The 57,076-nt window shown below is 34.1% G+C and carries 37 protein-coding genes and 1 pseudogene (1 of these 38 running past the window's edge); 10 read left to right on the top strand and 28 right to left on the bottom strand.

The features are described 5' to 3' along the window. Nucleotides 1-768 precede the first annotated feature (768 nt). The 4 genes from B0A81_RS13865 to B0A81_RS13850 all read left to right on the top strand — a co-directional run bounded on the left by B0A81_RS13865 (nt 769) and on the right by B0A81_RS13850 (nt 5,517). Nucleotides 769-1,863 carry a sensor histidine kinase gene (locus tag B0A81_RS13865; protein WP_089058590.1) on the top strand — a complete coding sequence of 365 codons (1,095 nt, stop codon included), beginning with the start codon at nt 769-771 and terminating at the stop codon, nt 1,861-1,863. Nucleotides 1,864-1,867: 4 nt separating this feature from the next. Next, nucleotides 1,868-3,202, top strand: a complete 1,335-nt coding sequence (locus B0A81_RS13860) for a sigma-54-dependent transcriptional regulator (protein WP_089058589.1) — start codon at nt 1,868-1,870, stop codon at nt 3,200-3,202. Between the two features lie 294 nt (nt 3,203-3,496). Beyond that, the gene (locus tag B0A81_RS13855) at nt 3,497-4,477 is read left to right on the top strand and encodes a helix-turn-helix domain-containing protein (protein ID WP_089058588.1); all 981 of its coding nucleotides are present in this window, start codon (nt 3,497-3,499) and stop codon (nt 4,475-4,477) included. A gap of 47 nt (nt 4,478-4,524) precedes the next feature. Continuing rightward, nucleotides 4,525-5,517, top strand: a complete 993-nt coding sequence (locus B0A81_RS13850; protein WP_089058587.1) for a helix-turn-helix domain-containing protein — start codon at nt 4,525-4,527, stop codon at nt 5,515-5,517. A 96-nt stretch (nt 5,518-5,613) separates the two neighbouring features. Here B0A81_RS13850 and B0A81_RS13845 read toward each other — a convergent pair whose 3' ends face one another. From B0A81_RS13845 to B0A81_RS13770, 17 genes and pseudogenes are all read right to left on the bottom strand, one after another. Next, nucleotides 5,614-7,593 carry an OmpA family protein gene (locus tag B0A81_RS13845; RefSeq protein ID WP_089058586.1) on the bottom strand — a complete coding sequence of 660 codons (1,980 nt, stop codon included), beginning with the start codon at nt 7,591-7,593 and terminating at the stop codon, nt 5,614-5,616. Nucleotides 7,594-7,613: 20 nt separating this feature from the next. Next, nucleotides 7,614-8,525, bottom strand: a complete 912-nt coding sequence (locus tag B0A81_RS13840; protein ID WP_089058585.1) for a PorP/SprF family type IX secretion system membrane protein — start codon at nt 8,523-8,525, stop codon at nt 7,614-7,616. Between the two features lie 421 nt (nt 8,526-8,946). Then, entirely contained in the window at nt 8,947-10,017 is a 1,071-nt protein-coding gene (locus tag B0A81_RS13835; RefSeq protein WP_089058584.1) for a gliding motility-associated C-terminal domain-containing protein, read from the bottom strand. Beyond that, a pseudogene (locus B0A81_RS22015) lies at nt 10,000-10,104 on the bottom strand (HYR-like domain-containing protein); the annotation flags it as partial. The pseudogene B0A81_RS22015 and the gene B0A81_RS13835, both read right to left, overlap by 18 nt. A gap of 12 nt (nt 10,105-10,116) precedes the next feature. Beyond that, nucleotides 10,117-19,242, bottom strand: coding sequence for a beta strand repeat-containing protein (locus tag B0A81_RS13830; RefSeq protein ID WP_089058583.1), 9,126 nt, complete (start codon nt 19,240-19,242; stop codon nt 10,117-10,119). Between the two features lie 1,129 nt (nt 19,243-20,371). Beyond that, nucleotides 20,372-21,115, bottom strand: a complete 744-nt coding sequence (locus tag B0A81_RS13825) for a rhamnogalacturonan acetylesterase (RefSeq protein WP_089058582.1) — start codon at nt 21,113-21,115, stop codon at nt 20,372-20,374. Nucleotides 21,116-21,620: 505 nt separating this feature from the next. Beyond that, complete coding sequence (locus B0A81_RS13820) at nt 21,621-22,967, bottom strand: glycoside hydrolase family 28 protein (protein ID WP_089058581.1); 1,347 nt, start codon at nt 22,965-22,967, stop codon at nt 21,621-21,623. A 105-nt stretch (nt 22,968-23,072) separates the two neighbouring features. Then, complete coding sequence (gene pelA / locus B0A81_RS13815) at nt 23,073-25,076, bottom strand: pectate lyase (RefSeq protein WP_089058580.1); 2,004 nt, start codon at nt 25,074-25,076, stop codon at nt 23,073-23,075. Nucleotides 25,077-25,084: 8 nt separating this feature from the next. Then, entirely contained in the window at nt 25,085-26,683 is a 1,599-nt protein-coding gene (locus B0A81_RS13810) for a glycoside hydrolase family 43 protein (protein ID WP_089058579.1), read from the bottom strand. A gap of 228 nt (nt 26,684-26,911) precedes the next feature. Further along, the gene (locus tag B0A81_RS13805) at nt 26,912-28,132 is read right to left on the bottom strand and encodes a glycoside hydrolase family 88/105 protein (protein WP_089058578.1); all 1,221 of its coding nucleotides are present in this window, start codon (nt 28,130-28,132) and stop codon (nt 26,912-26,914) included. A gap of 24 nt (nt 28,133-28,156) precedes the next feature. Then, nucleotides 28,157-29,362, bottom strand: a complete 1,206-nt coding sequence (locus B0A81_RS13800; protein ID WP_089058577.1) for a glycoside hydrolase family 88/105 protein — start codon at nt 29,360-29,362, stop codon at nt 28,157-28,159. A 13-nt stretch (nt 29,363-29,375) separates the two neighbouring features. Then, nucleotides 29,376-30,575 (bottom strand): glycoside hydrolase family 88/105 protein, encoded by a 1,200-nt coding sequence (locus B0A81_RS13795; protein WP_089058576.1) that lies wholly within the window; start codon nt 30,573-30,575, stop codon nt 29,376-29,378. A 313-nt stretch (nt 30,576-30,888) separates the two neighbouring features. Then, entirely contained in the window at nt 30,889-31,854 is a 966-nt protein-coding gene (locus tag B0A81_RS13790) for a DUF4861 family protein (RefSeq protein WP_089058575.1), read from the bottom strand. Between the two features lie 11 nt (nt 31,855-31,865). Further along, the gene (locus B0A81_RS13785) at nt 31,866-32,801 is read right to left on the bottom strand and encodes an alpha/beta hydrolase (RefSeq protein ID WP_089058574.1); all 936 of its coding nucleotides are present in this window, start codon (nt 32,799-32,801) and stop codon (nt 31,866-31,868) included. Nucleotides 32,802-32,904: 103 nt separating this feature from the next. Beyond that, entirely contained in the window at nt 32,905-34,578 is a 1,674-nt protein-coding gene (locus B0A81_RS13780; protein WP_089058573.1) for a RagB/SusD family nutrient uptake outer membrane protein, read from the bottom strand. Nucleotides 34,579-34,590: 12 nt separating this feature from the next. Beyond that, complete coding sequence (locus B0A81_RS13775; protein WP_089058572.1) at nt 34,591-37,722, bottom strand: SusC/RagA family TonB-linked outer membrane protein; 3,132 nt, start codon at nt 37,720-37,722, stop codon at nt 34,591-34,593. Nucleotides 37,723-37,766: 44 nt separating this feature from the next. Next, entirely contained in the window at nt 37,767-39,197 is a 1,431-nt protein-coding gene (locus B0A81_RS13770) for a glycoside hydrolase family 28 protein (protein WP_089058571.1), read from the bottom strand. A 289-nt stretch (nt 39,198-39,486) separates the two neighbouring features. Here B0A81_RS13770 and B0A81_RS13765 point away from each other — a divergent pair, with 289 nt between their 5' ends. Then, nucleotides 39,487-40,515 carry a LacI family DNA-binding transcriptional regulator gene (locus tag B0A81_RS13765; protein ID WP_089054078.1) on the top strand — a complete coding sequence of 343 codons (1,029 nt, stop codon included), beginning with the start codon at nt 39,487-39,489 and terminating at the stop codon, nt 40,513-40,515. A 187-nt stretch (nt 40,516-40,702) separates the two neighbouring features. On the opposite strand, the gene B0A81_RS13760 is transcribed toward B0A81_RS13765, so the two are convergent. From B0A81_RS13760 to B0A81_RS13725, 8 genes are all read right to left on the bottom strand, one after another. Next, entirely contained in the window at nt 40,703-42,325 is a 1,623-nt protein-coding gene (locus tag B0A81_RS13760; protein ID WP_089058570.1) for a UxaA family hydrolase, read from the bottom strand. 36 nt (nt 42,326-42,361) lie between these two features. Further along, nucleotides 42,362-43,807, bottom strand: coding sequence for a tagaturonate reductase (locus B0A81_RS13755; RefSeq protein ID WP_089058569.1), 1,446 nt, complete (start codon nt 43,805-43,807; stop codon nt 42,362-42,364). 215 nt (nt 43,808-44,022) lie between these two features. Further along, a complete protein-coding gene (locus B0A81_RS13750) occupies nt 44,023-44,691 on the bottom strand; it encodes a bifunctional 4-hydroxy-2-oxoglutarate aldolase/2-dehydro-3-deoxy-phosphogluconate aldolase (protein WP_089058568.1) in 669 nt (222 codons plus the stop codon). Between the two features lie 11 nt (nt 44,692-44,702). Then, nucleotides 44,703-45,725, bottom strand: a complete 1,023-nt coding sequence (locus tag B0A81_RS13745; RefSeq protein ID WP_089058567.1) for a sugar kinase — start codon at nt 45,723-45,725, stop codon at nt 44,703-44,705. Between the two features lie 57 nt (nt 45,726-45,782). After that, nucleotides 45,783-47,186 (bottom strand): glucuronate isomerase, encoded by a 1,404-nt coding sequence (uxaC, locus tag B0A81_RS13740; RefSeq protein WP_089058566.1) that lies wholly within the window; start codon nt 47,184-47,186, stop codon nt 45,783-45,785. A 24-nt stretch (nt 47,187-47,210) separates the two neighbouring features. Then, on the bottom strand, nt 47,211-48,002 hold the full coding sequence (locus B0A81_RS13735; RefSeq protein WP_089058565.1) for a gluconate 5-dehydrogenase: 792 nt from the start codon (nt 48,000-48,002) through the stop codon (nt 47,211-47,213). A 4-nt stretch (nt 48,003-48,006) separates the two neighbouring features. Next, on the bottom strand, nt 48,007-48,846 hold the full coding sequence (gene kduI, locus B0A81_RS13730; RefSeq protein ID WP_089058564.1) for a 5-dehydro-4-deoxy-D-glucuronate isomerase: 840 nt from the start codon (nt 48,844-48,846) through the stop codon (nt 48,007-48,009). Between the two features lie 99 nt (nt 48,847-48,945). After that, on the bottom strand, nt 48,946-50,415 hold the full coding sequence (locus tag B0A81_RS13725) for an MFS transporter (protein ID WP_089058563.1): 1,470 nt from the start codon (nt 50,413-50,415) through the stop codon (nt 48,946-48,948). Nucleotides 50,416-50,860: 445 nt separating this feature from the next. On the opposite strand from B0A81_RS13725, the gene B0A81_RS13715 reads away from it, so the two are divergent. From B0A81_RS13715 to B0A81_RS13695, 5 genes are all read left to right on the top strand, one after another. Continuing rightward, the gene (locus B0A81_RS13715; RefSeq protein ID WP_089058594.1) at nt 50,861-51,757 is read left to right on the top strand and encodes an alpha/beta hydrolase; all 897 of its coding nucleotides are present in this window, start codon (nt 50,861-50,863) and stop codon (nt 51,755-51,757) included. Nucleotides 51,758-52,189: 432 nt separating this feature from the next. Continuing rightward, nucleotides 52,190-52,504 (top strand): hypothetical protein, encoded by a 315-nt coding sequence (locus B0A81_RS13710; protein WP_089058561.1) that lies wholly within the window; start codon nt 52,190-52,192, stop codon nt 52,502-52,504. 24 nt (nt 52,505-52,528) lie between these two features. Then, nucleotides 52,529-53,089, top strand: a complete 561-nt coding sequence (locus tag B0A81_RS13705; protein ID WP_089058560.1) for a 2'-5' RNA ligase family protein — start codon at nt 52,529-52,531, stop codon at nt 53,087-53,089. A gap of 221 nt (nt 53,090-53,310) precedes the next feature. Further along, nucleotides 53,311-54,234 carry a helix-turn-helix domain-containing protein gene (locus B0A81_RS13700; protein ID WP_089058559.1) on the top strand — a complete coding sequence of 308 codons (924 nt, stop codon included), beginning with the start codon at nt 53,311-53,313 and terminating at the stop codon, nt 54,232-54,234. Nucleotides 54,235-54,405: 171 nt separating this feature from the next. Beyond that, a complete protein-coding gene (locus B0A81_RS13695) occupies nt 54,406-55,170 on the top strand; it encodes an SDR family oxidoreductase (protein ID WP_089058558.1) in 765 nt (254 codons plus the stop codon). A gap of 131 nt (nt 55,171-55,301) precedes the next feature. On the opposite strand, the gene B0A81_RS13690 is transcribed toward B0A81_RS13695, so the two are convergent. The 3 genes from B0A81_RS13690 to B0A81_RS13680 all read right to left on the bottom strand — a co-directional run. Beyond that, nucleotides 55,302-55,775 (bottom strand): hypothetical protein, encoded by a 474-nt coding sequence (locus tag B0A81_RS13690; protein WP_089058557.1) that lies wholly within the window; start codon nt 55,773-55,775, stop codon nt 55,302-55,304. Between the two features lie 92 nt (nt 55,776-55,867). Then, nucleotides 55,868-56,566, bottom strand: coding sequence for a LytR/AlgR family response regulator transcription factor (locus B0A81_RS13685; protein WP_089058556.1), 699 nt, complete (start codon nt 56,564-56,566; stop codon nt 55,868-55,870). Beyond that, nucleotides 56,566-57,076, bottom strand: the 3' portion of a protein-coding gene (locus B0A81_RS13680; protein ID WP_089058555.1) for a sensor histidine kinase. 527 nt of this gene lie beyond the right edge of the window; the window shows 511 of its 1,038 coding nt (coding positions 528-1,038); its start codon lies off the right edge, out of view; the stop codon is at nt 56,566-56,568. Before B0A81_RS13680 ends, B0A81_RS13685 begins: the two co-directional genes overlap by 1 nt.

Raw genomic sequence — 57,076 nt, 5'->3', positions numbered from 1 at the left:
AAAATAGAGAAACAAAAACTTCTTCGTTAATATGACTTTTTCAATTTTACTCCATTTATGAGTAAAATTGCCAAACGGCGAATAAATGTGTATAACACAATCTGTAAAGCTTACTCTATATTTATTTTTGACTTTTTCAGATTTTAACTTTTTTGCCAATTGAAAAATGAGTTCACAAATTGAATTAACAAAAGAGTATTGAATCAATAAAAAAATTATAATCAAAACCAAGCTTCTTATTATCCATTCTACAAGATCATATTGTAAACTTAGATCAAGGAAAATAAAAAAAAACAATACAATCCCTAAAAACAACAAAATCCAATTTCTATAAATATTTTTAAAATACATTTCATTCAATTTTTGTATTTCAGAAACGTTTAATTCAAATTGTAATGAAAAATCAGAAGTTCTCATACTCATAGAAATAAAATTTGCAGGCTGGATTTGTTTTCAAAGGAGCAAAATTACAACAACCTTCAAGGTAGCACTGACCACTCTAAGACATATTATTATCAAAATAAGACTTTAATTGACTAAAAAATAGTTGTAAGAAATACTAAAATAAAAACAACCAATTTAATCGCTTAAAACAAATTACAAAACAGCCTGTATAAGTTAAAAAAATATCAAAATAAGTCACAAAACAAAACCATATTTATTTTAACATCAAATAGTTAAACAAATACCACATTTAATATCTCTACCTCAAAAAAACAATTACTTTTGCCGAAATCTAGAACTATAAAAATTTTATTTCTTACAAAAATGAAACTGGAGTCAACTGAAAAAAAGCTTAAGGAACGAGTTAAAGAACTCACATGTCTTCTTGAAATTTCAGAGACAATTGCACAAGCAGATTGCGCAGAAAAAAAGATTCTTCAAAAAATAGTGTTAAGCACAAAAAAAGCATACTTCTACAATGAAGATATAATCATCGAACTTCAAGTTCAAAATTTTACTTTAAATACATCAAAACTACCCAAGCATAGTATTTTTCAAACCTGTGATATACTTATTTTAGGAGTAAATTCAGGTTTTATAAAAGCACATTATCCTAAAAACAAGCACACCAACACTGATTTTCTAAAGGAAGAACAAAAACTTCTTAATGCAATTGCGTTTGAAATTGGAAACTATTTAGAAAAATTTCAACTTTTAGAAGAAAGCAATCAATTGATAAGAACCATTGAACGAATGGATCGCCTATCAATATTGAGCGAAATGACCGCTGGTATTGCACATGAACTCAATAGTCCTTTAGCTAATATTTTAGGATATGCTGAATTAATTAAATTTAATAGTACCGACTCAAAAATTGATGCAGATATTTCAACAATAATAAATTCAGCAATTTACAGTCGAAAAATTATAAGCAAAATTTTATCATTCACTAGCAACACTCCTTATAACTTTGAAAAACAAGAAATTAAACCAATTATCAGTTTTGCTGTATCTCTTTTAAAACAAAATTTTCAAAGAAAAAACATTAAAAACGAGTTAATATTTAAAAACACTATTGATCATGTAAGCTTAGATTCTACGCAAATAACTCAAGCTTTACTAAATATCCTTATAAATGCTTTAGATGCTTCTCCAGCGAAAAGTATCCTAAAAACTACAATTGAAAATGATCTTCAACACTTATTTATCTCCATTGAAGATCAGGGACCAGGTATACCGGAAAACATTAAACCAATACTATTTGAACCCTTTTTTACTACAAAAGCTGCAAACGAAGGCTGCGGCATAGGCCTAACAATGGTATCAAGAATAGTCAAAATACATAATGGAGAAATAACCATCAAAGATAATTTTCCGCAAGGAACTATTTTCACAATAAAACTACCTTTAATTCAATAAAGATATGGCTTTACGAAAAGAAAAAATACTTATTGTAGACGACAGCTATGAAATGCTCGAATTGATTCAACGCTATTTAATAAAACGAAATTATCTCACTTATAAAGCATCATCTGTTGTAGAAGCAGTCGAAGTTCTAAAACACAATTCTATTGATTTGTTGATTACAGATTTGTACATGCCTGAACTTAGCGGTATAGATTTATTAAAATATACTGCTGAACATTTTCCAATGCTTTCAAATCTTGCTATAACTGGAATGCCATCAATTGCTAATGCCATAAATGCTTTCAAATCTGGTGCGATAGATTATCTAGCAAAGCCTTTTACTGCTGAGGAATTTTATATGGCTGTAGAGAACTCGTTATTAAAAACAAAAAACAATCAAATATTATCCTCTGAATCTAAACTTCCATTATCTGAAGAAAATAATTATGCCGGAATAATTGGCTATTCTAAGCAATTTAAAAAATTGATTGATACTATAAATCGAGTCAAAAACAATACTGCAAATGTATTAATTGAAGGAGAAAGCGGCACAAGTAAAGAATTAATTGCAAGAGCAATTCATTATCAAGGTTCCCGAGCCAAAATGCCTTTTATAACAATCAATTGCGGCGGAATTCCTGAAAGCCTAATGGAATCAGAACTTTTTGGCCATGTTAAAGGTGCCTTTACTGGTGCAGCCGAATCTAAGATTGGTTTATTTCAAGCTGCACACACGGGAACCATTTTCTTGGATGAAATAGGCAATGCTCCGATGCTGATACAAACAAGGCTCTTAAAGGTTTTACAAGAAAAAGAGATTACTAAAATAGGGGCAACAATTTCTGAAAAAATTGATATTAGAATAATAGCGGCAACAAACAATGATTTGTATCAAATGATTTCAAAAGGCACTTTTAGGGAAGACCTATATTACCGTCTTAATGTTGTAAGTATAAAAACAGCGCCTTTAAGAGACAGAAAAGAGGATATCTTACCTCTTGCCAAATATTTTATTACAAAATACTGTATGGAATATAACAAACCTGAAGTAGTAATAGATAATAAAGCCTCCGAAATATTGCTTCGGTATAAATGGCCTGGTAATATCCGAGAGCTTGAAAACATAATTCAGAGAATGATCATTATGAGTGATGATACAATATCTATCGAAAACATACCAGAACACTTAAAATATCATTTTTCTGAAAATATAGAATCGCTGAAGTCTTTAAAAGAATTTGAAAAAGAGCAGATTTTAAAAATACTAAATGCTGTGGGCAACAATAAAACAAAAGCTGCAAAAATCCTGCAGATTGATAGAAAAACTTTAAATCAAAAACTAATTAACTAGAACGAGTAATAATTCCCATTGTTAGGAATTTTTCCAATGCGAAAAATGCGCTTCCTTTTTTTAGAAAAAATTAATTAATTGACTCCCAACTACTAAACAAAAATAAGAATATCAGGCACACCTTTTGTCTACTATAAGACAAACAAATATCAAAATAGGATTTATATTACAAATTAATGCAAGTAGTTTTTACCACTATACTTGTATTAGTGCTTACCCTCAATCAAAAACAATCTGAAAATCAATCAATTAATAAATAAAAAACTAACTTTAGCTAAACAAACCATTCTTCAAGTGAAAAAAATAGAACATTACTATGATGCGGATCTAAACTGGACAATAGATCTAGCAAAACAATTTGGAGGAAAAATAGAGGGTAATTTTATAATTGTACCTGAAGATATTCAAATTGGCACCCGATATTTTCTCGATTGCGGAGAAGGAATCATTGCTTATTATCTTGATGTCGAATACAAAAAAAGCCTTCATCTTTTACAAAAAAACTTAAATGACGATTTTGTCGCATTTTACTATAACCTTACAGAAGGTGATGCGACTGTTTCAATTCATAATTTTATGTACAATGTCTCCAGATGGCAATACAACTTAACTGTAATAGACGGCTCATTGGAATCTGATTATCATGTAACAGCAGGCAGTAAAACATATGCCCTATGTATATTTATAAAAAAGAGCGCTATTAAAGAATTTGTAATAAAAAATCATTTAGAGATAACAAATATTAGTGAGGTTATTGATCCAGAAAAAAACACCATGATTCGATTTGACAGAATGAGCAGTGAGAGCTATAACTTATTAGCTGACTTAAGAAAAAAGGAAGTAGGCGGACCTATTTTTAATCTTCATCTTATTGGTACAGTCCACATGCTTATTGCAAATTACTTTAGAAAACTAGTCACCAAACGTATCATTATCCAACGAGTAAATCAATTGGATTTAGCCACTATTATTTCTATACAAATGTATTTGATTCAAAATATTGAAGGACATTTTCCAAGTATTAAATTCCTAGCTCAAAAAGCTAATATGTCTGAATCGAAATTTAAAGCGCTGTTTAACAAAATTACTGGCCAAACGCCAAGCTTTTTTTTTATGGAGAACAAATTACTATTTGCCAAAGACCTTCTTGAAACTCAGCAATTGACAATTTCTCAAATTTCAGACCAGCTAAATTTTACTCATAACTCCTATTTTGCTTCAAAATTTAAGGAGCATTTTGGTCTTTCTCCAAAAGCATACATACAAGAATTATAATATAGCAGCAAGCAAGTTTAATTTTAATACTGTCAAAAAAATTATCTATGAAGAAAATATTTCATTTTTACAGTTTAACACCAGAATGGCTTCACAAACTAGCGGCAGAGGTTCAAACTACAGTAATAGATAATAAAATAATTGTTTTTCCCGAAAAGATTGGTAAAGGATGTTTGTATTTTACTCCAATAACACCAGGTATTTCTATTGTTTTTATGGATGTAATTATAAACACTCCTCTAAAAATATGCAGAGAACCTTCTGAAAATGATATATATATTTTTCACTATGATTTAAGTGAGCATGTAAATCTCATCAAAATCAACAATGAAGACTACGAAATTGGTTCTTTTGATAAATTAGACCTTGCAATTATTGATAACCAAATTGCAAGTTCATTTAAACCTAATTTGCATGAACGAACTTTTGCATTAAGAATACTTGTTGACAAAAAACTGCTAAACGATTTTATCGCAAAATATTCAATCAAGTTACATGAAAACAAAACAAAAGAAAAATCTAATTCTAACTTTTATCACTATGGTCATATTGACAGCAACAGCACATTATTACTTAAGTCGTTAAAAAGTAAACCGATAGATAACTTATCTTTTGATTCTTTTTTAAAAGGCGTGTCATTAAAACTGCTGGGAAATTTTTTTAGTAAATTCTATGATGCTGAACATAAAGTAAACATAATAACTCGTACAGATGATGAAGCAATTCATAAAACAAAAACGTTTCTTCTGGAGAATTTATCTGGACCTTTTCCTTCTCTAACTTTTTTAGCGGCTATGGCTGGAATGTCAGAGTCTAAATACAAGATGCTGTTTAAACAATGTATGCATATAACTCCAAATTATTTCTTTATAAATGAAAAAATGAAATATGCACAAAAACTATTACAAAGTGGAAATTACACTTCTCTTACTGATATCCTTTACGAATTCAATTACAGCAAATTAAGTTATTTTTCATCTCAATATTATAAGTACTTTAATCGAAAGCCCAGTCAGGATTTTGTAAAAAAAATCAAGTAAATAGATAAAAATGATTCCATAAAAAATGCCCCCAAAACGTATCTTACTTTTGGGGGCATTTAATCTACAAAACATTAATATTACAACTCTTATATTTTATTTTACGTTTATAATAAAGTCTGAGCGTCTATTTAACTGATGTTCCGCTTCTGTACACGGCACACCATTGTCGCATTTATTTAATATATTCGTTTCTCCATATCCTTTACCTGAAACACGACTTGCTGGGATACCGTGTTTTACAATATAGTCGACTGTAGCTTTTGCTCTATTTTCAGACAGCTTCATATTAAAATCATCTCGTCCTCTACTGTCTGTATATGAATTCACCTGCAATGAAATACTTGGTCGAATCAATAATAATTCAACAATTTTATCAAGTTCTTCTTTTGAAGATTCACGTATTTTATAACCATTATAATCAAAATAAATTGGCTTTAAATTCAATACATCGTTCAAGTTGTCTCCGCCTTCCATTGTTATGGTGTGATTATCAACAATTACTTCCATTTCATTTACAAAATCAAAAGAATATTCTCTATTTTCTAAAGGCTTAAATGAAGATGCTGCCTGAATTTTTTCTGCTGTTCCAGCTTTTTTATAAATTATTTTATAGTCGATAAAAGGTACAAGCTCTACAGTATATTTTCCCTGTTTATCAGTGTAAACAGTCTTTATTAATTCATCTTCTGAATTATAAATTTCAACAGCAGCACCTTCTATTGGTCCGCCCGAAGTAAACTTCAACGTACCAAAAACAATAGGGCTTATGTTAAAATCAAAAGCTACTGGACGGTTTTCTGTAAAACTAAAAATATCATCATTTCCATTCCTGTCAGAAGAGAAATATCCCATTTTAGTTTTTCCATTAACTGCATATGCAAAGTCATCAGAACTGCTGTTCACTTCGTTGCCTAAATTCACTACATGATATACACCTGCAGCATCTTTCATTGCGGCAAATATATCCAAACCTCCTAATCCGGGATGGCCGTCAGAAGAAAAATATAAAATCCCCGATGCATCCATAAACGGATATGTTTCTCTGCCTAAAGTGTTAATTTCATCACTCAATCTAGTAACATCATTTCCAACAAAACCACCTTTTTTTAAACTTACTGTGTATATATCCGAATTACCAAAAGCATTGTTTCTATCCGAGACAAAGAAAAGCTCAGTTTCATCAGGGCTTATAGCTGGATGTGCAGATGAAAACCCATCGCTATTTACTGGAAACGCCAATTCTTTTATATTTTTCCACTTTCCATTAATATTTTGGGCAGTGTAAATTTTCAAATATGTAGTTCCTTTTTTGTCTTTGCCTAATTTTCCATCAATATAGTTATTTCTAGTAAAAAACATTGTTTTACCATCCTTAGTAATTGCTGGGCTGCTTTGGTGATATTCTGTATTTATATCTCCTTTTAAAGGAATTGAATTTTGCAACCCGCCATCTGTTGTTATATCTGCCTGATACAACTTTAAAAATGATTTCTCATTCCAGCTGTGCTTACGCTTAAAAACTGCGCCAGTATCTTTTGCTGAAGTGTAAACCACTTTATCAGCACCATAAAATGAACCTCCAAAATCCGAAAACTGAGTGTTAATCTCTACTGGCTTAAAAGTATAACGTCCAGATTGTTTCTTAATATCTTCTAAAAGCTTTATTTCATTCCAATCTGCACTAAGATCTTTTTGTCCAGAACGCTGGTAATAATTTTTTATTACCGCCGCAGCTTCATTATATTTCTGCGAATTATTCAGTGTTTGTGCATATCTAAAATAATACTCTGGATTAATCGTATCTGAAGAATTCATTACTTTAGAATAGCATTTCTCTGCTTCTGTATAATTACCATTATAATAGTATGAGTCTCCCAATTTTTGATATAACTCTGTCGAATTATTCCCTTTACTAATTTGGTTCTTATACAATTTAATTGCTTTTATAAAGGCAAACTTATCATAGGCTTCGTTTGCTTTTTTAATGTTTTTATCCTGAGCATTTATCTTGCCAATACTTAGTATACAAGCTATCAGGAAAACAAAAACAAAATTTGAATTTTTATAAATCATTATAGTATATATTATGGTTATTAGAAAAATCTCGGAGTAACTAATCTCGCTTTTGATCTGCTTAGCACATCAAATCTCAAGAAAACTTCATGAGATCCAGAATTATAATTTCCAATACTATTGGTATCATAATCATATGCATAACCTACTTGAATACCGTTTGTGACTTGAAAACCTGCCAAAGCACTTACTGCAGTATTCCAACGATAAGCTGCACCAATAGTGAACTTTTCACTGAACAAAAAGTTTGCAGAAACATCGACCGCAACCGGTACACCTGGTACTGCTTTTATTAAAGCAGCCGGTTTAAACTTTAAATAAGGATTAAGGTCAAATACATAACCTCCCATTAAATAAAAATGTGATTTTTCAGAATAAGTAGTTGCCTTAACATCATCATAAAAAGAGGTTTTTAAGAGCTGCGGAACAGATAATCCTACATACCAATTATACGAATGCACATAAAAACCTGCCCCAATACTCGGAGAAAATTGAGATATTTGACCTGACAAATAAGGATCAGGATTTTGCGTATTTAATTTCGTATAATCGACATCGAAATTGCTGAATCCTCCAGACATACCAAATGAATATTTTATATCTGTACTTCCTAAAATAGTGTACGAATAATTTAGCGTCGCACCTGTAGTTGTTGCTGGTCCAATTTTATCACTTACTACGTTTAATCCCAAACCACTATGAGCTCCTAAAGGCGATTGTACAGAAAAATTCATTGTTTTTGGAGCTCCATCAAGACCTATCCATTGTGTTCTGTATAAAGCCATCGCGCTTAACACTTCTCTTGATCCTGTGTATCCTGGATTAAAGGTCATTGTGTTATACATATATTGCGTATATTGAGATTCCTGCTGAGCAGAGGCGTCCCAGACTCCTATTAACAATATTATTACTGTGTAAAAAATATTTTTCATTACATAAATTAATTTTAATTATTATTTAATAGCTCTTTTATAGTAAATATTACGTTGCAAAATTCTCCTTATTATGTAACTAATTTTACTAGTAAAAGTTTTTAATACAACAGATTAAGACAATTCTACCCACTTCATTAAAAACAACACAAACACCTGTATAACAAACAATTAACAACGCTAAAGAATTATTAAATTTGGATACAGACAGTCAACTGTTTCAATAGATTTTGAATTAAATCAATTATAATATACAGGTTTAAAAAACGATGTCTCTATTCGGATTTCTCCCTATATTTTGATATAAGTAAGGTTGTCGTCTTCATCAAAATTCTCCTAAAGCCTAGAATTTATATAACAAAACAGGACTGCGAATGCAGTCCTGTTTTCATCTTCAATTATTGGGTTCCTTCTGATATAATTATTGATTACTTATATACAGATAACCTGATCTTTGTATTTGTTTTCCTTTGTCATCGTACTCTAAGGTGTAAAAATAAGTTCCTGTTGGAAGCTTATCACCTCTTATAACCGTTGCGCGTCCGTCTGAGAATCCTTCAAATGGATTGGTTACGTTGTCGTAACCTTTTTTCTCGTAAACTTGTGCACCATATCGGTTGTAAACTCGTACTGTATTGTTCGGAAAACAATCAATACCGTCAATGACTAACTTATCGTTTATACCATCTCCATTTGGAGAGATTCCGTTAAAGATATTTGGCAGACAAGAAACATTGATTGTTTGTGTAAATACATTTTCGTTTCCACATTCATCTGCTGCTGACCATGTTCTAGTCAAGGTATATCTCGCACTGCAATCTCCTCCTGTTTTTGTTTCGGTATAAGTCACAAAAGCATTTCCACAAGCATCTGTTGCAGTCAATATTTCTGCCTCTGGAATGGTATCACAGCTTGCATTTATTGTTTTAGCTGGAAGCGTTTCTGCAAATACTGGTGCAGTTGTATCAACAATATTTATAATCTGTGTATGTACAGTCTGGTTCCCACATACATCGGATGCTGTCCATGTTCTCTGTAACTGATAGTTCCCTGAACAGCTTCCGTTCGCCTTAACCTCACTGTAAACTACAGTTGCTGCTGAGCAATTATCTGTCGCTGTAAGTATTACAGCCGCAGGAATTACTGCTGAACATTCAATCGTTACATTAGCAGGCAGTGCCTCTACAAAAACAGGTTTTGTTGTATCTACAGCAGTGATAGTCTGAACTAAATTGGTTTTTAATCCGCCGCAGTCTGTTAAGGTATACGTTCTTGTTACAATGTATGGACTAGAAACACATCCTGATCCTCCGTTATTAGTATCTAAAACAGTTACTGTGACGTTATTGTTACAATTACCATTTATGCCGCTCACTGCATTTATGTTTGCTGTCGGGATATCGGCTATACATTGAACCTTAAGATCAGCTGGAGCTGTGCCTGTAGGGGCAATTGTATTATCAATGGTATAGGTATATACCCAATTATGCATATGTCCTGCACAGTCCGTAAACGTATAGGTATAAGTTACATCACCATTACAAGATGGTATTGATGAAATAACTGGAGCTGAAGCCGTTAAAACATTTCCCTAGTTGTCTTTCACATCAGGAACTGCAGGTGCAATAACATTGAAAACACAAGCTACAGTACTTCCTTGATCTGCTGGCATCACAAAATCTGCTCTTTGCAAAGTGAAATTTTGTGTGCTTACTGTAGTGTTCAATATGGTGTTTTCACTTATATCACGTACTTTATTATTATTTGGATCTGCATATTCTGTTACAGTATATGTTCTGGTTACATTTCCATTACATGACGGATCTAGACTGTTTGAAGCTGTAATTTCAATTACTCCGCAAGGAATATTTCCAATACGTCCGTCGCCATTACCTAATCCTTCATATTCAGCTTTTGTCAAACTTACTGCTGTTGACATTTGGTCATAACAAGTTATGATTGTAGCTGGGAATGTTGGTTTTGTAACTTCATACACACAGCAGATTGGCGCTGTACCTGCCACAACCACTGAATTACAAGCAAAAGCATCTGTAACACTTACATTATAATTAGTTCCTGCCAAAATTGGGTTTGATGTCCAATCGTTTCCTGTCCATATTCCAGGAGCTCCTGTTCCTGTTACCGTATAAGGAGCTTGTCCTGTTACTGTAAAGTTCAATACATAACCTGAACCATCTAATGCACATAAAGTTGATTCTGTACCACTTAAAGCCAGTAAAGCATTTACAGTAATTACTGTTGTACCTGTCTGTGCTTGAACACAAGCTGTCGAACTATTATCTTTTACACTAACCAATGTATAAGTAAAAGTTCCTGCTGTTCCTGTTGGCTGTGCAACTGTTACTGCATTTCCAGTTATTGTTGTTACTGTCTGGTCAGTTCCTCCATTCAATTTATAAGTGAATGTGTATGGTGCTGTTCCTCCTGCTCCTGTAAAAGTAACATTTGGTGAAGATACTCCTTTGCACACTGATGTTGTTCCTGTAATTGTTGCCGTCGGCAATGGATTTACCGTAATAGCGGCAGTACCTGTTTGTGCCTGAACACAAGCTGTTGAACTATTATCTTTTACACTAACCAATGTGTAAGTAAAAGTTCCTGCTGTTCCTGTTGGCTGTGCAACTGTTATTGCATTTCCAGTTATTGTCGTTACTGTCTGGTCAGTACCTCCATTCAATTTATAGGTGAATGTATAAGGAGCTGTTCCTCCTGCTCCTGTAAAAGTAACATTTGGTGAAGATGCTCCTTTGCAAACTGCTGTTGTTCCAGTAATTGTTGCTGTAGACAATGGATTTACAATAATAGCTGTAGTTCCTGTCTGTGCCTGAACGCAAGCTGAAGAACTATTATCCTTTACACTAACCAATGTATAAGTAAAGGTCCCTGCTGTTCCTGTTGGCTGTACAACTGTTACAGTATTTCCAGTTGTTGTAGTTACTGTCAGGTCTGTTCCTCCATTCAATTTATAAGTGAAGGTATATGGTGCCGTACCACCTGCTCCTGTAAAGGTAACATTTGGTGTTGCTGCATTCTGACAGATTGCGGCTGCGCTTGCTGCAATAGTTGCAGTTGGCAGTGGGTTAACTGTAATAGCAGCTGTTCCTGTCTGTGCTTGAACACAAGCAGTAGAACTATTATCTTTTACACTAACCAAAGTATAAGTAAAAGTCCCTGCTGTTCCTGTTGGCTGCGCAACTGTTACTGCATTTCCAGTTATTGTCGTTACTGTCTGATCAGTTCCTCCATTCAATTTATAAGTAAATGTGTATGGTGCTGTTCCTCCTGCTCCTGTGAAGGTAACAATTGGTGTTGCTGCATTCTGACAGATTGCGGTTGTGCTTGCAGCAATAGTCGCTGTTGCCATTGGATTTACCGTAATAGCTGCAGTTCCTGACTGTACCTGAACGCAAGCTGAAGAACTATTATCCTTTACACTAACCAATGTGTAAGTAAAAGTTCCTGCTGTTCCTGTTGGCTGTGCAACTGTTACTGCATTTCCAGTTATTGTCGTTACTGTCAGGTCTGTTCCTCCATTCAATTTATAAGTAAATGTGTATGGTGCTGTACCGCCTGCTCCTGTGAAAGTAACATTTGGTGTTGCTGCATTCTGACACACTGCGGCTGTGCTTGCTGCAATAGTCGCAGTTGGCAACGGGTTAACTGTAATAGCAGCTGTTCCTGTCTGTGCTTGAACACAAGCAGTAGAACTATTATCTTTTACACTAACCAATGTGTAAGTATAAGTTCCTGTTACTCCTGTTGGCTGTGCTACTGTTACTGCATTTCCAGTTGTTGTCGTTACTGTCAGGTCTGTTCCTCCATTCAATTTGTAAGTGAAGGTATAAGGTGCTGCTCCTCCTGCTCCTGTAAAAGTAACATTTGGTGTTACTGCATTCTGACACACTGCGGCTGCACTTGCTGCAATAGTCGCAGTTGGCAACGGATTAACTGTAATAGCTGCAGTTCCTGTCTGCGTCTGAATACAAGCTGAAGAACTATTATCTTTTACACTAACCAATGTATAAGTAAAGGTCCCTGCTGTTCCTGTTGGCTGTGCAACTGTTACAGCACTTCCAGTTGTTGTCGTTACTGTCTGGTCTGTTCCTCCATTCAATTTATAAGTAAATGTGTATGGTGCTGTACCGCCTGCTCCTGTGAAAGTAACATTTGGTGTTGCTGCATTCTGACACACGGCGGCTGCACTTGCTGCAATAGTCGCTGTCGGTAATGGATTAACTGTAATAGCTGCCGTTCCTGTCTGTGTTTGAACACAAGCAGTAGAACTATTATCTTTTACACTAACCAATGTATAAGTATAAGTTCCTGTTACTCCTGTTGGCTGCGCAACAGTTACTGCATTTCCAGTTATTGTCGTTACTGTCTGATCAGTTCCTCCATTCAATTTATAAGTAAATGTATATGGTGCTGTACCGCCTGCTCCTGTAAAGGTAACATTTGGAGTTGCTGCATTCTGACACACGGCGGCTGCGCTTGCTGCGATAGTTGCAGTTGGCAGTGGGTTAACTGTAATAGCTGCCGTTCCTGTCTGTGCTTGAACACAAGCAGTAGAACTATTATCTTTTACACTAACCAACGTATAAGTAAAGGTTCCTGCTGTTCCTGTTGACTGCGCAACTGTTACTGCATTTCCAGTTATTGTCATTACTGTCTGATCAGTTCCTCCATTCAATTTATAAGTAAATGTATATGGTGCTGTTCCTCCTGCTCCTGTAAAGGTAACATTTGGAGTTGCTGCATTCTGACACACGGCGGCTGCACTTGCTGCAATAGCTGCAGTTGGCAGTGGGTTAACTGTAATAGCTGCCGTTCCTGTCTGTACTTGAACACAAGCAGTAGAACTATTATCTTTTACACTAACCAATGTATAAGTATAAGTTCCTGCTGTTCCTGTTGGCTGCGCAACTGTTACTGCATTTCCAGTTGTTGTCGTTATTGTCTGATCAGTTCCGCCATTCAATTTATAAATAAATGTGTATGGTGCTGTACCGCCTGCTCCTGTAAAGGTAACATTTGGTGTTACTGCATTCTGACACACTGCGGCTGCACTTGCTGCAATAGTTGCTGTAGGTAATGGATTTACCGTAATGGTCGCTGAGCCTGTCTGCGTTTGAACGCAAGCTGATGTACTGCTGTCTTTTACACTTACTAAATTATAAATAAAGTTTCCTGCTGTTGTTGTAAGCACTGGAACATTTACTGAGTTGCCCGAGACTGTCGAAACAGTCATATTAGAGCCTCCATTCACATTATAAGTAAATGTATAAGGGGCTGTTCCATCTGCTCCTGTAAAAATAACTACTGGTGAAGAACTATTTCTGCACACTGCAGTTGTTCCTGCAATTACCGCTGTTGGTAATGGATTAACCTTTACCACGACAGGTTTTATTACATAACAGCCATTGCTATTTGTTCCCTTGATATAATAAGTCCCCGCATCTGTTACCGTATCTGCGCCGTTTAAAGCTACAGTTCCAGAAGCATTAACGAAATAAGTATACGTTAAACCTGCACTGCTGCCTGTTGTAACTGCTGTTGCTGTAAGGTCAGTCGATGCTCCTGAACATATCGCTTCAGGATTTGTAATTTGAACTATCGGATCTGGATTTACTGTCACAACAGTATCATAAGTACTCACACAACCTCCTGGGTGTGTAACAGTTGCTGTATAAGTGAATGTTGCTGGAACAGTTAAAACGGATCCGTTATAATTAAATACTGGATTTGAAATATTAGCTGCACTTAAATAATCTATCGGTGCCCAAGTTACAGCTGCCCCGTTTGATGGACTTCCAATTGTTAAATTAGTTCCTGTACAAACTGAAACTGCTGTATTTACTGATTCAAATCTTACCGGAATCAAAGCGGTTGAACCTGAACAAACCTGTGCATTATTAACCACTCGAATAGCAGCCGTTAAACTACAGATTCCACTTTCGGGTGCGCTGAACACAGCTGTTGTCTGCTCTGAACTTACACCGCCTGCGGCAATACCTGCGGCCGCGGCATTAATTGTTTGTGTATATAAAATAGGTTCTCCTATTGTATATGCACCGTCTTTATTTAAATCGGTAAAGAAATCAATTACAATTGGAGTACTATTGGCAATAGTGCCTGTATTTCCAAGAGTATATTTTACTGTTACATCATTATTGGTTGCTGAAGCATATTTTGCAGTCGCTGTAACTGGATTTACTGCTAATGTAGTTTTAATAATATTAGCATCAGATATTGCATTTCCTGTAATTATTCTGACAGGACAAGGAGAAGAACTACACATGACGCTAGGTACAGAAAAAATAGCCTCTAATGCAATTGCATCTTTAATAGTACCACACACTAAAACAGCCGGATTTATAATTTTAAATTCAATACTGAAACTTGATGTTTCATTTTGACCTAAAGTTACTCCGTTTGTCCCAACAGGCAGAGGAAAAGCAAGTACACGATTAGTACCTACAACTGTATTACTTACAGGTCCTGTTACATTTGCTGCTCCTGTAATTCTAACAACTGAATTTGCCACATAATCGATAGAAGCCGGCAAAGTAACATGTATAAGCTCATCCGGGTTTAATGGCAGAGATCCTTGATTTGTAACTTCTATTTTATAAACTGCTCCACTTCCATCATTTTTTAAGTTGACAACAGTTGGCGCTAAATAATAGGTATTCAGTGATGCCGGTTTCATACTTAAATCCATCGGGCTTCCAATAACGCCGTATTCTATTACTTTACCACAGCCACTGGTTGACGACATATTGTATTTTACAGAAGATCCCGAAATAAAACCGCATGAAGTTTCTCCTTGATAGGCTAACACCATGCTGTTAGCACCGCTCGCAGCTCCTGGCAAAAAGACAATACCATTAGGGTCTGTCGAAATTCTCCATTCATACATTCCTGTCGCAGTATTCAATACTGGATCGCTGATTGTTTTAGTCGTTCCATTATAAGTTAATTTACTAGTACCTGGTTTTGCGCCATAAGCTTCAGGAAAAAGAGCCTGCATAACAAGACCTTCTGAGTTTCCTGAACCTGTATTGGTTACCGTCATAGTATAATTAATTGGGTTTTCTCCAACTGTGGTATTAGTACAAAACTGTACTGGACTAGGTGGTGATGTTACCAGCATACCAATACTTACATCTTTTGGAAATAAGTTAAGGTCTGCTGAACTCTGACTTGTAGCACAAGTTGCAACCGAAGCTCCATAACCTTGCTCAGGATCAATAGGATAACCTGATGCTCCAAAACTATAGGTATAATGCAATTTATCATTAGTACAAGTAGTATAAGTAGCTACTACATTGTAAGTAGAAGTAGTTGCTATAGAACCTAATTTTACCCAATATTTACCTGTACCATAATCAATTACAGGATACTCGGTGCCATTACTAACATCTACTAATTTGGTTACCTTAATATTGTTATTAGCCGACTCAAAACTCATCCAGTTATTCGGTAAAGCTGTAGTTCCTCCAGCTGCCGCCATAGCAGCAACATCTGTAGTATTAGTCACTTTTACCTGCCAAGTAACTGTACTGCCAATCCCGTCTACGTTTTGCAATGTAGGTGTAGAATCTGCCTTATAGCCAATGTAAGTAATACCTGTTGATGTAGCGGTACTTGATATATTTTCTACAATACTCAAATCTTCTCCTAAAGTAAAATAATCAGCAGCAATTTCCGTCTTTATCCCCACAGCTCCTAATGGAACACAAATGGGTTTCATTATAATTCTTAACTGTTCCACACCATCACTTCCTACGTAATCATTTGCCAATAAATTACTTGCAGGATCAGGCAGCCCATTAACACCAAATGGCGGATTAGTAAAGGTAATTACTGTATTATTTCCTACATAGCTTATGGTAAATAGCGATGGATCAAGATTGTAAATTGTTGATCCTGTACTAATATAATAGGGTGCAACACTAGTGTCTCTCACCCAAGTTCCCGGCATTGTCGCCACAGCAGAGCGATAATTGAAGTACATTCTTGTTTCATTCGGAAATTTATCCGTGTTGGTATTCACAGAAATGTGTCCGTTGGTTAATCCCATGGCTACATTCAAGGATTTATCCCCCACCACATTAGTTACACTATAATAATTATTCTGCCCTCTAGTAAGGCCTTGCAAGTAAAAAGAGGCAGGTAAAGGATCGCAACTTGATTCTATACCTCCCGAATCTTTAGTATAGAAGTCTCCTTTTAAATTGGAAATTTGTGAGTATGCTGCAGGTAAATTATTACGACTAGCCCTAACTTCCCAAGTTACTAAAATTTGATCACCTACTGCAGGATTATAATTAATTGCTAATCCAGATCCTATTTTAGTTCCTACATTTAACTGCATTAACTGCATACTATTAGCTGTATCATAACTAAACAACAAATCGTTTACTGTAATATTAGTTGACAGCACAGATCCGTCACTTGCTTTTTTTATCTGTAGTGATCCAATTACAGTACTTCCTGTTGCAGATAAAGGATCGAACTGACTCAAATTAGCCGTTACACCAACTGGAGTATATTTCACCCTTGCCCATAACTGACTAAAAACAGTACTGTTTACTACGCTCGCTAAACTAAATCGAACTTTATCCTTATTTACAGCTGCCTGCAAGTTTATCCCTGCTGTGTTTTCATTTACAAAACCTATTGGACGATAAAAAATGTTCGTACCGCCGTCTGCTGGTATAAAGCCATAAGTTGTACGCGCCACATTAAAGTTAGTAGTATTGATAACCGGACAGTTACCAACAAAACCATAATTCAGCAATGCATTGCCACAGCCAAAATCTCGAGATATACCAGGGCAGTTATTCTGCGAATAAGTACCTTTATATGTTATTGTTTTATTAACTGCCACGGTTCCTGTTACAATAACTGGAATTACCAGACCATCATTTGATCGTACAGATGGATATGTAGTACTTGAAAGTGTAATGGTAAGTGTTTTACCAGTATAGGTAAACATTGAAGCAGGAATTACATTTGCATTATTTCTTAATACACCTGTTGCATCAAAATCTAAACCATCAGGTAATACAACCGTCAAAACCTTAGTAACGGGTATACTAGTTGCATCATACGCTCCTCTTAAACCGATTTGGATTGTTACGTTAATATTTGCTTTGTCTCCCAAATTAAGAAGTCCCTTATCTATAGATGCAGAATTAACATCTTGACTTTGACTCGCAATAAGAAATCCTGGTTGCGTTACAACAGCTATATCGCCATATGCATAATCAAATTTATTAGTTAAAGTACCGCACTGGTCTTTATAAGAAGTCCCTAAATTAAAATACTGATTAGCAGGATACAATGCACTTTGCAACATGCAAGATTGAAATTTACTAACATCAAAACCGTATTCAAAATCAATTTGCAGATTTTTTCCAGGCATTAAATCGTCGAAATGCCCATCGCCATCTAAATCAGTTAATCCAGCACCGCCAACTGCACTGGTTAAGGCTGACAAATCTATCACTTTTACATTTTGTGCCCCTGCTATTAAGGCACTGGCGCCGGTACCATTATCTTTTAAAACTAAAGATGTGACATCAACCCCGCCTATACTTACTTTTTTTAGGATTGTACCATCTTGTGGTAATGCAGCTACATTCCCAGAACTGCCTTGATTTAAACTCCAAGGTAATTTTATATTATGAAGTGCTGATTCTTGACCTGTTGTACCAACACTGGCAATAACAAAAGATGTTTTACCATTTGTACAGTATGTTGGATAAGTTGAAGATCCGGCTAAACGGCTTAGAGAAATACTTGGACTGCCGACAGTAGATGATATTGCAGCTGTAGATCCATCAGAAAAACAAAAACTTCCCTTAGAATCTCCTGAACCTGCCTTCATGTTTAAGGCAATAGTTGTTCCTGTAGCACAACTAATCATTTGTTCCGTAAGCACAACCGTAATTTCTTCACCCGGATCGAAATTTGTATTTGCGGCGCCCACTGTAGTGGTAACTGCAGATTGAAGCTCTGCTCCTGTTAAAGTTACACGATAACCATTTGTTACTGGTGAAACTGTACCATGATTGGCACTCATTATTTTATAAGATGGGTACTGAGAAACAGTCGTAACACTACTTTCTATATATACCGTACTTACTGCAATGTTACCACTATTTTTAAATTTAATAGTACGAAATGCATTTGCTTTTATAGATGTCGAAAGCACCTGTGGAGCTGGTACTGCTGTAAGCACAAAAGCCGGTGCAGGCGTATTTGCCGCAACCGCACTTGAACCTGTCGCCAATGAAGTTGCCCCTTGGAGTACACTGTAATTGATTACAGGACTCGAATACCCGCAATTAATACGAGCATTAAAAGTTATTGGCAATGTATTACCTACAGGAATACTATTTAAAGTAAAAGTAGGACTTTGCAAATTGGAAATATTTAACTGGACAGCCCCGGTAATAGTGCCTGCAATATACTCCATTCCAGCGGGCAGCATCAAAGAAAATGTTGCGCCGCTTAGTGCTGTTGCGGTATTGTTTACAACATCTACCTTATAAGAGCCCGGAGCACCTCCTTGTGCCAAAGCAGCAGGTTGATAAGATGATGGGGCATTAATCTGCACCTGAGCAAATGTACTGCCTCCCATTGCAAACAACAATAACAATAAAATTAGTGTAACTTTTGTTTTCATAAATTGTTTTTTTATTAAAAAAATCTAACAATCCCAGCTCATTATATTTGATAACTTGCATGGGTTGGTACTTTACTTACTTTTAATCTTTGTTTCTCAACAACCTGATTATCAATAAATATTCGGTACAAAACTCCAGTTATTTCATCTTTAATATTACCCGTAAAAGATTTTAATGTAGCATTTTAGGACATATTTTTAACATATCGTTTTCAATATATGTGCATTGGCGGCAGCCGCAAATGTGAAAATTTTAGTCTTGAAATCTGAGTCAAAACTGTCGAACTTATTATTACAACAACGTTGAAAGCAAAATGGATAATAATTTTCTAGAACAAATAAGTATTTTAGAATAAAACTTAATTTTAAACTAATACTCTATGCTCATTCATTCCTAGATTTTTAGCTAAGAGATAATGTAGAAATAAAAAAATCAGGACAAAAAAATGATAACTTTTGAAAAGGTTTTTAGAAGAATAAATCTGAAGTAGGTTCAAACAAAAACAATCAAGAACAAACACCTGTCTTTCAGTGATTTAAATCAAAAGTATACAAAAAACATCTAACTGATAAAACAAAAGCAACTTTAAATTTAGTTTTCTTTTTTTAGAAGGTACTGTGTAAAAAGAAAATGGAAGCATAGAAATTCTCCTACTTTCAAAAACAGACCGCTATAGCTTAAAAAATTGAATTTCAAATAATTACAAATAGCAAATAAAATATTAACTCTATCAATTACATACAAATACAGCCATTTAAATATTAACACTATTTTTAGTATAATATTTTAAAATATGGTTTTATTTTGAGAAACTGATAAGCAGATCTCTTAAAAAAACAGCCCCAAAAGCTGCCAGAATAGATTTTTTATTTGAACTAAGGAATTTAAAATAGAAATAAAAAAAGAGAAAACAATATGTTTTCTCTTTTCATCATATTACATAAAAAAAGTAAATAATCTTACCGAGAATTTCACAACCAGCACGATATTTTACGATCGCAAATGTAGCGTCACATTAATATTTTTATTACTCTTAAAAGATTTTAAACTATCATTTTAAGACATAAAAACAAGTCTGTTCTTAATGCATGGACTTACATTAACTGCACTCTATTAACATGCGTCTTTTTATCTTATCGCTTTTTTCAGCTTATCCATCGAAGAATCTTCTAATACTTTAATTTGATCTATTACCAGCTGCGCAATTTTAGTTGCCCCCAATAAAGAAAGATGTGTATCATCGGCTTTGTCTTTATCATAATAAGGACTTTCCCCTGCTTTAAAATGCAAATGGAGCTGTTTTGACTTTTCAGGACCGTATGACTGCTCTAGAAGCTCTGTATAATATTCTAAATCGATAAAAGGAACTTTGTATTCCTGTGCGGTCAAACGGGTTTCAAGAGGATAATCGCCATGGGTAGGAACCAAAACTCCTTTTTCATTAAAATTACGTCTGGCAATTGAAGTTAATAAAACTGGGATTGCTCCTTTCTCTCTGCTCTCTTTTACAAAGCGAATCAGATTATGTCGATAAGTTGTATGCGGATTTGTATAACGTGTTGAGTCTTCTATTTTTTCATCATTATGCCCAAATTCAATAAAAACATAATCACCTTTTCTCAGCTTTTTATAAATTGAATCCCAGCGTTTTTCATTGATAAAACTTTTGGTGCTTCTACCATTAACAGCTTTATTTACGACTACAATATCATCTTTAAAAAAAGGCTGAAGTACTTGTGCCCATCCATGTTCAGGGTTTTTCTCAGGGTCTTTTTTATTAGCCATTGTCGAATCGCCAATTGTGTACAAAGTTGTTTTTTGAGCAAAACAAACTGATGTGATAAGCAATGTTAAGAAGATGTATTTTTTCATTTTTGTTTGTTTTTTTGTTTCACGCTCCCTATAGCTATCGGGAGCTAAGTTTTTTTCCTATATTTTATATTCTCCGTTTGTCAGTCTGAGCGAAGTCGAAGATCTTTACAGCTTGAAAATCCTTCGACTTCGCTCAGGAGGACAATACTTTGTATAGACGCATTGCGATGTATATCATCAGAAAACCTCTGTTCCTTTGTTCCTTTGTTCCTAATAGTCGTCGGGAGCGTGAAAAAAAATTTACTCTCGCAGATTTAGCAGATTTTTTTTACCGCAAAGTGCTTTAATGTTACGTAATCCCGCTAGCTATCGGGAGCTAAATTTTTTCTATATTTTATAGTCTCCGTTTGTCAGTCTGAGCGAAGTCGAAGACCTTTACAGTTCGAAAATCCTTCGACTTCACTCAGGAAGACAATACTTTGTATAGACGCATTGCGGTGTATATCATCAGAAAACCTCTGTTCCTTTGCTCCTTTGTTCCTTTGCTCCTTTGAACCTAAAAAAACTAATGCTTCGAAACTGCCGTAGGCACTCCTGCTCTTTTCCCTATAAAAACATCTGTCATCAAAACATTCTCCGCATTTTCGTTTGACAAGGCATTTTTTGCTTCTTTTATTTCAATATTATTCAAAGATATGTTTCTAATTTTTTTATCGGGGAAACCTTGAATAACAATACCAGATTCTGATGCTTTGTTACAAGTAATATTTGAAAAATGAATGTTTGAAATATCCGATTGATAACCTTTGCCTTCTCCATGATAATTAGCAGTCATATAAAGACAATCTTCAACTTCGTCTAATTGTATGTTTCGAACAAAAACATTTTTGATGTAACCTCCGCGGTCAGCATTGGTTTTTAAATAAATTCCTCTTTTTAAATAACCTATTGTTTTACAGTTCTCGACAAATACATTTTGTACTCCTGCTGACATTTCACTGCCAATTACAACTCCGTGAAGTCCTTTAAAATTACAGTTTCTAATTACGATATTCTCACTTGGCGTTGCTGTATTTGCTCTTCCCTCGTGATCTCGCCCCGCTTTAATGGCAACATTATCATCACCATTATTAAAGGTTACGTTTTCAATCAAAACATCTTTTGCGTATTCAGGATCGATTCCGTCATTATTATGGTTTAATGATTTATAACTGATGCCTCGAACGGTAATACTTTGTGATTTTAAAAGATGGAGACACCAAAATGGCGAATTTTCAATTCTGACTTTCTCAACAAGTACATTTTTGCAATTTAAAAACTGAATCATCTGCGGACGTAAAAAGTAACCTTCTCCAAATTTTCGATCTTTTAATGGCACATTATTATGATTCATATCTCGGCTTAACTCCTTGCCCGGACCTTCTTTTGCTTTAAAGCTTTTCCATATTTTCCCGCCTTCACCATCAATCGTTCCTTCGCCAGTAATTGCAATATTAGAACAGTCAGCAGCATAAATAAGCGGACTGTAATTATAGAGCATCGTGCCTTCCCAACTTGTTAAAACTAAAGGATAATCTTGAGGATTGTCGCTGAATTTTATTTTGGTTCCTTTTTCTATTTTCAAATTTACATTGCTGACAAAATGAATAGGTCCATTTATTTTATAAATTCCTTTTGGAACAATAATGGTTCCTCCGCCTTTCTTTTTACAGAGTGCCATTGCTTTATCAAACACCGTTTTATTGTTTGTAATAGAATCTCCTTTTGCTCCTATTTTCAAAATATTAACTTGATAAGCAGGAAACACAGGAAGCTGAATTCTATTTACTATCGAATCGACTTTTGCTGTTGGAAAATCATTTTTCTGAGCAAAAGAAACGCAGGATACTAAGAGGAGAAGTAGATATTTCATTTTTTAAGTTCTTATTTTTTAAGGTGCAAAGAAGCAAAGATTAATTCGAATACTCAGTATTTTAGGAACTACATACCTTTGTATCTCTGAACCTTTGTGCCTAAATTAAAAATACCAATTAGGTACTGTATCTTTTAGAATATTTTCTGTCGAATATTGCTCTGCTTCAGTTTTTGTAAGCTGATGTGACCATGTGACTCTTTTCTTTGGTTGAAATCCTTCGCCGCTGTTATTGTATTCGGCATAAAAGGCATTTTTCTCTGCATCAGGTTTTGACCAGTTTTCCCAGCCTTCGGCTTTTATATGTTTACCTAATTCACAATTGATAAAAACGGTTTTGGCATAAATACGCCAGGGTCTGCCCAGATAAACAGCCTCTGCAGCAGGTTCTGCGGTTAGTTTGCAATTTTTAAAAACAAAACCATAAGCAACGCCTTCAGGAGTTGAAGCAGCTGTTACATACGAACTTTTAATGCTGTGAATGACGCAATTTTCGAATAAAGCTGTAGCTCCGCCAAAAATAAAATCGGTTGTACCCTCAATATAACAGTTTCTAAAATACTGCTTAGCATTTTTTCCTGATAAATATAAGGTATCTTGATTTCCTGAAATAATACAGCTGGTAATTCTAGCTCGATTTCCAGTAAGCGATAATGCAATTGCCTGACCTTTATCGCCCGAAGCATTTTTAATGGTTAGGTTAAATGCTGTAAAATCGTCTGCTTCTACTAAAAGAGTTGACGTATAAAAAGTGCTGTTTCGTCCTAAGTTGATTTTCGAAAAATTATCATCAAAAGTAATGATCGTTTTCTCTTTACTTTCGCCAAACAAAATCAAATTATTGTTCCATTCAGGCACTCTAAGTTTTTCGTTGTATGTTCCGTTTTTAATGAGTATCGTTACTTTTTCATAAGGAAAAGACGGGCTCGCATATATGGCATCTTGTATTTTGGTAAAATCTCCAGAACCATCCTGTGCTACGGTAAAAAAAACAACTTTCTTTTTCTCTGCTCCTGTTTCTGAAACTTTTGTACCATTTTTAATTCCCCAAGCTGTATATTTCTTCAGTACTTCTTTTGGTTCATCTGTATACCATGCGTAACCGTTTCGGCGTTCTGCTCCAATTTCATCCAATGATTTCTTTTTGATTCCGTCACGATCGCAAAAGAAAGGTTCATTATTGTCCAATTCCATAAATCTTGCCCAGATTGGCGCTGCATTCTGAGTTGGAATCATCTTTTTATCAATAACTTTACCTGCATCATTTAAAACACGCTTTTCTTCAAGATTGGTGATTTTTGTTTTTTCAAACCATGCATAGGCGCTTTTTACAGCGGTCATAATCTCTGGTGACGGTTTTTTAATTGACATCAAAAGCAGTACAATTTTAGCCGATTCTTTTCCGCTGAGCGAAGGCAATTCATACGCTCTAGCTTTCGCAGGAAGCAGTGTAACTTCATCGTGCTGTGCACACCAAGCCGTTAAAACTCCGTTTTGTTTGTATTGCGTTTTGATGATGCAGTCAATTCCTTTATCAAAAGCTGTTTTTGTTTTTGCAATAATTTCTTTTGAAGGTTTTATACTGTAGAAATCAGTTTCTTCACTTACTTCTTTCATTACCTCTAGAATACGCACCATCGAATCGTCATTGTACGTAATGTGTGTGTAATACCCTTTTTTCAGCGGATAAAATTGAGGCCAGCCGCCATTTGCATATTGCGCTTCCAGTAAATAATTTAACCCTTTTAAAAATGATTCTTTGTAACGCTCGTCTTTTACCTGAGCATACATTTTAGACATATAGAGCATTTCCTGAGTGGTTGCTCCATTGTCTGTTGTGGTTTCTTTTGTGGTCTTTTTTATGTCGAGTAAATCCTTTTTCTGCGAAGGAGTCAGCTCGTTCTGCATTTGAATATTCTTTGGCCAGCCTCCAATATCTCTTTGGTAAAGCAGTACGTTTTCGGCAATCTTTTTAGCTTCTTCAGTGCCAAACCATGAAGCATCGCTTTTACGAATTATATCAGGCCAGTTTTTATAAGTATTCTGCGCCTGAATTCCAAAACTCAAAGCGATACTGAAAAGCAATAGGATTTTTTTTAACTGAATCATTCTAAATTTTATTTCGTTACTCTAAACCAATCAACCGCAACATTTCCAGAATCGTTTGTTACCTTTTCGCTTAAAGCAAAAAGTCCCATTTTTGCACCGATCCATTTTCCTTCCGTTGAAGTAAAATCACTTCCTATCGGCTGATAGTTTTTATCATCTAAACTATAAAAGAAACTGCAGATTCCGCCCTTTTTAACTTTTACTCTCAAATAAATTATATTGCTGGAAATTAAAACTGGTTTTGTTTCTGTTTCTGAAACTGTTTTATTAAAAGTTCCTGTTTTTTGGTTAAGATATAATTTACCATTATCATTTTTCAGGCATAAATAACTATAATCCAATCCCATAATAATCAGTCCTGTAGATTCTCCATTTAATCTAGTATTGAAAGTTAATTTGGCTGTCGCCGAAAACTCTTCAGCAGGAAATTTTTGAAGCAGTAAATTTGGAGCATCAAAAATTCTTTTACTATCCTTAATTGTCGTCATGCAAAATAAATTCAAATAGCCAAGACTCGTAGGCAAACCCCAATTGATCTGAGAATTTGCCTGCCATTGCCATTGCAACCCTAATTTTGGTTCATTAAACTCATCTGATACTGCAGGATTTTCAATTGGATATTTTTTACCAACATTTGGTTTTTTATAAGTTGTAACCGGTTCTCCTATTCCATTTTTATCAAAATCCTGTCCCATAACCGGCCAATCTTTTTCCCATTTCATAGGCTGCAAATGCACTATTCTTCCGTAAGCACCTTTATCCTGAAAGTGGATAAACCAATCTTCGCCTGTCTGCGTCTGCACCCAAGCGCCTTGATGCGGACCGTTTATTTTGGTTGACCCTTGCTCTAAAACTTTTTTCTTTTCATAAGGTCCAAAAACATTTTTAGATCTTAAAATAGTCTGCCAGCCCGTTGGAACACCTCCTGCTGGTGCAAAAATGTAATAATAATTATTTCTTTTATAGAATTTTGGACCTTCAATCGTGCCTTCGCCATCATGTCCGTCAATCACCATTACTTCATCATTATTGGCAATTGTTCCTTCAGCATTCATACTGCACACCACAATTAAACTTTTAATCTGCGCTCGGCTTCCGGCAAATGCATGCACTAAATAAACTTTTCCATCGTCATCCCAAAGCGGACTCGGGTCAATAAGTCCTTTTCCGGCTTTTACTAAAAGCGGTTCTGACCAAGGCCCTTCTGCATTTTTAGCTTTTATCATATAAATCCCAAAATCAGGATCTGGATAGTAAATATAAAATTCATTGTTATGAAAAGTAATGCTTGGCGCCCAAACACCGTTTCCGTGCTGCACTTTATCATACGTTTCAAAAGGCGGCTGTTTTGGCAGTGCATAGCTTACAATCTTCCAATTAACTAAGTCTTTAGAATGCAAAATTGGTAATCCTGGAATACAATTAAAAGACGATGCAGTCATATAAAAATCATCTCCAACCCTTACTGCGTCAGGATCTGAATAATCAGCATGAATAATTGGATTTGTATAAGTTCCATCTCCATTATCTGGTGTCCATACTTGTGCTGTATTTTTCTGAAATGAAAATACGGAAAGGAGAAGAACTGCGATTTTTATACTTTTCATTTTTGTTTTATTTTTTTACTCAACGCCTTTTTTGTCATTTCGACGTAAGGAGACCCGAACGATAGCGAATTGGCGAAGCAAATCACACCCGAAACTCCTTACATAATGTTACCAATCTTTATTGAATTCCGTGTGCGATTTCTCCTTTTGGTCGAAATGACAATACTTTGTGCTTTCCTAATAATTATCCTAACCAATCATTAATAACTAATAATTAACAACTATAAATTATCTATTTAATTCTAAAGCAGCCAAGATAAATGGTCCCGTTGCTTTAGGATCGTTGTCTTTCTTTCTTTCATTTACATAATATTCGTAAGAACCGTCACGATATGGAGTTCCTCCTAAACCAGCAACTTGGCAGCAGTTTGTTAATGTAATACCGCCGTCCTCATCTACTTTTTTGATTAAAACTGTTGTTAATCCGTCAAAAGCTTTGTTGGCTAATTTTTTATATTTTGCAGGTAAATAACCTTTGTTTGCTCCTTTTGCAAAAGCATAAGCAAACATTGATGATCCTGAAGCTTCTAAATAGTTTCCTTTTCCTCCTGCTTTATCAGTAACTTGATACCACAATCCAGATTTATCTTGATATTTAGCCAAAGCTGCTGATACATTGTTTAAATACTTAATTAATTCTGCTCTCTTTGGATGTTCTTTTGGCATATAATCTAAAACATCAACTAATGCCATTGCATACCAGCCTAAAGCTCTAGACCAGAAATTTGGCGAGTTTCCTGTTACTTTATTCGCCCAAGGCATTGCTTTACTTTCATCCCAACCATGGTACAATAATCCTGTTTTAGGATCTGTTGCGTGTAATTGAATCAACTCAAATTGTTTTGCGATATCATCAAAACTTTTTCCGTTTTCAAACGTCAAAGTATATTCAGCATAAAATGGTTCTCCCATATACAAACCGTCTAACCACATTTGGTTTGGATAAATTTGTTTGTGCCAGAATCCGCCGCTCGCTGTGCGAGGCTGCTCTGTCAATTGTTTACGAACCAATTGCATTGCTTTTAAATATTTATCCTGTTTTGTTTCGGCATAAATAGCAAAAAGTAAACGTCCCGGAACCACCAAATCGATATTGTATTTATCTAGTTCGTACGTTTTAATCGTACCGTCTTCCTGCACCAATTCATCTACATAACCTCTTATATAAGCTTTGTAACGTGGATCTGGATTTTTCTTGTACAATTCTTCAATAGAATGCAAAACCAAAGCATGAACATAATCCCATTTTGGCTTTTTAGAATCGTCGATCATGTAACTTTCTGGATGACGTTTCATTAAAGTTAAAGCCATTTTATCTGACCATTTCATGTCTTTCGAAATAACGATTTCTTTTTTTGCAGTTTCCTGTGAAGTTACTTTACAGCCTGTTAAAGCCATTACGCAAACTAATAAAACCGACATAAAACTGTGTTTCCTACTATTTTTCATTTCAAAATATATTTAAAAATTCTACTATTGTTCTACTTCTAATGCAGCCAAAATAAATGGCCCTAAACCGTGTGAGTTATCTATTTTTATTTTCTCTTTGATGTAATATTCAAAAGAACCATCGCGGTATGGATTTCCTCCTAAACCTGCACTGGCACAAACCTGCGTGATATGAATTTCACCATCAGCATCAACGGTAACCAGTTTTTTAGTAATGGCGTCGAAACCTTTTAAAGCGAGTTTTTTATACGATGCTGGTAAATATCCTTTTTTTGCTCCTTTCGCAAAAGCGTAAACAAACATTTCAGATCCTGAAGCTTCAAGATAATTGCCTTCTTTATTTCCTGCATCAGTAACCTGATACCATAATCCAGATTTGTCTTGATATTTTGCTACTGCTTTTGAAATATCGTTTAAATACTGAATTAGTTCTTTTCTTTTTGGATGTTCTTTCGGCATATAATCCAAAACATCAACTAATGCCATCATGTACCAGCCAATAGAACGCGACCAGAAATTTGGTGAAGTCCCTGTTTCTTTATTTGCCCAAGGCATTTGTTTACTTTCATCCCACGCATGAAAAAGCAATCCTGTTTTTTTGTCCAGCGTGTGCAGATGAATTTGTTCAAATTGTTTGGCAACATCATTTAAATCTTTTCCCTTATCAAATTCAACCGTATATCGTGCATAGAATGGTGTTCCCATATACAAACCGTCAAGCCACATTTGATATGGATATATTTTTTTATGCCAAAAACCACCTGAATTTGTTCTTGGATGTGTTTCTAATTGCTTACGCAATGTTTGCATAGCAATTAAGTAGCGATTATCGTTTGTTCTTTTGTAAAGTTCAAATAAAAACTTGCCTGGATTTACATAATCGATATTATAATCTTCGAGTTTGTAATTCATAATTTCTCCCGAAGGATTAACTACTGTTTCTCCGTAAGCTTTGATATAATCACCGTAAACAGGATTATTTGTTTCTTGATGCAGTTTTTCAAAAGAAGTCATCAATAAACCCAATTTGTAATCCCATTTTGGTTTTTCGTTATTATCGACCTGCCAAGCCTTTGGAGCACGTTTGATAACTGAAAGCGCCATTCGCTCTGACCATTTTAAATCTTTTGAAATAGTACTGGAAGACTGCGCCGAAATTTCATTAAATGAAAATACAATCGCACTTATCAGTACAATTCTGGCAAAACTAAAATGGCTTTTCTTTATCATAATAAATCGTTTGTTATTTATTTAATTCCACTGCACTTAACAAAAATGCTGCTAATGCAGGCGAACTGTTATCTTTTGCTTTGCTTTTTGCATAATATTCATTTGAACCATCACGAAAAGGTTTTCCACCCAATCCTACATTTGATGAAACATTTGAAATCGTAATCTCATTACTTTCATTTGTTTTGACAAATTCTTTTACATACGCATCAAAAGATTTTTGTGCTGTTTTTTTGTACGATACATTTAAATATCCCTTATCAGCACCTTTTGCCAAAACATAAATAATCATTGCAGAACCTGAAGATTCTAGATAATTGCCTGACAGTTCCGGTTTATCGGCAACTTGATACCACAATCCTGAAGGGCTTTGAGCCTTAACCGAATTCTTTGCTATTTCATTCAAATAACTTACTAATTCTTTTTGCTTTGGATTGCTTTTAGGGAAATAATCCAATGTTTCTACCAATGCCATCATATACCATCCAATTCCTCTGCTCCATATTGTTGGCGAAGTTCCTGTTTCTTTATTTGCCCAGCCAATTTCTTTACTTTCATCCCAAGCCTGATAAGGTAATCCTGTCTTTTTATCTAATAAATGATTGTGAACCAATTCAAACTGTTTCGCTATATCGTCTAAACTTTTACCCTTTTCATACTTAACTGTATATTGAGCATAAAAAGGTTCTGCCATATACAAACCATCAATCCACATTTGATTTGGATAAATTTGTTTGTGCCAAAATCCTCCACTTGGTGTTCTTGGCTGACTTTCAAGCTGTGTTCTTAATTGTTTGATAACCGTTAAATAGCGATTGTCTTTTGTTTCCTCATATAAGTTAAACAACAGTTTCCCCGGATTTACATAATCAATATTGTATTCTTTAATATCATATTTAGCGATGTTTCCATTGCTGTCAATTAGTTCATCTGCATATTCTTTGATGTAATTGAGATATTTTTTGTCTTTTGTTTTCAAATACAGTTTCTCAAAAGCAGACAAAGTCAAGCTCATTTTATAATCCCATTTTGGTTTCTCGGTTCCGTCGATCTGCCAAGCTTTGGGATATTTATTCAAAATTGTTACTGCTGTTTTCTCTGACCATTTTGAATTTGCCGAAACTGCAATTTTATTCTGATTATCATTGTTCTGACCAATTGTAAAAATGCTGTACAACAAGAAAAATGCAAAGACTGTTTTTTTATAATTCATTCTTATATTTTGTTTTACCACTCCCGACAGCTATCGGGATAATGGATTATTTGGATTATTCTTTGCTTGTATCTTAAACGCTTAGAAACATAGCTTTTGATACTTGACAAAAGGCGTTTCACTTTCACTAACACACCTATTATTCAATGTGTAAGAAGTAAGTTTCTTTTTATACACTTTTAAAACACAATAAATTCTATGTTTTTATGTGTGAAATTATTTTCACGCAGATCCAGCAGATCTAACAGATTTTTTTTCATCTTTTTTTACTCATTTATCCCGATAGCTGTCGGGAGCGGCAAAAAACTAAAATCTACATTTTTCCTTTTTTGTTTAGAATTTCTAATTGAGCATCTAAATATTTCACGAATTCTTCTTTCGATTTTATCCCGTTTTGTTCTTGTTCCCAAGCGCCTAAAAGGTAAAATGAAGTCGCTTTTGTCGTTGGTTTAAAAACTAATAAATAATCTAAATCAGTGTCCGCAATATTTTCGATTGTGTTTACTTCATAAAAAATAGCCATTCCTAATTTATCTGGAACTAAAGACTGTACGCCGTAAGTGGCCAAATATGCCCATTTTTTGTTTTTGCTTTCTTTTTTAAGAAGTTCTGCATTTTTCTGTTTTACAATTCCAGTACAAATTCCTTTAATTTCTTTTGAAGCCTGAATCGTATGTTTTGTATACAACTGATCTGGTTTTATCGTTAAAGTCGAAGTAAAATCAATTTTATCAGAAGCAGTTTTCCATCCATAATAATTCACTTTTACACCAGATTCGTTGTTTTTATTTACAACAGTGGCAATCGTAGAATCTACTTCACGGAAATGCAGTTTTTCATTGTTTAAATAACGATCAATTGATCCAATCCCAATTCCTTTTCCTGCTTTTAGAATATCCGCTCCCCAATCGCTCATTTCGTGATACGAATCGAAATTATCCTGACCTACAATTGGCAGAATCATTTTAGAAGTTTTCTTTCCAAAAATATCAATTGCATTTCTCCAGTCTAGATACAAACGATATCCAATTCGGTTACTTTCCCATCCTGGACCTTCATAACGAATATCAAAAGAGTGATCTGTATGCTCTGGAGCTAATTTTAATCGATCTACATTTTTAAAAACGGTACCGCCTTTGTATTTTCTTCCCTCCCAATGTCCATCTGTTTTAGCAGAAATTTCGGCATATGTTTTAGCAGTTTTAATATCATACTTTTGAGCATTTACTGATGTAAAACCAATTAAAAATAAGGCTGCGACTGTGATTTTTGTTTTCATTTTTATTGCAATTATTTGAATGTCTTTTTTAAAAAATTAGTTGTAAAATCAACGGTTGGATTAAACCAAGGCTGAAAAAACCAGAAGGAATGAGGCGAATTTTCGATTGTATGAACTTCATTATAAATCTTATATTGATTTAGAATTTTTATCATATCATCTCTTCCGGCATGAAACCTGTCGATACTGCTGTTTATAAACAATATTGGAGGTGTGTTTTTATTGGTATGGCTTAAAGCCGATGCGTTTTTCCAGTTCTCTGTTTTTTCTTCATAAGAACCTCCCAGCCAAAACGATGCCATCTCTCCCTCTGAAGATTCTGGATGCCTAAATGCTAAAATGCCGTCTACATTGATAATTGCATTTACTTTTGAAGATGATTTACTTTTATTTGAAGGATCATCAAAAGCAGAATTTCCATTTGTTGTACCAATCAAAGCTGCCATTTGACCTCCCGAGGAACAGCCTAAAACCGCAATTTTGTTTGGATCTACATTGAATTTCTTTGCATTATCTTTTATAAATCTAATCGCATTTTTTACATCATACACACCGTATGGATATTTTGCTTCAAGCGATAATCTGTATTCTATTGTAAAACAAGAATAACCTTTTGAAGCTATTTCTTGCGCCAAAGGATTCATTTGACTTTTATTTCCTGATCTCCATCCACCGCCATGAATCATGATTACAGCCGGATTTTGTTTTTGTTTCTTATTTACAAAAGCATCTAAATGCAATGTTCTTTCTTTTGATTTAAGATAAGCCACATCGCTAATTTTATCGACGTTTTCATTCTCATCGATAACTGGAATTGTAATCAACGGATATTTTTTTATCAATTTAGCATAGGTGCTTTTTACAGTGTACGAAGTGTCGACACTGTAAGTCTGCTGTGCATTTGCAAAGCATGTAACCCATAATAAAATCAATACAATTTTTCGCATTAAAATCCTTTTACTTTTTAGTTAAGAAAGGAGTTCGACACTGTGGCCAAACTCCTTTTTAACTGCTTCAAAAAAACAATAGTCTCAAAATATTAATCAATTACTAATAACCAGGATTCTGAGGAAAATCTTTATTTTGGTTTAAATCTAAAACCGATTGTGGAATTGGTCTTAAGATTTTAAGTTTACCGCCTACACCAACAAAGTTGGATGCTTTAATTTTATAATTGTATGCTGAAGCTCTGTCAACTAATGTTCCAGTACGCTTCAAATCAAACCATCTTTTATATTCGCCTAACAATTCTCTTCCTCTTTCATCAAGAATATAATCGATAGTGAATTGTCCGATTGTTGCATTGACAACTCCTGCTCTTTTTCGTACTTCATTTAAACGATCTAAACCTGTTCCTGGTTGTCCTGCTTTTAAATATGCTTCTGCCGCAATTAAGTACGTTTCTCCCAAACGAGATACGATAATATCTCTGGTACTTACTGGTCCTGTGCTTGAAGGTGTAGTTGGATCTGGATCATCAAACTTCTTCACTGGAATAGTATAACAGTCTAAATTTTTAATTAAAGTGTGAGCGGCAGAATACTCTCCCCAAGGATGGTAAACAAACGTAGCCGATTTTCTTGAGGCATTAGCTGTATTCCAAGCTGCTCTGTCAGCCGCAGTAAACCATTTTGGCTCGTAAAAGTGTCTTACTTTTAATGATGCTGGATTTGAACTTCTATAGTATGGATAGTACAAAATAGTTTTAGTAACACCATTTGTAGTTTCTGGACCTTCAAGAATTTCAGTCATGAAAGTAGCGTCCCATCTTTTATCTCCTTTTTCATATAATCCTAAAGCATAATCTGTTGGACATAAATTGTAGCTTCTTAACGGTGCTCCAGTTTCTGCTCCTCCTAAGTATGAACTAAAATAGTAAAACTGATTGTTCCCCAATTTTGTTGGATCTGTACTTGTTGATGCTTTATCATATTGTACAGAAAAAATCGTTTCAGCATTTAAATCGTTTCCAGGTTTGAACAATTGATCAAAAGCAATTGCCAAAGTCTGTCCTGCAATCGCAGCATCAGCATAACCTGCAGCCTTAGTAAAATCATCTGCTTTACCAAATGTTTCATATCCTCTTGTTAAATAAACTTTTGCCAATAAATCATTTACGGCTCTTTTGTTTACTTTTCCTGCTGAGCTGTAAGCTGCAGTTCCAACATTTGCCAATGCGAAATCTAAATCACCAATAATCTGTGTATATACTTCTTCAGCTGAATTTCTAGTAAAAGATAAAATTGGTGTTGAAATATAATCGTTTACAACTGGAACACCACCGTAAGTCTGCACCAACAAAAAGTAAGCCTGTGCTCTTAAAAACCTTGCTTCACCAACTTGAGCATTTAAAATTGAAGTCTGCTCTGTTAAAGTCGAAAAATGAATCGTTTTATTTACCGCCTGAATCAACTGATAGCAAGGATTGTATAAATCTGCCACATTATCTGATGAAGGTATTAAAAGCGTGTACTGACTTAAACCTGCAGGTTCTGGCCCTCTTCCTTCTGCATACATATCTGTTCCTGACTCAAAAAGCCAAGGATTTCCTCCATATATGCCTTTTAGCCATGCATAATTTGTATTTACCAATAATTGAAATCCTGATGCTGTTTTATACGTTGCATCTGCCGGTACATAAGAACGGCTTTCTTCTTCAATATAATCACTGCATGAACTAACAGATACAGCAATTATTCCTAACATTATTATTATTTTTTTCATTTGATATCTTTATTAAAATTTAACACTTAATCCCAATTGTGTAGTAACAGATGCTGGACGATTTACTCCAAATGGCGAACCTGCCCACTCTGGATCGTATCCGTCAAATTTTGTAAATACAAATGGGTCTAAAACATTTACATAAACTCTTAGATTACTGATTTTTAGTTTTCTCAACAATTCAGAATCTAGTGTATAACCTAAAGATATATTTTTAATTTTCACGTAAGATGCGTCTCTATAATATCCAAACAAAGAAGTCCAATAAGCTCCTGCTCCTGTTGCAACTGGTCCAGGTCTTGGATTTTCATTATTCGCATTAGCTGCGATTCCTGTTCCGTTAGTTGGAATAAAATAGTCCATTGCTATTTTCTGACGTCCTCTATCGCTGACATCAGCAAAGTTTTGGTGGAAAGTACTCAAAACAGTTTGTCCTTGACTAGTTAAAACTGAGAAATTGAAATCAAACTGTCCAACAGTTAATTTTGAATAAAAACTTCCCTGCCATTCTGGGTTTGGATTACCAATTACAGTTCTATCGTCCTGATTAAATTTACCATCACCATTTAAGTCTTTTGGTCTCGCTTGTCCAGGTGCCATTCCGTAAGTCGCTGCCTTAGCTGCTTCACTTTCCTGCCAAACTCCATCATAAACATAATTGTAGTTAGGATTCAAAGGTGAACCAAGGATCAATTTATTACCAATATCACTTACTTTATCTTGATTGTAAATTGACTCTAACTTGTTTACGTTTTTCGTGAATGTAAAAGTTGTTTCCCAATTTACATTTTTAGATTTAATATTTTTTGTTGTCAATAAAACCTCAATACCTTTGTTACTTACAGATCCAACATTTGCAAATGTATTTTTCCAACCTGTTTCTGCTGGTAATTGCTGCTTGTAAATTAAGTCATCAGATAATCTGTCATAAACATCAACACTACCACTAATACGGTTTTTTAAGAATCCAAAATCAACTCCTAAATTGTACTCTCTAGTTTTTTCCCAAGTTAAATCAGGATTTGCTAAATTTTCTGACTGCCATCCAGAAACAACATTTGCTCCTGCAGCATAAAATGTCTGCTGATTTAGTAATGCTTGAGAAGTATATGGTGCAACGTTATCATTTCCTGTATAACCTAAACTCGCACGCAATTTTAAATCAGAAACTACTGAACTGTTTTCTAAGAAAGATTCTTTGCTGATTTTCCATCCTAATGCTACAGAAGGGAAACTCTGCCATTTATTTCCTTGAGATAAAACAGAAGAACCATCCCATCTTGTAGAAGCTGTAATTAAATATTTATCCTTATAAGCGTAGTTTAAACGAACAGCATAAGAGTTTAAAGTATTCTTTGCATAAGATGATTTTACTACATAACTGGTTTGTACACCAGATCCCATATTATCCGTTCCTACATCAAAAGGCTGATTGTTAGAGTACAAAGAAGAAAACTCATCAACATTTGAGTACAAACTTTGTAACAATAACAAACTAAAATCATGTACTCCATTAAAAGTATGTTTTAAATCAATTTGATTGTCCCAAGTATAATTGAAATTATTTGAGTTTTCAAGAGTTGCAGAGTTTTTTCCGTTTAATGTTACACCAGCATTTGTTTGTGCAGTATAAGATTTTGAACCTTGCGTATCCATGATACCTGCTGCAAACGTCGTTTTGAACGAAAGCCATTTTAGAGGCTGGTATTGAAAATAAGCATTACCAACTGTCTGCCATGTTTTCTCTGTTTGAGAAGAATTAGCAATTTCCATTAATGGGTTTACTGTAGACGTTTTATTAATTGCCCAAGAACCATCAGGATAAGTTAATTTACCAGGTAAGAAAAATAAAGTTCCTACTTTTTCATTTCCTGCTGCATCAACAGCCCAAGGAGACATTAAAGGGCTTAATCTAAAAGCATCCTGCATAGCTAAATCACTTCCTAATTGATTGTCTAATCTAGCAATTGTAACATTTACACCTGTAGAAAACTTGTCATTTATTTTATGATTTAATCCTAATTTAAAAGAGTATTTGTCTGTTGAATCATTATCGATAAGACCTCTGTCACTTTGAATACCAAATCCTAAGTTATAACTCAAACCAGAATCTGAACGACCCGAAATATTCAAATAATTATTCTCCGTCATTCCAGTTTTAAGTACCGCATCATACCAGTCATAATTGTAACCGCTATTGGCACGAGAAACTAATAATGGACTTTGGTTTCCTGCTAATGCAGCTAATTGAGCTGGAGTCTGAGTTGCAGGAGTAGCACTCATGTAAGCAACTTGGTGAAATTTCCACCATTCTTCTCCCGTCATCATTTTTGGAAGTCTAGCTGCTGTTTTATTTCCATAAGAAGTATCAAATGTTACGCTGATACCTGCTTTTGCACTTGTACCACTTTTTGTCGTAACTATAATAACTCCATTAGATCCTCTAGATCCATAAATTGCCGCTGAAGATGCATCTTTTAAAACATCCATTCTAGCAATATCTTGTGGATTCAAGAAATCAATTCCATCCATAGGAACACCGTCAACTACATATAACGGAGAAGAACCAACCATACTTGGATTACTAGAATCTGCGATTAGAGAGTTATTTCCTCTAATTACTACTTTAAATCCATCACCTGCACGACCTGTACTAGATGAAATTTGAACTCCGGGAGTACTTCCCTGAATTGCTTCAAGCGGACTGATTGTGTTTCTTTCTGTAATTGTAGCCGCACTAATTGTACTTACAGAACCAGTAAGATCTGTTTTCTTAACAGAACCGTATCCTACTACTACAACTTCATTTAATGAATTTGACTGCTCTACAAGACTAACATTTACTTTGCTTTTTCCAGCAATACTTACTTCTTGAGTTTGAAAACCCAAATAGCTTATTATTAAAACTGCTTTATTACTTGTTACATTTATCTTGAAACTTCCTTCAAAATCTGTCGAAGTTCCATTTTTGGTTCCTTTCTCGTTAATGTTTACCCCTGGCAGTGACAATCCCGATGCATCTGTAATTTTCCCTTCTATTGTGGTAGACTGTGCTTTTGCTGAAAAGCTCACCAGAAAATTTAGGAAAAATAAAAATACAATATTGTATTTTATTTTTCTCTTTAATGATTGTTTAATGTTCATAATTTTGTTTAGTGGTTTTTTGGTTAATTGATAGTTACTTGTCCTTAATTATTTACTTTTCTTTCATTGATATAGGTATTAATAAATTTTATATTCTTCACATTTTTTAATTTATAGATCGAATCTACTTTTTGAATTTTTACGTTTTTAAGGGTTACATTTTCTACTGGAGACTCCTTGTAACCTTCTGCCCAAACGCTATATTTTCCACCATTTTTTACATTTACATTTTCAAGACTTATGTTTCTAATCGTTGGTATAAAATTTCCTGTTTGTGATCCGTATACATTATAAAACATGTTTAACTTCAGCACACATTCTTTAACAGTTCCTACCTCGAGATTTCTAACATAAACATCTTCAATTACACCGCCTCTTTTGGAATTGGTTTTGATTCGAATGGCACGATCCAAATTTGGACTGTCCATATTGCAGTTTTCTACAAAAACATTATTCACTCCGGCTGATATTTCGCTTCCAATAACTACGCCTCCGTGCCCGTCGATCATTTTACAGTTTTGCACAATGATATTTTTACTTGGTAATCCCACTCTTCTTCCATCAGCATCACGACCAGCTTTAATAGCGATACAGTCATCACCAGTATTGAAAGTACAGTTTCTTATTATTATGTTTTGCGAATACTCAGGATCGCAGCCATCGTTGTTTGGTCCGTGGCTGTTTACCGTTACACCATCAATAATCATATTGTTTGTTTTGATAGGATGTAAAATCCAAAAAGGAGCATTTATTACTGTTATATCCTTTACTAAAACTGTGTTACATTCAAAAAACTCAATAAAATTTGGTCGCAGATACCTTCCTTCTCCAAAAACTCTTTCTGATACTGGAACACCTTTTTCAGCCATATCTACCAAAACTTCACGATTGTTTGGATCATTTTGAGACGGAATGCCTTTTTTCCATCCGTAGTTTTTTCCGCCAGACCAAATCCACCAATTTGTACTGTCTGCCTGTCCGTTTAAAGTTCCTTTTCCTGTTACAGCAACATTCGTTTTATTCTTAGCGTAAATCAGCGGTGAATAATTCATTACTTCTGTTCCTTCCCAAGAGGTATGTACAATTGGATATTCTTTTGGATTCAAACTAAAAAGAATCTCAGCATTATCTTCTAAATGCAGATTTACATTACTTTCTAAATGAATTGGACCCGTAAGATATTTCCCATTCGGAACCAAAACTTTTCCTCCTCCATTTGATGCACAAGCTTTAATTGCTTTTTCAAAAACTAAAGTGTTTGACGTTTTTGCATCAGCTACTGCTCCAAAATCTTTTATATTATATGTTTTATCAGGAAAATGAGTTTCAGGAATACTTTTAATCGTTAATTCCATTCTTTTCCAAGGATCCGCCTCTGTTACACTATTAATCTTTTTTGAACATGATAAAACCATCACAACCATCATGCTGTAAAAAACCACCACTTTGCACGTTATACCTTTATCTTTAATCATTTGAACAGAATTAATAGTTTAACAAGCGAAAACATCAATAATTATGTAATCGATTACACGAAATTAGAAAATATGTTCCAACGAACCAAATTTATTTAGAAAAAATTTATACTTTTAATTTTTATTAATAATTATTATTACATTTAATGCAAAAATTATTATAATTTATTATCATTGTAAAACAGAAATCGTTTAAGTAATGAATTATGGTAATCGATAACATTAAATATCACATTATATAAAAAAAATGTATTTTTGTCTATAAATTAATTTGTAAAAACTCTTTTTAATGAGCGAAAAAGTAACCATTTATGATATTGCCGAAAAATTAAATATCACTGCAGCTACTGTTTCCAGAGCACTTAATAACAATCCTAAAATAAAAGAGAGTACTCGGGAATTGGTTATCAAAACAGCTGCTTCAATGAATTACAAGCAAAACAAGCTTGCTTTGGCATTAAAAAGCGGCAGAAGCAATAATATTGGAGTAATTGTACCTAGAATTGACAGCAATTTTTTCGCCTCGGTTATTAGAGGAATTGAAGAAGAACTGCATCCGCACGGTTATCAGGTAATTATATGCCAGACTCATGAAAGCAAAAAAAGAGAAAATGAAAACCTATATACTTTAATAGATGCACAAGTCGACGGCATAATCATGTCTGTTACTGATGTTACCTCTGAAAACGACAATGCTTTTCATAACGTACTACAAAAAAACGTTCCTTTAATCTTTTTTGATAGAAGTAAACATATCGACGGAGTGAGCTCTGTAACTATTAACGACTTTAGAGGCGGTTATTTAACTACTAAACACTTAATTAATGAAGGCTGCAGATGTATTGCTCACTTATCTGGTGACCAATCATTAGATATATTTAAAAATAGGTTTTTAGGTTACAAACAAGCTCTACTTGATAACGGAATGATATTTAGAGAAGAATATGTAATCCCTGTAAAAAGTAGTGTTGATGCTGGAAAAGAAGCAGTTGACAAATTATTACAATTAGAAACCCCTCCTGACGCTATATTCTCTTCAAGTGATTTCGCAGCTTTGGGCGCAATTCAAGAACTAAAAGAGAGAAACATAAGCATCCCGAAGGAATTTTGTGTAGCAGGATTCAGTAATGAACCTTTTACCAAATTTATGGAGTTATCCATCACTTCTGTTGACCAATCTCCACTGGAAATGGGAAAAATGTCTGCTCGCGTTTTCTTAGAACAAGTAGACAAAACCGATACCATTAAAATCGAAAAAAAGGTTGTTCTTGCTCCAGAATTACACATTCGTAAATCATCATCCAGAACTACCTTTTAGTTTTTTTTCTCAAACCATATAAGCTATATAAGTAAATTTAAGTTTACTTTAAAATATAACAAAAAAGCAGCTCTTACGGAGCTGCTTTTTTGCTACAAGTACAATCTCGAATGAACTTATATAACTTATATGGTAAAAAAAAAAGACGCACTGCTGTGCGTCTTTACATATATGTTTAAATCCCTTTTTATAAAGAAACTCCTCTTTTCCAAGGAATAAAGTCGTTTTGATTTAAAATCGCTGCTTTGGTTTTAATAGTACCACTTGCAACATCAATAATGAATTCTAACATTTCATCAGCCATTTCATCAATTGATTTTTCTCCAGTAATAATTCCACCAGTATCAATATCAATAATATCAGACATTTTAGCCGCTAATTGTGTGTTTGATGAAATCTTTACAACTGGAGCAATTGGATTTCCTGTAGGTGTTCCTAAACCTGTTGTAAACAATACCATATTAGCACCAGAACCTACCATTGCAGTTGTACATTCAACATCATTTCCTGGCGTGCAAAGCAATGTAAAGCCTGGTTCGTTAATATATTCTCCATAATCGAAAACACCTGTAATTGGCGATGTTCCTCCTTTTTTAGCAGCACCAGCCGATTTCATAGCATCTGTAATCAAACCGTCTTTAATGTTACCTGGAGACGGATTCATATCGAATCCTGAACCTGCATCTACAACTGTTTTTTCATACCATTGCATTAAGTCTAAGAAACGTTTTCCATCCTTATCATCTACACAACGATTTACTAATTCTTGTTCTACTCCACATAATTCAGGAAATTCAGAAAGAATTGTAGTTCCTCCCAAAGCAACTAAATGATCAGATAACACTCCCAATGTTGGGTTTGCTGAAATTCCAGAGAATCCGTCAGATCCACCGCATTCTAAACCAATTCTTAGTTTAGATAATGGAGCTGGTTCTCTCTTTATTTCATTTGCTATTTTAATCGCTTCAAAAGTATCTTTTACAACACTGCTCAACATAGTTTCAATTGTTCCAATAGATTGCTGATCGTAAATCAAAACTGGCTTTTTACTATTTGGATTTATTGCATCTAAAGCGTCTTTGAAAATTTGAATTTGCAGATTCTGACATCCTAAACTCAAAACAGTAGCACCAGCAACATTAGGATTGTTTACATAACCTGCTAATAATTTAGCTAAACTATGAGAATCCTGACGAATTCCGCCGCAGCCGCCTTGATGTGTAATAAATTTAACTTCGATATTATTAAACAAATTAGCATCATTTGAAGCTGCTTCATTACCTGCTCCGCCTGTTTCTAATTTTACCAAAGAACGCAGCAATAATTGATAATCATTTTCTTTTGGTTTCATCAATTCTTTCTCAAAAATATCTTTTAAGATTTCGATGTTTCTGTTTTCACAAAACACTAATGGAAAAAATAACCAAACATTTTCAGTTCCAACCTGACCATCTTCTCTATGAAAACCCTGCCAAGTTCTATCTTTCCATTTATCAATATTTGGAGCTGTCCAGCCGATAGTTTCTGTTTTACCAGTAACTTTATCGCTTTCGTGCTTCACGTTTACAGTAGAAAGCAATCCTCCTTTTTCGATTCTTGCACTTGCTTTTCCTACCAAAACACCATACATAATGATTCTGTCTCCCACATTAAAAGGAACCATTGCAATCTTATGTTTCATTTTTACATCAGACTCAATAGTAATTGATTCTCCTTCGAAATCAATTACTTCGCCCGCTGTAAGATTCACCAAAGCAACCGCTACATTGTCGGTTGGGTGAACTTTTATAAGTTTTTTTTGCGTTGCCATAATTAACCCTTGTTCTTTATTTTTTTTATCTTTTTTTTATTTTATTCTTTCTTGAAACTTAGCAAAGCCATCTTCAATACCATTTGCATCAATTTCTTCTAATGCAATTGTAATTGCTTTTGTCAATCCAGAGATTTCAGTTAAATCCTCATCCCAGAAACTTTTATTTTGTAATGTTAAACGAGCGATTTTTTCGTAATCATCCGATTTCCAAAGTCCGCTGAAGAAAGCTGTAATATCTTCACCATCTTTAACCGGTAAACTTTGACCATTCCAAGTTCCTTTGTAGAAACGAATTAAACTCGCTAACGAAAAAGTCAAATTAACAGGCAATTTTTGGTTAGCCTTATAATATCCTAATAAACTAGGCAAAACTCTTACTTTGAATTTCGATACAGAATTTAATGCAATATCAGCAAGTGCATGTTTGATAAATGGATTTTTAAATCGGTCCATTACTTCCTCAGAATAGGCCGTAATTTCATTTTTGTCCATATCAAGAGTTTCACTAATTTCACTAATAACGCTATTTACAAATTTTCCAGTAAAATCTCCGTTAACAGTTTCCATTACTAATTTATTACCATGCAAAAGTGAAAAAGGAACCATTGCCGTATGCGCACCGTTTAAAATACGAACTTTAATCATTTTAAAAGGACGTATATCATCAACGATTTTTACATTCAAATCTGTCTTATGAAAAGGCAATTTTGCTTTTAGATCATCTCCTCCTTCAATAGCCCAAAGGAAAAAAGGTTCAGCCGCAACAATTAAATTATCCTCATAATCTAATTTATTATTGTATTCTTCAATTTCAGCTCTTGGATATCCAGGAACAATTCTGTCAACCAAAGTACTATGATAGGTACAAGCATCTGATACCCAAGTTTTAAATGCATCTTCTAATTTCCATAAATCAACATATTGTAAAATATATTTTTTAAGCGTCTCAGAGTTATAATCAATTAATTCACAAGGAATTATTGTAACTCCTTTAGAAGCATCTCCATTGAAATGCTTAAATCTTTCATATAATAAAACAGTCAATTTTGCAGGAAATGACACCGGTGGCTGCATATCTGGAGTATCACTTTCAATAAATTCAATTCCAGCTTCAGTAGTATTAGAAACAATAAACTGAAGTTCTTCTTCTTTAGCTAAAGCCAAATAATTTGCAAATTCAGTATATGGGTTTATAGTTTTTACGATATTAGTAATTAACTCAATGTCTTGTATCTTTTCACCTTTTTTAATTCCGTTCATAAACAAGGTATAAAGACCGTCCTGATCATTAATCATATTTACCATACCGTCCTTCAAAGGTTGAACTATTGCAATACCAGCATTAAAATCAACTTCTTTATTTAGTTTGTAAAAAGCATAATCAACAAAGGCTCTTAAAAAGTTACCTTCTCCAAACTGAACTACCTTAATTGGCTGTAACTTTTCTAATCCTGTATTTATTCTATTTAATTTTTTCATTTTAAATTTTCTTTAATGCGTTATAAATAACCATTTATAAACCCTATTTCTTTATTTCTGCCTTTTAAATTGTAAATGAAACATTACACTTGAATGTAAAATAAAACCCGCTGTGAGGAGTGACAGAAATTATTTTGCAAGCGTAATGTTCAATTACAATCTCTAAAATCTAAAAAAAACGCATCTAAATAAGGATTGGCATGATTACTCCTTATTTATTTTTTTATATTTTTTATAATATCAAGAACCTGACTAACTTTTGCAGTTAAACCGTCAAAATCTTTATTTTCTAATATATCTTTTGAGATCAGCTGCGATCCTAATCCTACGCAAATTGCTCCTGCATTAAGCCATGAACTTAAACTTTCAACAGTTGGATAAACGCCGCCTGTAGGCATAATATTTGTCCACGGACATGGTCCTTTTATTGCTTTAATAAACTCTGGACCATAAGTATCTGCAGGAAATAATTTTACAATTTCACAGCCTAATTCTTCCGCTCTTGCAATTTCCGTTAGTGTACCACAACCAGGAGACCATAATACTTTTCGACGATTGCAGGCAATTGCTATATCTTCTCTAAAAACTGGTGTAACAATAAAATTTGCTCCTAAACTCATGTACAATGAAGCTGCTGCAGCATCTGTGATAGAGCCAACTCCTAAAATCATTCCCGGAAGTTCAGCCAAAGCATATTTATTTAATGCTCCAAAAACTTCATGAGCAAAATCACCTCTGCTGGTAAATTCCATTAATCTAGAACCGCCATCATAACATGCTTTTAAAACTTTTTTACTTAATTCAATGTCAGAATGAAAAAACAAAGGAACCATTCCGTTATCTTTCATCGTCTGAGCAACCTCTATTCTTGAAAATTTTGCCATATTTCTCTTAATTATCTCGACACTAATGCAGAACCATCACCATCAATCATATTTTCAACTTCTTTTAAAGTAACCAAATTATAATCTCCTGCTATTGTGTGTTTTAAACAACAAGCAGCAACTGCAAAATCTAATGCTCTCTGGTTATTATTTTGATATTCTAACAATCCGTAAATCAGTCCTCCCATAAACGCATCACCACTTCCTACTCTATCCACAACCGGCGTAACTTCTTTAACAGCCGCTTGATAAACCGCCTTTCCGTCAAACAAAATTCCACCAATTCTTTGATGAGATGCACTTACAGAATAACGTAATGTTGTAGCTGCCACTTTTAAATTCGGAATCAATTCAAACAATTTTGTATATAAAACTGGAAGCGTTTTTTCATCCTGGTAATTCGGATTCACTTTCGGAATTCCCAACATAAAATAAGCTGTATCGATATCTCCTAAAATAACATTACTATATTTCAGCATTTCAGGCATAACCTCACTTGGTGTTTTACCATACTGCCAAAGTTTTGATCTATAATTTAAATCACATGAAATTTTAATTCCAAGTTTGTGAGCCGTTTTAATCGCTTCCAAACAAGCTTCTGCAGCGCTTTGAGAAATTGCCGGCGTAATGCCGCTCCAATGAAACCATTCAGCACCTTCAAGAATTTTTTCCCAATCGATTTGTCCTTTTTCAATAGTCGACATTGCACTGTGAGCACGATCGTAAACTACATTACTTCCTCGTGTTCCTGCTCCTGTTTCAAGAAAATATATCCCTAAACGTTCTCCTCCGTAAAGAATATTTTTAGACTCTACGTTCATTTTTCTGATTTCTTTTAATGCAGAAAAACCAATTTCATTTTCAGGCAATCTTGTAACAAATTCAGCACTTACACCGTAATTTGCCAAAGAAACGCATACATTAAATTCTCCACCACCATAAGTAGCACCAAATGCTGTAGATTGCGAAAAACGTAAGTGTCTTTCTGTCGATAAACGCAGCATGATTTCTCCAAATGCAACTACTCTACTCATTATTTATATTTTTTTTGCCACTCCCCATAGCTATCGGGATTGCGGTTAAATTTTTAATTAAAATTTAAAATATTCTTTAGCATTGTTGTATGAAATATCAGAAACTAGTTTTCCTATCCATTCCATATCATTTGGAAGTTCTCCACGTTTAATTTCGTCTCCTAAAAGATTACATAAAATACGTCTGAAATACTCGTGTCTTGGGAATGATAAGAAACTTCTTGAATCTGTAAGCATTCCAACAAAACAGCTGATTAATCCCATATTTGAAAGCGCGTTTAACTGCTTAGTCATTCCGTCTTTTTGATCTAAAAACCACCATCCAGAACCAAACTGAACTTTTCCACGAACGCTTCCATCATTGAAATTTCCAATCATCGTTGCCATAACTTCATTATCAGCAGGATTTAAGTTGTAGATAATTGTTTTAGTCAATTTATCTTTGCTGTCTAAAGCATTTAAAAAGCTTGACAATTTTTGTGCCTGTGGATAATCTCCAATAGAATCCCAACCAGTATCAGAACCTAAAATTCTATGCATACGGGCATTATTGTTACGTAATGCACCTAAGTGAAATTGCTGTACCCATCCAAATTCATGATACGTTTCAGATAAGAATACTAAAACAGCACTTTGGAATTTTAAAGCTTCTTCTGGAGTTATGATTCTGTTTTCTCTTTTCTTTTTGAAAATTGAACTGATTTCAGATTCTGTAAATTCTTCAAAATAAATTTGATCTAAACCGTGATCACTCAATTTACATCCGTTTACATTAAAGAACTCAATTCTGTTTCTTAATGCTGTTTGTAAATCAGTATAAGTATTAATTGCAACTCCAGACACATCCCCTAATGTGTCTAGATATGCATTATAGCCATCATTAGAAATCAAGATCGCTTTATCTGGTCTAAAAGCTGTACTCATCTTTGTTCCAATTGGATTTTTTGCCAATTTCTGATGAAATTCTAAAGAATCAATTGGATCTTCTGTAGTACAAACTAATTCAGCGTTTACTTTTTTAAGCAGATTTTGTGTACTGTAAGCCTGCGAATTAATTTTCTCAGTCGTTTCGATATAAATTTTCTCTGCCGATTTTTCATTCAGCAAATCGTAGATATCAAAATAACGAGCCAATTCTAAATGTGTCCAGTGGTACAAAGGATTACGCATAGTATACGGAACTGTTTTCGCCCAGTTTAAGAACTTATCTTTATCTGAACCATTTCCAGTTACAAACTGCTCATTGATTCCTAATGTACGCATTGCACGCCATTTGTAATGATCTCCGTTGATCCAAACCTGAGTTATGTTGTCAAAAATTTTATCTTCGGCAATAAACTGAGGATTTAGGTGATTATGGTAATCAATTATAGGCTGATTTTTTGAGTAGTTATGGTATAACTCTTCAGCAAATTTATTTTCTAATAAAAAATTATCGTTTATGAATGTCTGATTGCTCATGTCTTTTTAAATAAAATTTGATAATTAATCTTCGTTTGAAGGTTTTCCAATTGTGGCAAGAATTCCGCCGTCAACATATAAAATATGTCCGTTTACAAAATCACTTGCTTTCGATGATAAAAATATTGCAGCTCCTGCCAAGTCACCTGGATCTCCCCATTTTGCCGCCGGCGTTCTGCTTATAATAAAATCGTTAAACGGATGTCCGTCAACTCTGATTGGTTTTGTTTGTTCTGTTGCAAAATAACCAGGTCCAATTCCGTTGATTTGCACATTATACTTTGCCCATTCTGTTGCCATGTTTTTGGTCAACATCTTCAAACCGCCTTTTGCAGCCGCATAAGCCGAAACTGTACTACGGCCTAATTCGCTCATCATCGAACAAATGTTGATTATTTTACCTTGTCTTCTCTCAATCATTCCTTTTGCAACATGCTTAGAAACAATAAAAGGACTTACCAAATCAATATCAATAACTTCTCTAAAATCAGAAACTTCCATTTCTAGCAATGGAATTCTTTTGATGATTCCAGCATTGTTAATTAAAATAGCAATTGGCCCAACTTCGCTTTCAATTTTCTTTACAGCTTCTATAACTTCCTTTTCATCTGTTACATTAAACCTGTATCCAAAAGCATTAATACCTTCATTTTTTAGCTCTTTTACAGCTTCATCAATCTTTTGTTGAGACGAATTACCATTAACAACAATTGTTGCACCGGCATTTCCTAATCCCTTTGCCATTGCCATTCCCAGTCCGTGAGTACTTCCTGTAATTAGGGCAACTTTTCCTGTTACATCAAATAGATTTGTCATGATTTTATCTTAAGTCCGTAATTTTACAAACATCCATATCTCCATAATCTAAATTCTCACCAGCCATTCCCCAGATAAACGTATAATTGCTGGTTCCTGAACCTGAGTGAATCGACCAAGGCGGAGAAATAACTGCCTGATGATTGTTCATCCAAATATGTCTTGTTTCTTGCGGTTGTCCCATAAAATGACAAACAGCTTGATTTTCCGGAATATCTAAGTAGAAATAAACTTCCATTCTGCGATCGTGTACGTGTGCCGGCATTGTGTTCCAAACACTTCCAGGTCTTAACTCCGTCATACCCATTTGCAATTGACAGGTTGTTACAACGCTTCCAATAATCATTTGGTTTACTGTACGGTGATTAGCCGTTTCCATCGTACCTAATTCTAGTTTATTGGCTTCTGCCAAACTTACTTTTACCGTTGGGTAAGTGGTATGAGCCGGCGCAGAGTTTAGGTAAAATTTTGCTGGATTATTACTGTCGTTACTTTTAAAAATAACTTCTTTATTCCCGCTTCCGATGTACAAAGCATCTTTAAAACCTAACTCATAAGAAGTTCCTTCTACAACTACAGAACCGCTTCCGCCTACATTAATAATTCCAAGTTCTCTTCTTTCTAAAAAATACGGCGCTTTAAGCGGATCGATTGTTTCCAAAGCTAAATCACCTTTTACAGGAACCGCAGAACCTGCAATGTATCTGTCGTAGTGAGAGTAAACCAATACAACTTCATCCTCCTGCATTAAATCATCAATTAAGAATTCTTCTCTCAATTGTTGTGTATCATATTTTTTAACAGCTTCAGGGCTTGACGCGTATCTTGAACTATATTTTGTCATAATTTTTATTTTAATGTAATCGATTGCACAAAATTAATTTTTTATATTGAAATAGCATAATTGAATTGAAAAAATTATACTATTTAGACAAATTATCTTTTACAAGTTTGTAATTGGACTGTATTTTGGAACAAGAGATTTCATTACAACCCAACCTGTTAAATAACAAACCGCACAAATTGAAAAGATTATAAAATATCCAGCTTCAATACCTTTAAAGCCCATAAAAACCATATTTGTTTCTTTAGCATGATCAAATAAAACTCCTGAACCTTTATTAATTAAAGTCGATCCTACTCCACCTGCTAAACCTCCAATTCCTGTAATAGTTGCAATCGCTTTCTTAGGAAACATATCTCCAACTGTAGTAAAAATATTAGCCGACCAAGATTGATGTGCTGCACCTGCAATTCCAATAATCACAACCGGAACCCAGTAGCTGATATATCCTAAAGGCTGCGCAATTAAAGCTAATAGAGGAAAGAAGGCAAAAATTAACATTGCTCTCATTCTTCCTTCGTAAGGATTCATCCCTTTCTTTTCGACAAAATAAGTTGGAAGCCATCCGCCAATAATTGACAATAATGTAATCATATACAATACAAATAATGGCAATGCAGCTTCTGTAGAATCCATTCCGTAAACAGAGCTCAAATAAGCAGGCGTCCAGAACAAGAAAAACCACCAAACTCCATCTGTCATAAATTTACCAAAGGCAAAAGCCCAAGTTTGTTTGTATTTAAAGCAGTCAACAAAAGAAACTTTTGAAGTTGTTTCCGGCACGTAACCTTCTAATTTGCTGTCTGCAATATCATCTTGTTGAATATAAGCTAATTCCTCTGCACTCACTCTTGGGTGTCTTTCTGGTTTATCATACATAAAAACCCAGAATCCCATCCAAACAAATCCTAAAGCTCCGATGATAATAAAAGACATTTCCCAACCGAATGATTTTGCAATAAATGGAATAGTAATTGGGGCTGCTAATGCACCTACAGTTGCACCTGCATTAAAAATACTTGTTGAAAAAGCTCTGTCTTTTTTAGGAAAATATTCTGCAGTAGTTTTAATTGCTGCTGGAAAATTTCCAGCCTCACCAACTGCCAAGACAAAGCGCGCAAAAATAAATAAAGCAACACTCACATTGATTACCAGCGCAGTATCATTTATTGTACTGATTATTTCTTTTGAGCCATGAAATCCTACTAACCAATTACCAGTTATTATTCCTGAAGTAGCAATACCGCAAAAAGCATGTAAACAAGCTCCTACAGACCAAATACCAATTGCCCAAAGAAATCCTTTTTTTGTATCAAGCCAATCTACAAATCGCCCAGCAAACAAAAGAGAAACTGCGTAAAATATAGAAAACAAAGCAGTAATATTTCCATAGTCATTATTTGTCCAGTGAAATTCAGGAGCTATAAAATCGCTCCATGTTAACGATAGAACTTGGCGATCTAAATAATTAATGGTCGTTGCAAAAAATAGCAGCGCACATATGCTCCAACGATATTTTCCTGTGGATTTGACGTTTTGATTTACGGTAACGGCATCGGTTTGATTCATGGTAACGGCTTATTATAGTTATAAAGTTTTTTGGAAAATCAACACACTATTAAGTAAAATTCGAAAGATCAAAATCAAGAATCCAAAACAAACAAACGTAAATAATGTAATCGATTGCACAAATATAGTTTTAAATCTTTATATTCCAAATAAATTATATAAAAATTTATATTTGTCACATAAATAAACATATCGCTTAAAAAAATGACTACTAAATTAAATATTAAACAATATATTTGTTAATTGCGAACATGCAAAAATAATCTGTTTCCGACATCAAAATTGTCCGCTAAAAAACAGAATGTTTCAATTTTGGTTTTAATTATTTAAGTTTTGATGAAATTTAACATTCCTAATCTGTCTGTTCTCTTAAAATTAATCCTAAACAACTTTATTTACCGTGAAAAGCACAAAAAAACAATACTTCAAAAAAGCTGCATTTTTTATGATTTTTATACTTGGAAACTTAGCTTCAGCATCGGCACAAAATCAAACTGTAAATCTTTGGCAGCAAATTCCAGATGAAATAAAAGCTTCCGATTACAAAGAAAAACCAGATTTTAAAAACGGAATTATTCAAAGTACAAGTCAAGTATCAACACCTACTCTTACTGCTTTTTTTCCTGCTGTGAGCAATCCTGATCATACCGCTGTAATTATTCTTCCCGGCGGCGGTTACTCACATTTAGCAATTGACAAGGAAGGAACCAAAGTTGCAGCTTGGCTCAACAGTTTAGGAATTACAGCTTTTGTACTAAAGTATCGTCTTCCGAGCGATCTTATAATGAAAAATAAATATATAGGTCCGCTTCAAGATGCACAGGAAGCCATGCGTTATGTACGACAAAATGCAGCTAAATGGAATATTGATCCGAAAAAAATTGGAATAATGGGCTTTTCTGCTGGAGGACATTTGGCTTCAACCTTATCTACACATTATGACGATAAAGTTTATGAATCCTCTTTTAAAACAAGTGCGCGCCCTGATTTTTCACTTCTTATTTATCCAGTAATTTCAATGGAAAATCAAATAACTCACAAAGGTTCACAAACCAATTTACTAGGAAACAACCCAACACAGGCTCTTATAGATGCTTTCTCTAATGATAAAAAAATCACACCTCAAACACCGCCAGCTTTTTTAATTCACGCTACAGATGACACCGCAGTTTTGCCAGAAAACAGCATTAATTATTACTTAGCACTCAAAAAAAATAATGTTGCAGCAGAGTTACATTTATATGAAAAAGGAGGACATGGTTTTGGATTAGGTGTAAAAGACACTAGTAAATATTGGACTAAAGATTGCGAAGAATGGCTTAAAAGCAACGGACTTCTTTAAATAAAAAAAGGTTTTTAGATATGGTTAACTTAATAACCAAATCTAAAAACCTTAAGAAAATTATACATTATTGTATTATTGCAAATTTATACAATGCAGTCCACGTAAATGGATTGTCTAATTTTCCTTTAAAAAGTTTCTCCAAAAACAGTTTAATCATAGAAAAGTAAAAAATAATCTCAGTAATTCTATAACACAAATCTACTGCCGTCTTTTTAGATTTTATTACGGCTTTCCTCATTTTTGTAATATTTTACGTTATTTTTATGTTAACAAACCCTAGATCATTGTATCTCAAAATGTTGTATTTAAAAATAAACCTCAATTCTAAATAAAAATGTTGCAACAAGTTAATAAACATGCTGATTTCTTATCCTAGATTAAGTTAGCATTGCCGTAATACTCGTAAATTTGTTACTTAAATAAAAGATTATGAAAACTCTTGAATTCTTACTCTTAGGTAAAAATGAAGAAATTCTAGCCATTTTACTTCGCCTTGTAAATGCGGATGAAAATTGGAATGCCATTGCTTTCAACAATGAAAAAGAGGCACAAGAATACTTTTTAAACCATAAAATCGACATTGTACTTTTAAGCTCTGGAATCGAGAATCACATCGAGAAAGAATTCACTTCTTTTTGCTTAAAAAAACAGCCTGAAGTAGAAGTAATTGAGCATTTTGGAGGCGGAAGCGGTTTATTAAAATCTGAAATTCTCCATCGATTACATTTAAAAGGAAAGCTATAAATTTGCATAATTTAAAGCCTCAAAATGGAAAAAACCTATTCAGTTGTATTTTATTCTAAATCAGTAGTTGAGCCCGTTAAAAAGCTAAAAGACTTTTTAAGAAGTAAAATAGAATGGTATAACAGCTGTAATTCTGACGCACACATTACGATTTGCGAATTCAAAATTGATGAATCTCAATTGGATTCAATCAAACAAAAGCTTTCTAAAATTTCTGATACTTTTACACCTTTTAAAGTATCTTTAGATCATTTTGATTCTTTCCCAAATAGTGGTGCTTTTTTTATTGGCGTAACCAAAGATTCAAAAAATAATCTTGTGCCAATCATGAAAAAAATTCATGAAACACTAAAGTCTTTAAATCTTAAGAAAAGTGATAATCCGCATTTATCAATTGGAAGAAGATTAACACCCGAAAATCTTAAAACTGCATCAGAACTATTTACAGAAATTGATCTTCAATTTGTATGCAATGAAATTGTTCTAAGAGAATTTGATCCCAAAGTAAAACAGTTTTTTGTAATTGATGCTTTTCCTTTTGGAGGTAATCCAGAACCTGAGTTTGTACAAGGAAGTTTGTTTTAATTATTCCGTAATTTTTAATCTTTACTGAATCCCGCGTGTGATTTCGCGTTCCTTGAAATGACATAAAATGCGTGTATGTTTTACGAACCTTTCGAAAAAACACTGCTCCTGATGGCTATCGTTATTGCGCTTAGATAATCACAATACAACCTGAAACTTGAAACAAACAAAAACCAATCTTTTTATTTTTCGTATATTTGAATTTCGCAATTCATCACGATATGAAATCCCTAGACTCCTTTTATCAGGATATTACCGAAGGTTCAGCTGTTGAACCTGCTTCACTATTACCTAATGATATTCAAAAAGAGATTGGACATTTTAATGTTTTTGACATTAAAGAGCTTTTAGATCGTTTGCAAGGAAAATCGGTTATGCCTTATGACAGAAGAGCTTATTACAAAATAAGCTTGATAAAAGGCAAAAACAGAGCTGAATATGCTGATAAAATAATCGAAATCGAAAAGCAAGGATTGTTATTTGCAACACCCAAAATTCCATACAATTATGTTCCGCAAGACACTAATCAATCGGGACAGTTTTGTGTTTTTACCAGTGAGTTTCTATCTAAAAAGAAAAGCGGAATTGATCTTGATGAACTTCCAATTTTTGCTTCAGATGGTTATCCTATTTTTCAACTTTCAGATGAAGAAGTTTCAGAAGCGGAATTGATTTTCAACAAAATACAAAAAGAAATCAACTCTGATTATATCTACAAATATGATTTAATCAGAAATTATGTTGCTGAATTGATTCATTTTGGTCAAAAATTACAACCCATTTCTGCGCTTTATTCTAAACACAATTCTGCTGCACGAGTTTCGTCCTTATTTGCTGAATTACTAGAGAGACAATTCCCTATAGAATCTCCGCATCAGCGATTAGAATTGAGAACAGCAAAAGACTTTGCCGCACGATTATCTGTACATGTCAACCATTTAAATAAGGTTTTAAAAGAAAATACAGGAAAAACCACAACTGAATTAATCAGTACGCGATTAACAAATGAAGCAAAAGTTCTTTTAAAACAAACAGACTGGAATGTATCTGAAATTGCCTATTCACTTGGTTTTGAAGAATTAGCTCATTTCTCTAATTTCTTTAAAAAACAAACTTCTTTAACACCTTTGGCTTTTAGAAGTTAGTTGTTCTGTTTCAGGTTTCAGGTTTCAGGTTTCAGGTTTCAGGTTTGGGATTTGAAAAAATAGAAATTATATTCTTTGATTTGAATTTTGCAAACATTGCTTTGATATTTGCAATTCTCCAAATCTGCCCCGCTCCTATCTTTGCAGTATCAATTTAAAACACATATAAAAATGGCAATACAAACAAAAATAGCTCTGGTTACAGGCGGAAGCAGAGGTTTAGGAAAAAACATGGCAATTGCAATTGCAAAAAAAGGAATTGATGTTATTATAACTTACAACAGCAAAAAAGACGAAGCTGATTTGGTTGTAAAAGAAATCGAAAATTTAGGTCAAAAAGCAGCTTCACTTCAGTTAAACGTGGCGGATACTGCAACTTTTGATTCTTTTTTTAAAGAAGTACAAACTACTTTAAAAAGCGCTTTTAAAACGGATAAATTCGATTTTTTAGTGAACAATGCCGGAATTGGAATTCACAATTCATTTATTGCCACAACAGAAGCCGAATTTGATCAATTGACAAATATTCAATTTAAAGGTCCATTTTTCTTAACTCAAAAAGCATTGAATGTAATGAATGATGGCGGCGGAATCGTAAATATTTCAACTGGTTTAACCCGCTTTTCATTTCCAGGTTATGCCGCTTATGCATCTATGAAAGGTGCTGTTGAAACCTTAACTAAGTATCAGGCAAAAGAATTAGGCGAAAGAAAAATTAAAGTAAATGTGGTTGCTCCCGGTGCTATTGAAACCGATTTTGGCGGCGGTGCGGTTCGTGATAATGAGCAATTAAATAAAAATATAGCAGGAGTAACGGCATTAGGAAGAGTTGGTCTTCCAGACGATATTGGCGGAGTAGTTGCTTTTTTATGCACCGAAGATGCACGCTGGGTAAACGCACAGCGAATTGAGGTTTCTGGTGGTATGAATTTGTAGTTTAGCTCATAATTCTAAAATAAATTATAATACAGTTCCCTCTTTTAATTAATAAAAAACAAAACCCGATAAGCTTTAAAATCTTATCGGGTTTGTCGTTCTAAATATAATTGAATTAGTAAGTAAACATTTTAATTTTTTTCGATGCTGACATCAAAACCTCCATTTTTATCAAAAACAAGATCATAAAATTTCCCGTCTTTTTCTATTCCAACTTCATAAGTCGTTATATTCTTATCGTCAACAACTACTGCAATTTCTTTTATTGCTTTTGGAGAATAATTTTTCTTCAAATAATTTTGTGCCTTAACTGGCAATTGACTTAATGGAATTTGCTGTTCAAATGCTTTTAATATTCCTAAATTATCATAAACTGCAAGAGATTTAATATTCTTGTCTGTATTAAATTTTGCTTCGTATCTAATCTCATCATCATCATCTCCAACATAATTGAGTGACCAGACTGCTTCCTTATTTGGATATTCTTTTTGAAAATTAAACAGCACTTTTTCTGGCGGCGTGACAATCTTATTTTCAGATATTCCGTTCTGACCAATTAATAGACCACTGTACAAAAAGAGCATTACAAGCAAAATATTTTTCATAATTCCTCAGTTTCAAATTAAAAAACCATAATCTAACGTATTAAAATTACTACTTTTTAATAAACTTTAAACAAAATATTATTAACAATTTTTTACTTTTTTAAACGATCTGAAAGTTCTCTCTTATAGGTAATGCCAATTGGAAGTTTTTCATTCTTAATCATAACAAAATCTTTTTCGGTGCTGTCAACTTTATCCAAAGCAACAATATAGGATTTGTGTATTCGTATAAAATTCTTTTCCGGCAGGCATTTTTCAAGTTCCGTTGTTGTGATTGAAGCTAAATACGTTCGCTTTTGAGTATGCAGTTTTACGTAGTTTCCAAAACTTTGCGCAAACAAAAGCTGATCCAATTCAATATCAATAAAATAACCGTCAACTTTTACATTCAAAATATCAATAACAATCTCTTCTTCTTTTCCTTTTATATTTTCTGTAGAGAAAAAGCGTTCAACAGCTTTTAGAAATCTTGGAAAATAAATAGGCTTCAGCAAATAATCAATTACTCCATAGTCATAACTTTCCAGCGCAAATTCAGAATAAGCGGTGGTTAAAATAGTTTTAGGATGATTCGGAATTATCTTCAACAATTCCATTCCTGAAATTTCGGGCATATTAATATCTAGAAACATCAAATCGACCTTATTTTCCCTAAGAAAATCCATTGCTTCAATACCATTATAACCTTGAAAAACCAATTCTAACTGTGGATTCTGTTTAATATAATTCGCCAAAACATAATGTGCTGCCGGCTCATCATCAACAATTATACATTTTTTTGGATCTTTCATTACACAAACTTTTTCAGCTGCAGTTTCAAATCGACTATATAAGTATTCTTTTCTTCTTGAATATCGAGTTTATAGTTTTTACCATAAATCAAATTCAGTCTTTCAATTGTGTTTTTTAAACCAATTTTCGTTGAAACAACATCTGTTTTCTTCGTTGGAATAGAATTTACAACATGCAGATGAAGATCTCCTTTTTCGACGGTAATAAAAATCCTTACGAAACACTTTTCAATTGCACACGTACCATGTTTAAATGCATTTTCGATAAATGCAATTAAAAGCATTGGTGAGATTTTATAGGCATTTTCGTTATCAATTTTGCAATCATAGGTAACATCACATCGATAACCTACACGTTCTTTTTCTAGCTGAACATAACTGTTTATAAATTCTAATTCATCTTCTAAAGACACACATTGTTTGCTGTTACTTTCTAACTGATAGCGCATTAACTGCGAAACTTTCATGATTAAATCCGGCGTTCTATCTGGAAACTCCAGACTAATTCCG

It is taken from the genome of Flavobacterium plurextorum, assembly GCF_002217395.1.
Taxonomy (GTDB): Bacteria; Bacteroidota; Bacteroidia; order Flavobacteriales; family Flavobacteriaceae; genus Flavobacterium; species Flavobacterium plurextorum.
This window is presented reverse-complemented; position numbering and strand designations above follow the sequence as displayed.

Excerpts from the sequence above, each read along its gene's own strand:
- B0A81_RS13795 (WP_089058576.1), bottom strand. The coding sequence starts at position 30,575 with ATGAATTATAAAAAAACAGTCTTTGCATTTTTCTTGTTGTACAGCATT.
- B0A81_RS13755 (WP_089058569.1), bottom strand. The coding sequence starts at position 43,807 with ATGAAAAAATTAAATAGAATAAATACAGGATTAGAAAAGTTACAGCCA.
- B0A81_RS13765 (WP_089054078.1), top strand. The coding sequence starts at position 39,487 with ATGAGCGAAAAAGTAACCATTTATGATATTGCCGAAAAATTAAATATC.
- B0A81_RS13865 (WP_089058590.1), top strand. The coding sequence starts at position 769 with ATGAAACTGGAGTCAACTGAAAAAAAGCTTAAGGAACGAGTTAAAGAA.
- B0A81_RS13715 (WP_089058594.1), top strand. The coding sequence starts at position 50,861 with ATGATTTTTATACTTGGAAACTTAGCTTCAGCATCGGCACAAAATCAA.
- uxaC (WP_089058566.1), bottom strand. The coding sequence starts at position 47,186 with ATGAGCAATCAGACATTCATAAACGATAATTTTTTATTAGAAAATAAA.
- B0A81_RS13725 (WP_089058563.1), bottom strand. The coding sequence starts at position 50,415 with ATGAATCAAACCGATGCCGTTACCGTAAATCAAAACGTCAAATCCACA.
- B0A81_RS13780 (WP_089058573.1), bottom strand. The coding sequence starts at position 34,578 with ATGAAAAAAATAATAATAATGTTAGGAATAATTGCTGTATCTGTTAGT.
- B0A81_RS13860 (WP_089058589.1), top strand. The coding sequence starts at position 1,868 with ATGGCTTTACGAAAAGAAAAAATACTTATTGTAGACGACAGCTATGAA.
- B0A81_RS13710 (WP_089058561.1), top strand. The coding sequence starts at position 52,190 with ATGAAAACTCTTGAATTCTTACTCTTAGGTAAAAATGAAGAAATTCTA.
- B0A81_RS13700 (WP_089058559.1), top strand. The coding sequence starts at position 53,311 with ATGAAATCCCTAGACTCCTTTTATCAGGATATTACCGAAGGTTCAGCT.
- B0A81_RS13845 (WP_089058586.1), bottom strand. The coding sequence starts at position 7,593 with ATGATTTATAAAAATTCAAATTTTGTTTTTGTTTTCCTGATAGCTTGT.
- B0A81_RS13800 (WP_089058577.1), bottom strand. The coding sequence starts at position 29,362 with ATGATAAAGAAAAGCCATTTTAGTTTTGCCAGAATTGTACTGATAAGT.
- B0A81_RS13785 (WP_089058574.1), bottom strand. The coding sequence starts at position 32,801 with ATGCGAAAAATTGTATTGATTTTATTATGGGTTACATGCTTTGCAAAT.
- B0A81_RS13770 (WP_089058571.1), bottom strand. The coding sequence starts at position 39,197 with ATGATTAAAGATAAAGGTATAACGTGCAAAGTGGTGGTTTTTTACAGC.
- B0A81_RS13825 (WP_089058582.1), bottom strand. The coding sequence starts at position 21,115 with ATGAAAAAATACATCTTCTTAACATTGCTTATCACATCAGTTTGTTTT.
- B0A81_RS13820 (WP_089058581.1), bottom strand. The coding sequence starts at position 22,967 with ATGAAATATCTACTTCTCCTCTTAGTATCCTGCGTTTCTTTTGCTCAG.
- B0A81_RS13840 (WP_089058585.1), bottom strand. The coding sequence starts at position 8,525 with ATGAAAAATATTTTTTACACAGTAATAATATTGTTAATAGGAGTCTGG.
- B0A81_RS13760 (WP_089058570.1), bottom strand. The coding sequence starts at position 42,325 with ATGGCAACGCAAAAAAAACTTATAAAAGTTCACCCAACCGACAATGTA.
- B0A81_RS13735 (WP_089058565.1), bottom strand. The coding sequence starts at position 48,002 with ATGACAAATCTATTTGATGTAACAGGAAAAGTTGCCCTAATTACAGGA.
- B0A81_RS13775 (WP_089058572.1), bottom strand. The coding sequence starts at position 37,722 with ATGAACATTAAACAATCATTAAAGAGAAAAATAAAATACAATATTGTA.
- pelA (WP_089058580.1), bottom strand. The coding sequence starts at position 25,076 with ATGATTCAGTTAAAAAAAATCCTATTGCTTTTCAGTATCGCTTTGAGT.
- B0A81_RS13695 (WP_089058558.1), top strand. The coding sequence starts at position 54,406 with ATGGCAATACAAACAAAAATAGCTCTGGTTACAGGCGGAAGCAGAGGT.
- B0A81_RS13830 (WP_089058583.1), bottom strand. The coding sequence starts at position 19,242 with ATGAAAACAAAAGTTACACTAATTTTATTGTTATTGTTGTTTGCAATG.
- B0A81_RS13790 (WP_089058575.1), bottom strand. The coding sequence starts at position 31,854 with ATGAAAACAAAAATCACAGTCGCAGCCTTATTTTTAATTGGTTTTACA.
- B0A81_RS13810 (WP_089058579.1), bottom strand. The coding sequence starts at position 26,683 with ATGAAAAGTATAAAAATCGCAGTTCTTCTCCTTTCCGTATTTTCATTT.
- B0A81_RS13690 (WP_089058557.1), bottom strand. The coding sequence starts at position 55,775 with ATGAAAAATATTTTGCTTGTAATGCTCTTTTTGTACAGTGGTCTATTA.
- kduI (WP_089058564.1), bottom strand. The coding sequence starts at position 48,846 with ATGACAAAATATAGTTCAAGATACGCGTCAAGCCCTGAAGCTGTTAAA.
- B0A81_RS13835 (WP_089058584.1), bottom strand. The coding sequence starts at position 10,017 with ATGCATAATTGGGTATATACCTATACCATTGATAATACAATTGCCCCT.
- B0A81_RS13850 (WP_089058587.1), top strand. The coding sequence starts at position 4,525 with ATGAAGAAAATATTTCATTTTTACAGTTTAACACCAGAATGGCTTCAC.
- B0A81_RS13685 (WP_089058556.1), bottom strand. The coding sequence starts at position 56,566 with ATGAAAGATCCAAAAAAATGTATAATTGTTGATGATGAGCCGGCAGCA.
- B0A81_RS13745 (WP_089058567.1), bottom strand. The coding sequence starts at position 45,725 with ATGAGTAGAGTAGTTGCATTTGGAGAAATCATGCTGCGTTTATCGACA.
- B0A81_RS13705 (WP_089058560.1), top strand. The coding sequence starts at position 52,529 with ATGGAAAAAACCTATTCAGTTGTATTTTATTCTAAATCAGTAGTTGAG.
- B0A81_RS13805 (WP_089058578.1), bottom strand. The coding sequence starts at position 28,132 with ATGAAAAATAGTAGGAAACACAGTTTTATGTCGGTTTTATTAGTTTGC.
- B0A81_RS13750 (WP_089058568.1), bottom strand. The coding sequence starts at position 44,691 with ATGGCAAAATTTTCAAGAATAGAGGTTGCTCAGACGATGAAAGATAAC.